The organism is Sporacetigenium mesophilum DSM 16796, from assembly GCF_059569055.1.
Genome location: NZ_JCANUR010000007.1, coordinates 1 through 57,671, shown reverse-complemented (window position 1 = coordinate 57,671; position 57,671 = coordinate 1). Strand labels below are relative to the sequence as shown.

The 57,671-nt window shown below is 29.3% G+C and carries 54 protein-coding genes, 2 rRNA genes, 1 other RNA gene and 1 other annotated feature (1 of these 58 running past the window's edge); of the genes, 7 read left to right on the top strand and 50 right to left on the bottom strand.

From position 1 onward, the window contains the following. From BS62_RS07645 to BS62_RS07560, 18 genes are all read right to left on the bottom strand, one after another. Nucleotides 1–584, bottom strand: the beginning of a protein-coding gene (locus BS62_RS07645; RefSeq protein WP_496490671.1) for an S-layer homology domain-containing protein. 802 nt of this gene lie to the left of the window's left edge; only the first 584 of its 1,386 coding nucleotides appear in the window; its start codon is at nucleotides 582–584; its stop codon lies off the left edge, out of view. A 59-nt stretch (nucleotides 585–643) separates the two neighbouring features. Beyond that, nucleotides 644–1,714, bottom strand: coding sequence for a polysaccharide pyruvyl transferase CsaB (gene csaB / locus BS62_RS07640; RefSeq protein ID WP_496490670.1), 1,071 nt, complete (start codon nucleotides 1,712–1,714; stop codon nucleotides 644–646). Nucleotide 1,715: 1 nt separating this feature from the next. Then, entirely contained in the window at nucleotides 1,716–3,632 is a 1,917-nt protein-coding gene (locus BS62_RS07635) for a DUF5693 family protein (RefSeq protein WP_496490669.1), read from the bottom strand. A 3-nt stretch (nucleotides 3,633–3,635) separates the two neighbouring features. Further along, complete coding sequence (locus BS62_RS07630; protein WP_496490668.1) at nucleotides 3,636–4,379, bottom strand: WecB/TagA/CpsF family glycosyltransferase; 744 nt, start codon at nucleotides 4,377–4,379, stop codon at nucleotides 3,636–3,638. A 129-nt stretch (nucleotides 4,380–4,508) separates the two neighbouring features. Further along, nucleotides 4,509–5,153, bottom strand: coding sequence for a sugar transferase (locus BS62_RS07625; protein ID WP_496490667.1), 645 nt, complete (start codon nucleotides 5,151–5,153; stop codon nucleotides 4,509–4,511). A gap of 243 nt (nucleotides 5,154–5,396) precedes the next feature. Continuing rightward, nucleotides 5,397–7,037 (bottom strand): family 10 glycosylhydrolase, encoded by a 1,641-nt coding sequence (locus tag BS62_RS07620; RefSeq protein WP_496490666.1) that lies wholly within the window; start codon nucleotides 7,035–7,037, stop codon nucleotides 5,397–5,399. 127 nt (nucleotides 7,038–7,164) lie between these two features. Continuing rightward, the gene (locus BS62_RS07615; protein ID WP_496490665.1) at nucleotides 7,165–8,991 is read right to left on the bottom strand and encodes an S-layer homology domain-containing protein; all 1,827 of its coding nucleotides are present in this window, start codon (nucleotides 8,989–8,991) and stop codon (nucleotides 7,165–7,167) included. A 14-nt stretch (nucleotides 8,992–9,005) separates the two neighbouring features. Next, complete coding sequence (locus BS62_RS07610; RefSeq protein WP_496490664.1) at nucleotides 9,006–10,742, bottom strand: S-layer homology domain-containing protein; 1,737 nt, start codon at nucleotides 10,740–10,742, stop codon at nucleotides 9,006–9,008. 180 nt (nucleotides 10,743–10,922) lie between these two features. Continuing rightward, entirely contained in the window at nucleotides 10,923–14,471 is a 3,549-nt protein-coding gene (gene nifJ, locus BS62_RS07605; protein WP_496490663.1) for a pyruvate:ferredoxin (flavodoxin) oxidoreductase, read from the bottom strand. 409 nt (nucleotides 14,472–14,880) lie between these two features. Further along, on the bottom strand, nucleotides 14,881–15,141 hold the full coding sequence (locus BS62_RS07600; protein WP_496490662.1) for a hypothetical protein: 261 nt from the start codon (nucleotides 15,139–15,141) through the stop codon (nucleotides 14,881–14,883). A 134-nt stretch (nucleotides 15,142–15,275) separates the two neighbouring features. Next, on the bottom strand, nucleotides 15,276–15,950 hold the full coding sequence (gene deoC, locus BS62_RS07595; RefSeq protein WP_496490661.1) for a deoxyribose-phosphate aldolase: 675 nt from the start codon (nucleotides 15,948–15,950) through the stop codon (nucleotides 15,276–15,278). Nucleotides 15,951–16,093: 143 nt separating this feature from the next. Then, on the bottom strand, nucleotides 16,094–16,663 hold the full coding sequence (pduL, locus tag BS62_RS07590) for a phosphate propanoyltransferase (protein WP_496490660.1): 570 nt from the start codon (nucleotides 16,661–16,663) through the stop codon (nucleotides 16,094–16,096). Between the two features lie 58 nt (nucleotides 16,664–16,721). Next, a complete protein-coding gene (gene aroA, locus BS62_RS07585; RefSeq protein ID WP_496490659.1) occupies nucleotides 16,722–17,969 on the bottom strand; it encodes a 3-phosphoshikimate 1-carboxyvinyltransferase in 1,248 nt (415 codons plus the stop codon). Then, nucleotides 17,962–18,996, bottom strand: coding sequence for a 3-dehydroquinate synthase (aroB, locus tag BS62_RS07580; protein ID WP_496490658.1), 1,035 nt, complete (start codon nucleotides 18,994–18,996; stop codon nucleotides 17,962–17,964). Before aroB ends, aroA begins: the two co-directional genes overlap by 8 nt. Then, entirely contained in the window at nucleotides 18,984–20,153 is a 1,170-nt protein-coding gene (gene aroC, locus BS62_RS07575; RefSeq protein WP_496490657.1) for a chorismate synthase, read from the bottom strand. The genes aroB and aroC overlap by 13 nt, the downstream gene beginning before the upstream one ends. A 27-nt stretch (nucleotides 20,154–20,180) precedes the next feature. After that, nucleotides 20,181–20,768, bottom strand: coding sequence for a flavodoxin family protein (locus BS62_RS07570; protein ID WP_496490656.1), 588 nt, complete (start codon nucleotides 20,766–20,768; stop codon nucleotides 20,181–20,183). Between the two features lie 9 nt (nucleotides 20,769–20,777). Beyond that, nucleotides 20,778–22,565, bottom strand: coding sequence for a GAF domain-containing SpoIIE family protein phosphatase (locus BS62_RS07565; RefSeq protein ID WP_496490655.1), 1,788 nt, complete (start codon nucleotides 22,563–22,565; stop codon nucleotides 20,778–20,780). Between the two features lie 40 nt (nucleotides 22,566–22,605). Further along, nucleotides 22,606–23,094, bottom strand: coding sequence for a hypothetical protein (locus BS62_RS07560; protein ID WP_496490654.1), 489 nt, complete (start codon nucleotides 23,092–23,094; stop codon nucleotides 22,606–22,608). A gap of 124 nt (nucleotides 23,095–23,218) precedes the next feature. On the opposite strand from BS62_RS07560, the gene BS62_RS07555 reads away from it, so the two are divergent. After that, complete coding sequence (locus tag BS62_RS07555) at nucleotides 23,219–23,701, top strand: hypothetical protein (protein WP_496490653.1); 483 nt, start codon at nucleotides 23,219–23,221, stop codon at nucleotides 23,699–23,701. A 26-nt stretch (nucleotides 23,702–23,727) separates the two neighbouring features. Here the strand turns inward: BS62_RS07555 and BS62_RS07550 are convergent, their stop codons facing one another. From BS62_RS07550 to BS62_RS07525, 6 genes are all read right to left on the bottom strand, one after another. Then, nucleotides 23,728–23,898, bottom strand: a complete 171-nt coding sequence (locus BS62_RS07550; protein ID WP_496490652.1) for a hypothetical protein — start codon at nucleotides 23,896–23,898, stop codon at nucleotides 23,728–23,730. A 137-nt stretch (nucleotides 23,899–24,035) separates the two neighbouring features. Next, complete coding sequence (locus BS62_RS07545; RefSeq protein WP_496490651.1) at nucleotides 24,036–24,260, bottom strand: alpha/beta-type small acid-soluble spore protein; 225 nt, start codon at nucleotides 24,258–24,260, stop codon at nucleotides 24,036–24,038. Between the two features lie 125 nt (nucleotides 24,261–24,385). Further along, the gene (locus BS62_RS07540) at nucleotides 24,386–25,633 is read right to left on the bottom strand and encodes a competence/damage-inducible protein A (protein WP_496490650.1); all 1,248 of its coding nucleotides are present in this window, start codon (nucleotides 25,631–25,633) and stop codon (nucleotides 24,386–24,388) included. A gap of 12 nt (nucleotides 25,634–25,645) precedes the next feature. Next, nucleotides 25,646–26,872 (bottom strand): BaiN/RdsA family NAD(P)/FAD-dependent oxidoreductase, encoded by a 1,227-nt coding sequence (locus BS62_RS07535; protein ID WP_496490649.1) that lies wholly within the window; start codon nucleotides 26,870–26,872, stop codon nucleotides 25,646–25,648. 110 nt (nucleotides 26,873–26,982) lie between these two features. Then, the gene (hpt, locus tag BS62_RS07530) at nucleotides 26,983–27,504 is read right to left on the bottom strand and encodes a hypoxanthine phosphoribosyltransferase (RefSeq protein ID WP_496490648.1); all 522 of its coding nucleotides are present in this window, start codon (nucleotides 27,502–27,504) and stop codon (nucleotides 26,983–26,985) included. A 98-nt stretch (nucleotides 27,505–27,602) separates the two neighbouring features. Further along, nucleotides 27,603–28,139 (bottom strand): cob(I)yrinic acid a,c-diamide adenosyltransferase, encoded by a 537-nt coding sequence (locus tag BS62_RS07525; protein ID WP_496490647.1) that lies wholly within the window; start codon nucleotides 28,137–28,139, stop codon nucleotides 27,603–27,605. Between the two features lie 106 nt (nucleotides 28,140–28,245). Here BS62_RS07525 and BS62_RS07520 point away from each other — a divergent pair, with 106 nt between their 5' ends. After that, complete coding sequence (locus tag BS62_RS07520; protein WP_496490646.1) at nucleotides 28,246–29,325, top strand: pyridoxal phosphate-dependent aminotransferase; 1,080 nt, start codon at nucleotides 28,246–28,248, stop codon at nucleotides 29,323–29,325. Here BS62_RS07520 and BS62_RS07515 read toward each other — a convergent pair whose 3' ends face one another. Then, nucleotides 29,326–29,685, bottom strand: coding sequence for a YkvA family protein (locus BS62_RS07515; RefSeq protein ID WP_496490645.1), 360 nt, complete (start codon nucleotides 29,683–29,685; stop codon nucleotides 29,326–29,328). 62 nt (nucleotides 29,686–29,747) lie between these two features. Between BS62_RS07515 and BS62_RS07510 the strand changes: the two genes are divergently transcribed. Together BS62_RS07510 and thpR are read left to right on the top strand one after the other, a co-directional pair. Beyond that, nucleotides 29,748–30,362, top strand: a complete 615-nt coding sequence (locus tag BS62_RS07510; protein ID WP_496490644.1) for an NUDIX hydrolase — start codon at nucleotides 29,748–29,750, stop codon at nucleotides 30,360–30,362. 11 nt (nucleotides 30,363–30,373) lie between these two features. Then, nucleotides 30,374–30,901 carry an RNA 2',3'-cyclic phosphodiesterase gene (gene thpR / locus BS62_RS07505; protein WP_496490643.1) on the top strand — a complete coding sequence of 176 codons (528 nt, stop codon included), beginning with the start codon at nucleotides 30,374–30,376 and terminating at the stop codon, nucleotides 30,899–30,901. A 26-nt stretch (nucleotides 30,902–30,927) separates the two neighbouring features. On the opposite strand, the gene BS62_RS07500 is transcribed toward thpR, so the two are convergent. The 8 genes from BS62_RS07500 to BS62_RS07465 all read right to left on the bottom strand — a co-directional run bounded on the left by BS62_RS07500 (nucleotide 30,928) and on the right by BS62_RS07465 (nucleotide 40,621). After that, nucleotides 30,928–32,124 carry a CapA family protein gene (locus BS62_RS07500; RefSeq protein WP_496490642.1) on the bottom strand — a complete coding sequence of 399 codons (1,197 nt, stop codon included), beginning with the start codon at nucleotides 32,122–32,124 and terminating at the stop codon, nucleotides 30,928–30,930. 197 nt (nucleotides 32,125–32,321) lie between these two features. After that, nucleotides 32,322–33,326 (bottom strand): aspartate--ammonia ligase, encoded by a 1,005-nt coding sequence (asnA, locus tag BS62_RS07495; protein ID WP_496490641.1) that lies wholly within the window; start codon nucleotides 33,324–33,326, stop codon nucleotides 32,322–32,324. A 78-nt stretch (nucleotides 33,327–33,404) separates the two neighbouring features. Continuing rightward, nucleotides 33,405–33,660: a binding site (T-box leader), on the bottom strand. Nucleotides 33,661–33,798: 138 nt separating this feature from the next. Continuing rightward, nucleotides 33,799–35,508, bottom strand: a complete 1,710-nt coding sequence (gene ptsP, locus BS62_RS07490; RefSeq protein WP_496490640.1) for a phosphoenolpyruvate--protein phosphotransferase — start codon at nucleotides 35,506–35,508, stop codon at nucleotides 33,799–33,801. 68 nt (nucleotides 35,509–35,576) lie between these two features. After that, nucleotides 35,577–35,837: an HPr family phosphocarrier protein gene (locus BS62_RS07485; protein WP_496490639.1), complete on the bottom strand. Its 261-nt coding sequence runs from the start codon at nucleotides 35,835–35,837 to the stop codon at nucleotides 35,577–35,579. 58 nt (nucleotides 35,838–35,895) lie between these two features. Next, complete coding sequence (locus tag BS62_RS07480; RefSeq protein ID WP_496490638.1) at nucleotides 35,896–37,083, bottom strand: patatin-like phospholipase family protein; 1,188 nt, start codon at nucleotides 37,081–37,083, stop codon at nucleotides 35,896–35,898. Between the two features lie 11 nt (nucleotides 37,084–37,094). Next, nucleotides 37,095–38,168, bottom strand: coding sequence for a Y-family DNA polymerase (locus BS62_RS07475; RefSeq protein ID WP_496490637.1), 1,074 nt, complete (start codon nucleotides 38,166–38,168; stop codon nucleotides 37,095–37,097). Between the two features lie 82 nt (nucleotides 38,169–38,250). Continuing rightward, nucleotides 38,251–38,823: an indolepyruvate oxidoreductase subunit beta gene (locus tag BS62_RS07470; protein WP_496490636.1), complete on the bottom strand. Its 573-nt coding sequence runs from the start codon at nucleotides 38,821–38,823 to the stop codon at nucleotides 38,251–38,253. 10 nt (nucleotides 38,824–38,833) lie between these two features. Next, complete coding sequence (locus BS62_RS07465) at nucleotides 38,834–40,621, bottom strand: thiamine pyrophosphate-dependent enzyme (protein ID WP_496490635.1); 1,788 nt, start codon at nucleotides 40,619–40,621, stop codon at nucleotides 38,834–38,836. Between the two features lie 110 nt (nucleotides 40,622–40,731). Here BS62_RS07465 and BS62_RS07460 point away from each other — a divergent pair, with 110 nt between their 5' ends. Beyond that, the gene (locus BS62_RS07460; protein ID WP_496490634.1) at nucleotides 40,732–41,673 is read left to right on the top strand and encodes a DUF362 domain-containing protein; all 942 of its coding nucleotides are present in this window, start codon (nucleotides 40,732–40,734) and stop codon (nucleotides 41,671–41,673) included. Between the two features lie 25 nt (nucleotides 41,674–41,698). Here BS62_RS07460 and BS62_RS07455 read toward each other — a convergent pair whose 3' ends face one another. The 10 genes from BS62_RS07455 to rnpB all read right to left on the bottom strand — a co-directional run bounded on the left by BS62_RS07455 (nucleotide 41,699) and on the right by rnpB (nucleotide 51,519). Continuing rightward, nucleotides 41,699–42,553 (bottom strand): DUF5667 domain-containing protein, encoded by an 855-nt coding sequence (locus tag BS62_RS07455; protein ID WP_496490633.1) that lies wholly within the window; start codon nucleotides 42,551–42,553, stop codon nucleotides 41,699–41,701. Between the two features lie 100 nt (nucleotides 42,554–42,653). Then, nucleotides 42,654–42,998, bottom strand: a complete 345-nt coding sequence (locus BS62_RS07450; RefSeq protein ID WP_496490632.1) for a hypothetical protein — start codon at nucleotides 42,996–42,998, stop codon at nucleotides 42,654–42,656. 40 nt (nucleotides 42,999–43,038) lie between these two features. Continuing rightward, a complete protein-coding gene (locus BS62_RS07445) occupies nucleotides 43,039–44,943 on the bottom strand; it encodes an N-6 DNA methylase family protein (RefSeq protein ID WP_496490631.1) in 1,905 nt (634 codons plus the stop codon). A 78-nt stretch (nucleotides 44,944–45,021) separates the two neighbouring features. After that, nucleotides 45,022–45,984 (bottom strand): patatin-like phospholipase family protein, encoded by a 963-nt coding sequence (locus BS62_RS07440; RefSeq protein WP_496490630.1) that lies wholly within the window; start codon nucleotides 45,982–45,984, stop codon nucleotides 45,022–45,024. Nucleotides 45,985–46,090: 106 nt separating this feature from the next. Then, the gene (locus BS62_RS07435; RefSeq protein WP_496490629.1) at nucleotides 46,091–46,852 is read right to left on the bottom strand and encodes an N-acetylmuramoyl-L-alanine amidase family protein; all 762 of its coding nucleotides are present in this window, start codon (nucleotides 46,850–46,852) and stop codon (nucleotides 46,091–46,093) included. Nucleotides 46,853–46,968: 116 nt separating this feature from the next. Further along, on the bottom strand, nucleotides 46,969–47,676 hold the full coding sequence (locus tag BS62_RS07430; RefSeq protein ID WP_496490628.1) for a hypothetical protein: 708 nt from the start codon (nucleotides 47,674–47,676) through the stop codon (nucleotides 46,969–46,971). A 21-nt stretch (nucleotides 47,677–47,697) separates the two neighbouring features. Next, nucleotides 47,698–48,453, bottom strand: coding sequence for a hypothetical protein (locus BS62_RS07425; protein WP_496490627.1), 756 nt, complete (start codon nucleotides 48,451–48,453; stop codon nucleotides 47,698–47,700). Between the two features lie 221 nt (nucleotides 48,454–48,674). Next, the gene (locus tag BS62_RS07420) at nucleotides 48,675–50,243 is read right to left on the bottom strand and encodes an AbgT family transporter (RefSeq protein WP_496490626.1); all 1,569 of its coding nucleotides are present in this window, start codon (nucleotides 50,241–50,243) and stop codon (nucleotides 48,675–48,677) included. Nucleotides 50,244–50,436: 193 nt separating this feature from the next. Further along, nucleotides 50,437–51,081 (bottom strand): polyprenyl diphosphate synthase, encoded by a 645-nt coding sequence (gene uppS / locus BS62_RS07415; RefSeq protein WP_496490625.1) that lies wholly within the window; start codon nucleotides 51,079–51,081, stop codon nucleotides 50,437–50,439. 92 nt (nucleotides 51,082–51,173) lie between these two features. Beyond that, nucleotides 51,174–51,519: RNase P RNA component class A (gene rnpB / locus BS62_RS07410), an RNA gene on the bottom strand. Between the two features lie 148 nt (nucleotides 51,520–51,667). Between rnpB and BS62_RS07405 the strand changes: the two genes are divergently transcribed. Beyond that, nucleotides 51,668–52,312, top strand: coding sequence for a Crp/Fnr family transcriptional regulator (locus tag BS62_RS07405; RefSeq protein ID WP_496490624.1), 645 nt, complete (start codon nucleotides 51,668–51,670; stop codon nucleotides 52,310–52,312). A gap of 84 nt (nucleotides 52,313–52,396) precedes the next feature. Here the strand turns inward: BS62_RS07405 and asrC are convergent, their stop codons facing one another. Genes asrC through BS62_RS07385 form a run of 4 tightly spaced genes read right to left on the bottom strand, consistent with a single transcriptional unit; the run spans nucleotide 52,397 to nucleotide 55,998 of the window. Beyond that, nucleotides 52,397–53,371, bottom strand: coding sequence for a sulfite reductase subunit C (asrC, locus tag BS62_RS07400; protein ID WP_496490623.1), 975 nt, complete (start codon nucleotides 53,369–53,371; stop codon nucleotides 52,397–52,399). 11 nt (nucleotides 53,372–53,382) lie between these two features. Next, nucleotides 53,383–54,177, bottom strand: coding sequence for an anaerobic sulfite reductase subunit AsrB (gene asrB, locus BS62_RS07395; protein WP_496490622.1), 795 nt, complete (start codon nucleotides 54,175–54,177; stop codon nucleotides 53,383–53,385). After that, nucleotides 54,152–55,189 carry an anaerobic sulfite reductase subunit AsrA gene (gene asrA / locus BS62_RS07390; protein ID WP_496490621.1) on the bottom strand — a complete coding sequence of 346 codons (1,038 nt, stop codon included), beginning with the start codon at nucleotides 55,187–55,189 and terminating at the stop codon, nucleotides 54,152–54,154. The genes asrB and asrA overlap by 26 nt, the downstream gene beginning before the upstream one ends. Nucleotides 55,190–55,215: 26 nt before the next feature. Further along, complete coding sequence (locus BS62_RS07385; RefSeq protein ID WP_496490620.1) at nucleotides 55,216–55,998, bottom strand: formate/nitrite transporter family protein; 783 nt, start codon at nucleotides 55,996–55,998, stop codon at nucleotides 55,216–55,218. A gap of 194 nt (nucleotides 55,999–56,192) precedes the next feature. Between BS62_RS07385 and BS62_RS07380 the strand changes: the two genes are divergently transcribed. Next, nucleotides 56,193–56,519, top strand: coding sequence for a hypothetical protein (locus BS62_RS07380; RefSeq protein ID WP_496490619.1), 327 nt, complete (start codon nucleotides 56,193–56,195; stop codon nucleotides 56,517–56,519). A gap of 16 nt (nucleotides 56,520–56,535) precedes the next feature. Here BS62_RS07380 and BS62_RS07375 read toward each other — a convergent pair whose 3' ends face one another. The 3 genes from BS62_RS07375 to BS62_RS07365 form a co-directional block, all read right to left on the bottom strand. Further along, nucleotides 56,536–57,222, bottom strand: coding sequence for a Crp/Fnr family transcriptional regulator (locus tag BS62_RS07375; RefSeq protein WP_496490618.1), 687 nt, complete (start codon nucleotides 57,220–57,222; stop codon nucleotides 56,536–56,538). An 81-nt stretch (nucleotides 57,223–57,303) separates the two neighbouring features. After that, nucleotides 57,304–57,420, bottom strand: a 5S ribosomal RNA gene (gene rrf / locus BS62_RS07370). Nucleotides 57,421–57,533: 113 nt separating this feature from the next. Continuing rightward, nucleotides 57,534–57,671: ribosomal RNA gene (locus BS62_RS07365) — 23S ribosomal RNA — on the bottom strand; the annotation flags it as partial.

Here is a 57,671-nt window from a genome sequence, read left to right as displayed (position 1 = left end):
ACAGCTTCACCTCTAGTTATGTCTTTTTTTGGCCTTATTGTTTTGTCTTCATATCCTTTTATATATTCTTCTTCTAGAGAAACTTCCATAGCGGATTTTGCCCAGTTAGATACATTATTAACATCATTATATTTATTTAGCTTGTCAAAGTTATTATCTGTATATTTCTTTATGTTAGCTATTATAACAGCTGCTTCTTCTCTTGATATTTTATTATTAGGTCTAAATGTAAAATTTTCATATCCTTTTATATATCCTTCTTGCATTGCTATACATACAGCATCATAATACCAATCTCCAGGTTTTATATCATTGAAATTCTCATTTCCTTTTTTAGTAAATCCAAATACATTATTAACTACAATTAAAAATTCTGCTCTTGTTATTGAGTTATTTGGCCTAAAGGTTTTATCTTCATACCCTCTAATATAGCCCATATCTATAAATTGATTTATATCACGTGAGGCCCAATGTCCATTAATATCAGTTAATATTGTTTTGGCAAATACAGGCATTGATGAACTAAATAACATAGTAATTAACAATATTGCCATAAATATCTTTTTAAAGCCTTTGTGCTTCATTTTTATGCCCCCATATCTAAATATTAAAAAACACTATAGATACATCTTCTCTAGTTTTTCTATGAGAATAATTCTATAGATTTTTTAGCGGTTTTCATAGCTGAATTTTTTAGATTTCTCGAATTATTTCTTAATTCTTCCTGTACATATTTATGATTTTCCAATATATACTTAGCTTTGTTTGATAACTCATTAGAATTCCATTTATCATCTACACTACCTATACAAGGTTGATTAACTAAATTTAAAAAAGAATCTATTTTAGGGTCATATGATATACCTATCATAGGCGTATCTACAGTTGCTGCAAATATTAATGCATGTAATCTCATTCCTATCATAAGTTTTGAAAGTTTAATGCATAGTATTTTTTCTTCTATAGACGAATTATATGGAAATACCTCAGCTTTTTCTTCCATCATATCTACTACATTGTTAGAAGTCTTTTCATCATGTTCACCATGCATAGGAACAAATACTATATCTACTCCTGATTTAGCTATATCATCACACGCTTTAGCCACTTTTCCTAAGAAATCAGTTTTTGCATTACTCCAATCACGAACACTTATAGTAACAAAGTCTCTTTTCTTATATATTTCATATATACTAGATTCCAATTTCTCTATGCAAAATCCCATAACCGGATCTGGAACTATTTCTATATTTTTACTAACACCTATACTTCTTGCCAATTCCAAAGATTCATTATCTCTTAAAGTTATAACATCTGACTTGTTCAAGAAGTATTTAGTTATTTTTTTATTGAAATCTCTATCTATAGGGCCTAGTCCTTGTGCATATATGAATACAGGCTTCTTAGCCGCTTTTGCCATCCCTATTATAGATGTATAATACATTATAGGTCTTGAACTAGTAGCATCTTGTAGCAAGCTACCTCCTCCACTGATCAAACCATCACTTTTAATTAATTCGCTATATATCTTAGGTAAATTCCATCTATTAATTGCATTTACTTTATAAGTTTGTTTTGTATGTTCTATATCATTTGATAAAACCGTTATGTTAATATCAGGATTTTGTTCTCTAAGAGAATTAATAATTGATTTTAAAATAGCTTCATCTCCAATATTATGATATCCGTAATATCCAGAAATTACCACATTCATATTAAGCCCCCTTAGTAAACTTCTTAATTGTATTAAAAATAACTATATAAATAAGCCCTACTATAGCGCCAAATATAACACCATATACAGATCTTAACATTGAGTATAGAAATGGAGTATGAAAATGAGTAAATGTATTTACTGTAGACATTGTTCCTATGGCTCCAAGTATAATAATAAATTGAGAATACTTAAACTTTTTCTTATATAAATAATACCCAGCTAGCAGCATAGGATATCCTAGCATAAACTCTTTAGTTCTTGGTCTAGCGTATAAAACTTTTTCTAGCATCATACGTAGATAAAGTTCCAGCTCAGTAGCACTTCCTGCATTCCCACTTCTTCTTACATATATAACTCCTACTAAAACTACAATAACAATACTTGCATAGTGATACCACTTAATTTTTTTAATGTAAGAGTTTAGATTCTTTATTGATTTTATATTAATAACTTTTTTATCAATTAAAACCCATATAGCCACCAATAGAGGAGGTAAAACATATAACGCCTTAACTCCAGAAAATGCCTGTAGTTTGGTCATGTAGCTAGTACCATACATTATGCAAGCAACCATAATCCCTGCAGATATTGACAATACTGCGCTTGATAAATACTTAATTGCTATAGAATTGATTTTGCTTTTCCAAGGTATAATTATAGCCGATACAGCTCCTGTTATGGCAATAAACAATGCATATAATTTTATAGCTATATTAATTTGTAACACTATAGTAGCTATTGCGCCTATTAGCACTATACCTGATATTATAACTGCCTTGGTTTTATCTTTTAATAAGCTTAAATATAATAAACCTACCATAGATGATGCACTAATAGCTATAGATATTTCAGATATCATATGTCTATCCATCACAGGTATAGGCTTTGCAATTCCTAGTTTAAATGAATTATTCAATTGACTCTTAGCACTTTTTACACTATTTAATACTTCTTTTACACTACTATCAATTTTTTTGTGGCTACTATAGTCAATAAAGTTCTTTAAAATTATTAACCTCATATTTCTTTCTTTTACTGCTCTAGCAATTCTCGATCCTAATTCATCTTCATTTAAATTTAATGAGTTTACACTTATCTCATGTCCTCTTATTACATTACCTACTCCATTTTCTAAATAAGCATTTAATCCTTTTTTTGTTTGAAATTCCGTTGTAATTAAAGAAATTCCATTATCTTTAAACTTCTCTAAGTACTTGCTGGTATTTTTAGCATGTCCTATTACTTCTAATTCTCTTAATTGAACTTTATCTATTTTGTATTCTTTAGATAAATCAATAATTTGGTTTACTATAATATCTTGAGTTTTTTCTTCATCTTCATTAGTAACTGCAATCATAGGTATAAATCCTTTATCTGATGCAGTTTGAATAGCTTTATTATCTATAAAAAACTCAGAAGTTAATATTGGGTTTAATACCTTAGAATCCTTTTTATCTATTCTAATAGGTAAGTCTATATAAAAGAATATTTCATTATTATTCTCTATACTTTTATATCCATTAAGATATTGCTTAATTACATCAATTTCTTTTGTTAGGAAATCATCTTTTCCGACTTTAATAACTATATGATTTTTATTTTTATTCTTTGTTAAAAAATCTTTCACTTCATAATTATCTCTATATTCTTTTACAGTCATATATTCTATATCTCTATATTCTGATAGATAATAAAGGTTCATATTACTGAATACTATAGTTGATATATCCTGTGTTTTTATATCTTTATAAAACTTATCTAAATCATCTTCTTCTAGGCTTATACTTGACTGCATATCTACAGCTATTTCATAAGTAGAATTTGATTTTTCATATTGAATACGATTTAATATAATTGGACTTCCTCCAATTAATCCAATTATAAATAAAATCAAAAATGTTTGTTTTAAATTCATATTTTACCCCTTGTTTCTGACTTTAATTTTTTCCATCATAACTGCTATAATAAATTTTGGAAGTGATATTGACCTTCCTATTCTTTTTGGATCACTTGAAATTCTATATAGCCATTCTAAATTTAAATTTATAAATATCTTAGGCGCTCTTTTTACATTTCCCGAGATAACATCAAAGCTACCTCCCACTCCCATAAATACTCCTTTGTCAACTTGGTCTAAAACTTTTAATATCCATTCATCCTGAAGTGGATATCCTTTAGCTACAAATATATAATCAGGCTTTAAGTTTATAACCTCGTTCATAATTTTGTTATCACTATCATCATGGTATCCATGGTGATATCCTATTACATTTAATTTTGGATATTTTTTCTTTAGAACATCTACCATTTTTTCCACTGTGTCTTGTTTTGCTCCATAAAAATAAACCTTTTTATTATTTTTTTCAGCACTTTCAATTAAATCCACCATTAATTCAACACCAGGTATACGCTCAGGGATACTTTTGTTAATTATATTAGCCCCTTTTACTATTCCTATACCATCTGGAATTATATAAGTCGCTTTTTTTGTTAACTCAGCATAACTAGGGTTTTCCTTGGCATAAATAGCTATTTCAGCATTTGCAGTTATTATAAATGTTTTTTGTTCATTATTAACTCTTTTTTCAATTAATTTTTGAAGTTCATCCTTTTTTACTCCTAAAAATCTCATATCTAGTATATCTACATACTTTTCTGCCATATTATCCACATCTCCTAATAGATCTGTATCTTTTTTGATATTATACTAACTGTTAAATGTTTAATAAACAGAAATGCTAATCTATTGTTCTATAAACAGATTAGCATAACGAGTTTATTTTTTAAAATTTTATTCTTTTATATCAGACGCTTTTATTACTTTTAATAAAGTCATAGTCATTATATATATATCTAATTTTAAACTTCTTTTTACTATATATTCTCGGTCATATCTTACTTTAGTCTTTATGTCTATATTATCTCTTCCATTAATTTGCGCCCATCCAGTTATTCCCGGTAATACTTTATCTACACCATTGACTTCTCTCAAGTATAAAAGTTCACGTTCTTTTTCTATAACTGGCCTAGGTCCTACGATACTCATATCGCCTTTAATTATATTAAATAATTGTGGTAACTCATCAATACTTGTCTTTCTTATTATTTTTCCAGTCTTTGTAATGAACATATCTGAATTACACAAATCATTTGTAGCTACATTAGGTGTATCTATCCTCATACTTCTAAACTTATATATAAGAAATGGTTTGCCATCCCTTCCTATACGAGTTTGTTTGAATATTACTGGTCCATTAGATTCAATTTTAATAAAAAACGCAGTTAAAATAAGTATTGGACAAAGCAATATAATTCCGCATAATGAGCATATAATATCTATAATTCTTTTAGTCATATTATACATTATATATTTCTCCATATCATTAGTCATGATGCTTTCATTTATTAGATTGTTAATAATAGCCTTATTATCCACAAGCATCCTCCTAAAATATCAAAATGTTTATTTTGATTCACTATCTGATTTATATAGTAATAATTTTTGTATATTTAAGTAAACTTATACTTAATTTCTCCATAATTTTTTTATTCTTCTGCCTTAAAATTTTACCACTTTTTTATCCTATTGTACATAAATTTGACTAAAATTCTACAATTTTTTTGCATATTAATAAACTAAAGACACCTATAAAATAAATTATAGGCGTCTCTTATATTATTATTTAATTCTACTTAGCGTTACTACCGCTTCTGCTCTTGTTATATTATTTTTTGGTCTAAATGTGTTATCTTCATACCCATTCATGTATCCTGACTCTACTACACCTTCTACATTTGATTTCGCCCAATTAGATATTTTGCCATAATCTTTATATTTAATTATTTTATCTAAGTTACCATCTGCTTTATTATTTATATTACTCATTATAGTCGCTACTTCTTCTCTAGTTATAGGACTATTTGGATCAAATATTTTCGCTGATTTTCCTTGTATATATCCAGCTTTCATAGCTATTCTTATTTCATCATAAAACCAATTACTCTCAGATACATCAGCAAAGTTTTCTGTGCCTATATCAGTAAATCCAAATAACTTATTTGTTAACTTAACAAATTCAGCCCTTGTCATTGAGTTATTAGGTTTAAATGTTCCATCTTGATATCCATTTACATAACCTTTATATACAAATTGTTGTATTTGGTCTTTAGCCCAGTGACTATTTACATCGCTAAAACTTTTTAACACAGCCTTTATTTTGTCTTTACTTCCTTGTCTATTTGATAATAAATCAGATGTAGAGTAAAACACACTTCCTTTTATTTGAGTGTACTGTCTATTTAATTCTAGTTGTTTATCTATCTCCATTGCAACTTCATCTTTATATATCCCATGTCCTATAATTAAATCTACATTCGTCCCAATAACTTCGTTAGCCCACCATTGAACAAGTTTTGAGTAATCGGCTATAGTATATCCTATATTCCAATATATCTGTGGCGCAACATAATCTATCCAGTTATTTTTTATCCACGTTCTCGTATCTCCATAATCTGAATAATAACTTTCATTACCTCTAGTATCTGATCCTGATGAATCACTTGATTTGTTCTTCCATATACCACTTGGACTTATTCCAAATTCTACATTAGATTTTATTCCTTTAATCTTATTATTAACTAAGGCTACAGTTTCATTTATATGATTTCTTCTTGCGTTTGCAACATTTCCATCTCTACCTTCACCTTGTGGCAGCGGATAACTTCTAGGATAAAAATAATCATCAAAAACTATTCCATCTACATCATAGTTAGATACAATTTCTCCTACTGTATCTGATATATGTTGCTTTACTTCAGGTAGTTCTGGATTGTAATATAAAGCACCATTATGTGCTATAACCCACGAAGGGTTATTTTTAGCTGGATGACTATTACTTAAAGCATTTACGTCTGTCCCAGAAGTTGTTATACGATATGGATTTAACCATGCATGTACATTAATACCTCTTTTATGTGCTTCTTGTATTACAAATGCTAAAGGGTCATATCCTGGATCTTTTCCTTGAGTTCCTGTTAATACATCAGACCAAGGATTTATATTAGATTTATATAATGAATCTCCCTTAGGTCTAGCTTGAAACATTACAGTATTTATTCCAACTGATTTAAATTCATCTAACATTATAATAATTTCTTTCTTTTGTTCTTCTACATTGTCCTTTTTCTTAGGCCAATCTATATTATAAACAGTAGTTATCCATACAGCATTCATATCTTTTGATGAAGCTTCTACTTGATAATTCCCAACCCCCATGAATAATAAACAAAAACATATTACTAGTGCTAATAATTTTTTCATTTCTCTACCTCCCCTAAAATCTCTTTCTATAACAATATTACTATATATTTTTACTTTTTTCTATATAGTTCTACATATTTATACGACAAAAAACACCTATAAATTTAATTATAGGTGTTTTTAAATATTAATTACTTAATATTCCATTTATTATAGCATCAGCCGCAATATCGTATGCTTGATTTCCTTTTGATACAAACTTATCCATATCTCCTTGGCTAGTTATAAAAAGTACTTCAACTAATACGGCCGGCATATTTGTATTTTTTAAAACAGCTAGGTGATCTCCAGTCTTAGCTCCTCTATTTGCGATTTCAAATGTATTAGATATATTAGCTGCTATTGATTTACCCATATCGAATGACCCTGACTCAGCTGAATAATAAACTTCAGTTCCGCCTACAGATGCATCCGTATAACTATTAAAGTGTACAGACACAAATTTATCAACTTCATTTGAATTTGCAGTTATAGCTCTTTGAGTTAACTCACTACTTTGAGTATGTGTTCCTTTAGGTAGAGTATTTACTACATTATATCCCATACTTCTAAGTTTATAGATTACCTTCTCTCCTATAATCTTATTTAAATAACTTTCCTGGTATATACCGTTAATTGCACCTGCAAGAGATACATTATGGCCTATATCAATAGCTATAGTAGGCTTAACCATACTATCTGCATTATTAGATACTACAATTCTTACTTCTATATCTTCTATAATACTTCCATTTTCTAATTCTCCAGATATGTCGTTGTCTTTAACCCAGGCTTGCCATCCTTGGTTTTTGATTTTAGTTCTATAGAATACATGATAATCAGATGGTGCTCCACTTAAATTTATTCTAACACCTTCGATCCCTGATCCAACATTATATCCATTAGTCCAAACTCCATTTGAATATGTTTGATAGTTTACTCCAAATTCTCCATTTGTAGTGATTTGTAAGTTAGTTAAATATCCACTACCATTTTCTTTTAATACATTTATTTTATCTTGATAAATATCTTGTGCAGGATCTATAACTCCTGAGTTCTGTGGAGCGTCAACATATGAAGGTGTAGCACTTGGAATTGGCAACGGTGTTTGTGATGACTTATTTTCTGTTAAATAACCTTTACTAACATAAGCATAAGAACCGTTATAGTTTATCTTTGCCCATCCGTTTTCTTCACCTAGCATTTCTACTGCTGTTCCTTTGCTTAAATATCCAACTGAACTATAACTTGTTCCTGGTCCTGTTCTTACATTTAAATTATCTGCTGTAACATACATTGTTTTTACTGGACTTGGATTTGGAGTAGGGTCAGGAGTAGGACTTGGATTTGGATTAGTTACTCCACTGTTTTGAACCCTTGCTAAAGTAGTAATAGATTCAGCTCTAGTTATGCCTTTAGTAGGTCTAATTGTATTATCACTATATCCATTTAAATATCCTGATTCTATAGCACCTTCTACAGATGGTTTAGCCCAATTTGCTATTGAGTTAACATCTCTATAATTACTTATTTTATTTAAATCATTGTCTTTTTTATTTTTTATACTAGTAATTATAGAAGCTACCTCTTGTCTTGTTATAGGATTGTTTGGTCTAAAAGAGCCATCTTCATATCCATTTATATAACCTGCTTGTGCAGCTATAGATATATCATTATAATACCAAGCTCCTGATTTCACATCTTTAAAATTAATGCTCTTCCCTTGTTTAAACCCAAGTGCATTATTTACTACTATAACAAACTCTGCTCTTGTTATTGAATTATTAGGCTTAAATGTACCATCTTGGTATCCTTTTATATATCCGTTGTTTAGAAATTGTTTTATGTTACTTTCAGCCCAATGTCCATTTATATCACTAAAGTTAGCGAATGTACTATTTCCTGATAAAAACACCATACCTACTACAACTGCATTACTAACTGCTTTTTTTAGTTTCGAATTTTTTCTACGCATTATTTATCCCCTCTCTAAAAGTTATCAATGTTAACTCTACTTAATGTTGTCACCGCTTCTGCTCTTGTTATTTTTCCTTTTGCCTTAAACGTACCATCACTATATCCATTCATATATCCTTTTTCAATCATACCTTCCACTGAATTTTTAGCCCAGCTTGACACTTGATTATTATCAACATATTTATATAGCTTGTCATGATTTGCATCTGCTAATTTTTTGTAATTAGATATCATTGAAGCTGCTTCTTCTCTCGTTATTAAATCATTTGGTTTAAATTCTGTTGCTGATTTTCCACTACATACTCCACTTGTAACAGCTATATCTATTTCATTTTTTGCCCAATGAGTTTTCGTATCATCAAATGTTTTTCCACTTGAAGTAGTTAACCCAAATGATTTGTTAAGCATTTTTACAAACTCTGCTCTTGTTATTGAGTTATTTGGTTTGAATGTTCCATCTTCATATCCATTTACATATCCTTTATATGCAAATTGATTTATAGCATCTTTAGCCCAATGAGACTCTATATCTTTTAAATTTATAATTATCATATTTGGCTTTTCACTTGTTAAGTAGTCACAATGTATATATCTAACCTCACCATTTATCTTAGTAATTGCCCATTTGTCTGAATTATTTGAAGCATAACCATAGATTTCAACTGCAGTGTCTTTTGGCAGTTTTTGCACAAGTCTAAACTTAGTAGTTGGTCCCGTTCTTACATTTACTTCATTAGTATTATAAACATACTTTATTTCTAATGGATTGCCACTTATTACAGGTATACTATAAGTTGGAGTTGCATATACTGGTACTTCAAATTCTAATGTGTTTGATAGATATAAGTTAGATAAACTATTCATATATCTTGATATTTTAGTTGCCCAACCAATATCAGTTGCATATTGATGACCCCTATCTACATAATCAAATTTCATTTTGTACAAAGTATCTTGGTTATGACGTCCACTTTTATAAATTGATCTATATATATAATTTTCATTTATCCATTTAGCAGATCCATCAATTGCAGCTGGAATTGAATTCCATTCATTATTGTATGCAGTTGTTGTACCACCTGGAATCACTGCATTATCTACTGCTCCTATTCCAAAGAGGTTATAAACTTTAACTGTTTTTGTTTCAGATGGTGTACTAGAATTTTTAAGTCTTACATAAATTACTTCTTTGTCTTCTCCATTACTATCTTTTACTACAACAGTATCTGTCAAAGCCTTTCCATCATCACTTAATACAACTTCATATCCTTGTGCTAAATCAGACATACCAAGACCTGTTTCATGTAGAGTATGAGCTACTAGATATATAGGGTCGATGTTATATTTTTTAGCAGCCTCTACAAAGGCTTGACCTTGATTGTAGTAGATGTTAGTCTTACCTGAATTAACACTAAGATTATTTAAATAGTTATTTAATCCTTCAACGTCAATTTCTCTAAACTTATTTACTTTTAAAAATTGCATAAATGTTTCTTTATTTTCAATTGTAAAAGTATTTGGGTCTATATATGGTTTTAATACTTCAAAAGATTTATTGGTTTGTCCTATTTGTGAATCAATATACTCATCTAAAGTTATGCTTATTTGCACAGAATCTACTATGTTACTGCTTTGTTGTACTGCTATTGTATTTGGTTCCCCTATAGTGTTTGCAAATATATCTACTGGACATATAGACAATACAATAATTCCAGCTAATACAGCTGAAGTAACCTTTTTAATATGCATGTTTTATCCCCCTTAAAATAAATAAAATATCGTTAAATTTTACATACAAATACATTATAACAAAAAAATACAAAAATTGAAGCAAATTTCTGTATTTTTTCGACAATTTAACTACTTATTTACATTTTATTTCCTTGCAATAAAAAAAAGGATGCACATTGTGCATCCTTCCTTTATATATTAGAATTGAGCTTCAGCAAGTCTCTTGTAAGTCATATATCTATGCTTAGCATCATCTTCTGCCTTATTGAATAACTCTTCAGCAGTTTCTGGATATTGCTTAGCTATAGCAGAGTATCTTACTTGACCCATTAAGAAGTCTCTAAAGCTTGCTTTTCCTTCTTTAGAATCTAAAGTAAATGGATTTTTACCTTGTTCAGCTAACATTGGGTTGTATCTGTATAAATGCCAGTAACCACTTGCAACAGCTTGTTGTATATTAGCTTGGCTACGACCCATACCTTCTTTAAGACCATGGTTTATACATGGAGAATAAGCTATTATTAAAGATGGTCCATTATAGCTTTCAGCTTCAGTTACAGCTTTCATGAATTGGTTTTTATCAGCACCCATACCAACTTGAGCTACATATACGTTTCCGTAAGACATAGCCATCATACCTAAGTCTTTCTTTCTAGACTTCTTACCAGAAGCAGCGAACTTAGCCATAGCAGCAGCTGGAGTAGCTTTAGAAGATTGACCACCTGTGTTTGAATAAACTTCTGTATCAAATACTAATACGTTTACATTTTCACCAGAAGCTAATACGTGATCAAGTCCACCATAACCTATATCATAAGCCCAACCGTCTCCACCTAGAAGCCATATAGATCTCTTAACTAGGTAATCTTGCTTATCAGATAGTTCAGCAAATAATTCTTTAGCTCTGCCATCTTCAACATCAAGGTTAGCAAGAATATTTTTAACTTGCTCACTTGCATCTTTAGATGCTTCGCCATTTTCCATATTAGTTAACCAGTTATTTAATATTTCTTTGTAGTTTTCTTTTATATCTAAGCTTACTAATTCATGCATTATATCAGCTACTTTGCTTCTCATTTGATTAGTAGCTAAAGCCATACCGTATCCAAACTCAGCATTGTCTTCAAATAATGAGTTAGCCCAAGTTGGTCCTTTACCTTCATGGTTTACAGTATATGCAGTTGATGGAGCTGATGCACCCCATATAGAAGAACATCCAGTAGCATTAGCTATCATCATTCTATCTCCGTATAATTGAGTTACAACTTTGATATATGGAGTTTCTCCACAACCAGCACAAGCTCCTGAGAATTCATAAAGAGGTTGTTTGAATTGGCTATTTTTAACATTTACAGGAGATGCTGCTTCTTCCTTAGATGATACCTTAGTCATAGCAAACTCCCAGTTTGGTATTTGTTCAATAGTTTGAGTATCTATTGGCTTCATAACTAAAGCTTTTTCTTTAGCAGGACATACGTCAGCACAGTTTCCACAACCAGTACAGTCCATAGGGCTTATTTGAATTTTATATTGATATTCATCTAATCCTTTTCCTACAGCTTTTTTAGTTACAAATGTTTCTGGAGCATCTTTTAACTCTTCACCTGTAGCAAGTATTGGTCTTATTACAGCGTGAGGACATATAAATGAACATTGGTTACATTGAATACAGTTTTCTGGTATCCATTCTGGAACATTAACTGCTATACCACGTTTTTCATATGCAGCTGTACCACTTGGGAATGAACCATCTTCTATTCCATTAAATGCACTTACAGGTAATATATCACCTTCTTGTGAAGCCATAGGTCTTAATATTTCAGTTATGAATTCTGGCTCTTCTACAGTTGTAGCAGCCTCTTCTGTTTGTGTCTCATTATTATTTGACCAAGAAGCTGGAACATCTATTTTAACTAATGCATCTGCTCCTTTTTCAACTGCTTCATAGTTCATGTTAACTATTTTTTCACCTTTTTTGCCATAAGCCTTAACTATAGATTCTTTTAAGTACTTAACAGCATCTTCTACAGGTATAACTTCAGCTAACTTGAAGAATGCAGATTGCATTATCATGTTTATTCTATTTCCAAGTCCTATTTCATTAGCTATTTTAGTAGCATCTATAGTATAGAACTCTATATTTTTATCAGCTATATATTTTTTCATGCTGCCTGGTAAGTATTCTTCTAATTCATCAGCGCTCCATGAACAGTTAAGAACGAATACTCCACCTTTTTTAAGTCTATTTACTGGGTTGTATTGGTTTACATAAGATGGATTGTGACATGCTACATAATCAGCTTCATCTATTAAATAAGTTGATTTTATAGGAGTTTTACCAAATCTTAAGTGAGACATAGTTACCCCACCAGATTTTTTAGAATCGTATGCAAAGTATCCTTGAGCATACATATCTGTGTTATCTCCTATTATTTTTATAGCTTGTTTGTTAGCTCCAACAGTACCGTCAGAACCTAATCCCCAGAATAAACATCTTATAGTTCCAGCTGGAGCTGTGTTTATTTCTTCTTTTACTTCTAATGATGTATTAGTTACATCATCAACTATACCTACAGTAAATCTATCTTTTGGAGCATCTGCTTTTAAGTTATCAAATACAGCCTTTATTTGAGCTGGAGTAGTATCTTTTGAACCTAATCCATAACGTCCACCTACTATAAGAGGAGCATTTTCTTTGTTATAGAATATAGATTTTATCTCTAAGTATAATGGTTCACCTATTGAACCTGGCTCTTTAGTTCTATCTAATATAGATATTTTCTTAACTGTTTTAGGCATTGCATCTAAGAAATGCTTAGTTGAGAATGGTCTAAATAAACGGATTTTTATAAGTCCATATTTTTCTCCTCTAGCATTTAAGTAATCTATTGTTTCTTCTATAGTATCTGTTACTGAACCCATAGCAACTAATATATTCTCAGCATCTGGTGCACCATAGTAGTTAAATAACTTATAATCTCTTCCAGTTATTTTGTTTATTTCATTCATATAGTCTTCAACTATAGGAACCATATTTTCATAGAATTTATTTGAAGCTTCTCTACCTTGGAAGTATATATCTGGGTTTTGAGCAGTTCCTCTAAACATAGGATGATCTGGATGTAGCGATCTATCTCTAAATGCTTGTAGAGCTTCTTTATCTATTAATCTTTCAAAATCAGCATAGTCTATAGCTTCTATTTTTTGTATTTCATGAGAAGTTCTAAATCCATCGAAGAAATGTATAAATGGTAATCTACCTTTTATAGCAGATAAGTGAGCTACCCCTGCTAAGTCCATAACTTCTTGTACAGAACCTGAAGCAAGCATTGCAACACCTGTTTGTCTTGCTGCCATAACGTCTTGATGGTCTCCAAATATAGATAAGGCATGTGCTGCTACAGCACGAGCACTTACGTGGAATACACCTGGTAATAATTCCCCAGCCATTTTGAACATATTAGGTAACATTAACAATAAACCTTGAGATGCAGTAAATGTAGAAGTTAAAGCACCAGTTTGTAATGAACCATGCATTGCACCAGCAGCACCAGCTTCTGATTGTAGTTCTACAACACTAACTTTTTGACCAAATACGTTTTTCTTTCCCTGGGCAGACCACTCATCAAACGATTCTGCCATATTTGTAGATGGAGTTATTGGGTATATAGGAGCTACGTCTGTAAATGCATAAGCAACGTATGCAGCAGCAGTATTTCCATCAACAGTCTTCATGATTTTAGCCATTTATTTCTCCTCCTTAGTTTTAACAATAAGAATTACATATGTAATATTCTTACTAATAATTTAAAATTAGTTTGCTATGACAAATTAATTTTTTGCATAAAAATATCTTTATAGATAAGAATTCCATATTTTGTATGAAATTCCTTCAATTTTTAAATACATTTTTTGCAATTTTATGATTTGTCGAAATTTTGGTTTTTTAACCAACTATGTCCAACTTTTAATATTCCCATTTAATAAAATTTTTAAACAAAATTAAAAAATTAATTCTCATTTTGATATCTGAATCTTTTAAATTAATTCTCACTTTGATATTGGAATATTCAAGTTGTAATTAAATTATATATCTTAATCCATTTTATGTAAATACAAAAATATACAAAAAAAGAGCCTGTAGGCTCTGCATAAGTTATATTCTATTTTTTATAGCTTTAATTAAATAATTAACGATTCCTTTTTTGTCGAATTTTATTTTTTCAAACTCATTTTCCCTTATAAAATATATTAGATCTTTTCTATTTATTTTATATATATTTACACCGTTTACACAGTACATTGATTTATTATCTCTACAAATAGAAACTATACAAGTATCTTTATCATAATTATATTCTTCACATATACCTATGAAATTTGAAAAACTAGGCATAGTAAATATACAAGTTTTCAATATTATCCCCCCAAAATAAATTATATCTATAATTTTACACTAATATCTAGTATTTTTCTACAATTTACATAAATTCACGAAAAAAACACACTCTATTGAGTCAATAGAGTGTGTTTTCTTGAGTAATATATATTTTAATATCCGCCGCTACTTCCACTTCTTCCCTGAACTATTGCAATAGATGCACTAGCACCTATTCTACTAGCTCCAGCATTTATAACAGCTATAGCATCTTCTATATTTCTTACTCCACCAGATGCCTTAACTCCAATTTTTGGGCCTACAACATCTCTCATTAACTTAATGTCTTCTGGAGTAGATCCTCCAGTTCCAAATCCAGTAGAAGTCTTAACATAATCTGCTCCAGCTTCTTTAGCAAGTTCACAAGCTATTTTCTTTTCTTCATCAGTTAAATAGCAAGTTTCTATTATAACTTTAACAAGTGCTTTTTTATTCGCTGCATCTACAACTGCTTTTATATCATTTTGTACATAATCGTATTTTTTGTCTTTAAGAGCACTTATATTTATAACCATATCTACTTCATGAGCACCTTTTGCTATAGCATCTTTAGTTTCAAATGCCTTAGTATCTGTTGTATTAGCACCTAAAGGAAAACCTATAACAGTACAAATTTTTACATCGCTATTTTCTAACTCTTTTTTTGCTAGTTCTATGTAACCTGGGTTTATACATACAGAAAAGAATCCATATTCTTTTGCTTCTCTGCATATAACCTTTACATCTTCTTCAGTCGCAAAAGCTTTAAGTATAGTGTGATCTATCATTTTTGCTATATTTATATCCATAAATTCATCTCCTTATTTTATCTACAAAATTCGCACAAAAATTTGCTGTGCTCATGTCGCCAACGACCCAAAACCCGGGGACCTTGCTCAAATAAAAAAGTACGTGTATATTATACACATACTTTTTGCACTTTATCAATATATTATTCAGCTATTAATTCAACCATTTCTCCGTTTTTAACACCTGCACCGTTTCCTTCTTCTATATCAACGTGCATTTCTAAAGCAAAACTTTCGTGAGCTCTTACTAATACATTTTCAAATACAAGTGCTCTTTCTCCAAAAGTTCTAACCTTAACTCTTTGCTTATCTTTAACACCAAATTTTTCTGCATCAGAAGTATGCATATGGATATGTCTAGCAGCTACTATTATACCGTCTTTCATTTCTACTTCACCAGATGGTCCAACTAATTTAGCACCTGGAGTTCCTTCTATATCACCTGAATCTCTAATTGGTGCTTTTACACCTAAAACAAATCCATCAGCTAAAGATATTTCAACTTGGCTGCTTGGTCTAGCTGGTCCTAAAACTCTAACACCTTTTAAAGTTCCTTTTGGTCCTACCACATCAATTTTTTCTTCGCAAGCATATTGACCTGGTTGTGCAAGATCTTTTAATTTCTTTAATTCATACCCTTGTCCAAATAATACATTTATATCTTCTTGACTAAGATGAACGTGTTTGTTAGATAAAGCTATTGGTAATTTCATATGTATTTCCTCCTATGTTTAATTTTCATAACCATTATACATAATATCAATATCAAAATCAAATAATTAAACTCTTTAGCAACTCATAAAACCCTGGGAAAGATATATTTACACATTCAGTGTCATCTATATTACTATTTCCATTTGCTATTAAAGATGCAATACTCATTGCCATAGCTATTCTATGGTCTTTGAAGCTTTCAATATATGCTCCTTTTAACTTAGTTTTTCCCTTAATTATCATTCCATCTTCTAATTCTTCTATATCTGCTCCCATTTTTTTAAGATTATCAACTGTGGCCTTTATTCTGTTACTTTCTTTTACTTTTAATTCCTTTGCATCTTTTATAATAGTTGTTCCTTCACATTGAGTGGCAAGGACAGCTATAACTGGAATTTCATCTATAAGCCTAGGAATTAAATTTCCTTCTATAGTAGTTCCACAAAGATTATTAGAATGTTTGACTAATATATTTCCTATTAACTCTCCACATACTTCTTTAGTATCTACTATTTCAAAATTACCATTCATAGATTTTAGTACATCTAGTATTCCTGTTCTAGTGGGATTTAAACCTACATTTTCTATAAGGATTTCAGAATTTGGAACAATACTCCCACCAACTAAGAAAAATGCTGCAGAAGATATATCACCAGGAACGTATATTTCATTAGGATAAATATTTTGCACTGGATTTATATTTATAGTTAAATCATCTACATTTATATCTGCTCCAAATGATTTAAGCATTATTTCAGTATGATCTCTACTTTTAGCTTTCTCAATTATAGTACTAGTATTTTCTCCATATAATGAAGCCAATATTAAAGCTGACTTAACTTGTGCTGATGCAATAGGCATTTTGTAATTTATATTCTTAATACTTCCACCCTTTATAGTTATAGGAGTATAATCATTAGTTATATTACATCCCATACTTTTAAGTGGATCTGTAACTCTTTTCATAGGTCTTTTGGCTATAGATTCATCACCAACTAAAGTAGTTTCAAAGTTTTGGCCAGCTAGTATCCCCATAATAAGCCTTATGGTAGTACCTGAATTTCCAACATCCAAAATTTCACTTGGCTTTTTGAGACCTCTAAGTCCAACTCCATTTACTATAACTTCTTTGTTATTTAACTCTATACCCACACCCAGTTTTCTAAAACAATTAACTGTGCTTATACAGTCTTGTCCATTTAAAAAGTTACTTATTTTGTTTTTTCCATTTGCAATTGATGAAAACATTATAGATCTATGAGATATTGACTTATCACCTATTAACTCAAAACTTCCCTTAAGCATTTTTTATCTCCTCTATAACCTCGTATATTTCATCTTCAGTAGCATCATCTATAACTCTAACTTTTCCATAATCTACTGGTATAACTAAGTTAAAATTTCCAAAACTATTTTTTTTGTCTTTTTTCATAAGATTTATTATATCCTTAGAATCAATATCATAAAAAGAAATTGGCAAATTAAATATATTATATACTTCCATTAACTTGTCGTAATAATCACTGTTTATATATCCTCTTTTTAGTGAAAACTTAAATGCCATAATAGTTCCTATACTTACAGCAAATCCATGGCTTAATTTTCCTAGCTTTTCTATTCCATGGCCAAATGTATGTCCAAGGTTTAATATTCTTCTTAAATCATTTTCTTTTTCATCTTTTTTTACAATATCTAGCTTTGCATTTACACATTTACTTATAATATATAGTAATTTAGTTTCATTTAAATTTAATATATCTTCACTGTTTTCTATTAAATAATCTAAAAACTCATAGTCATATACCAGTGAATACTTTATAACCTCAGCTAATCCACCTATAAATTCATCTTCATGTAGTGTTTTAAGTGAATTTACATTTATATATACAAGTTCTGGTTGATAAAAAGTCCCAACTATATTTTTATAAAAACCTATGTTTATACCAGTTTTTCCACCTATAGAACTATCTACCTGTGAAAGTAAAGTTGTTGGAACTTGTATTAGATCTATCCCTCTCATATATGTAGATGCTACATATCCAGCTAAATCACCTACAACTCCACCGCCAAATGCTATAACGGCGGATTTTCTAGATATATTGTTTTGTATACAATATCTTATTATCTCATCGTAAGTTCCTAAATTCTTAGAGTCCTCACCACTAGTTACTATATATTCATATATAATTTTATGTTTAAAAACATTTATAAAACTGTCTAATTGTTTTTTATATACATTGTCGTCAGTTATAATTAAAATTGAATCGTATTCTTTTTGTAAATAAAATTTATCATAACTATTTTCTATTATTACTTTATTTATTTTTTCCATCCTCGTCTCTCCAACCTTTCCATATAAGAATGATAGCTAGACTTTATATCACCTATATTGTCACTCCCAAACTTATCTAAGAAAAACTTAGCTATTACAAATGCCGCCACATTTTCTCCAACTATACTAGCTGCAGGAACTGCACATACATCGGAACGCTCAATACTAGCCTTATATCCTTCTAAAGTTTCTATATCTATCGAATCTAGTGGTGTGTATAAAGTAGGTATAGGTTTCATGGCACATCTTATTATTACTTCATCACCATTAGTCATACCGCCTTCAATGCCGCCTAAATTGTTAGAGCTTCTATATATTCCTTTTTCTTCATTATAGTATATTTGATCTTGTACTTTTGATCCTCTGTGATTTGCAACATCAAAACCTAAACCTATTTCAACACCTTTTATAGCTTGTATACTCATAAGGTGTCTTGCAAGTTCAGCATCTATTTTTTTTTCAAAATGAACATATGAACCAAGCCCTGGTGGTAAATTTTTTATTCTTATTTCAAATATTCCTCCTAAAGTGTCTTTATCTTCCTTGGCATCTTTTATTTCCTTTATCATATTGCTTTCTATATCTTTCACTATACATCTAACTTCGCTGTTATCTACATGTTCTTTTATAAAGTCAAATTCATATACATTTTCTAATTTAGAATTTCCTATATGTATAACATGGGATGTAAAATCTATATTAAATTCTTTTAAAAGCTCTTTGCAAATAGCGCCAACAGATACTCTTATTGCAGTTTCTCTAGCACTAGATCTTTCAAGTACATTTCTAATATCATCAAAGTCGTATTTTAGGCTTCCAGTTAAATCGGCATGACCAGGCCTTGCCTTTGTAACTTTTTTGGTTTCTTTGTCAATTTCATTTACAGGGTTCATATATTCTGTCCAATTTTCATAGTCTTTGTTATTTATCATCATAGCAATAGGACTTCCAATTGTGATACTACCTCTCATACCACTTAATATTTCTACATTGTCCTTTTCTATTGCCATTCTTCCCCCTCTACCATATCCTGTTTGACGCTTTTTTAGTTCATTATTTATATTATCTATATCTATATGTAAATTAGCCGGCATACCTTCTAATATTGCAACTAGACACTTTCCATGTGATTCGCCACTAGTTAAATATTTAAGCATAATAACCTCCTACCAAAAAAGAGCTAGCTAATAGCCAAGCTCTTTTATTTCATTTATATAAGAATTTATTAATTTATCTATGTTTTGTACATGTTCATCATTATCTTTATATGACATTTCATCAGAGCTATTTATATAATAATTGTATTTTAGTTTTGAATTAACACTTTTGAAGAAAAAGTCCATAATTATTTGGCCACCTTTAAATTGGCTTTCATAAGGAGTACTTCCACCTACAGCTATATACATACCAACTCTTTTTTTGTTTCTATCTATAGATGGTTTTTTTAGTATATATTTACTTGCAAAAAATGCTTGAGTTCTATCTACTACAGTTTTTAGTTTTGCCGGTATTGAATCAAAATAAACAGGAGATACAACAATTGTTCCATTAGACTTGTCAAACTGATTATACATAGGAGTCATGTCATCCTTTATACGACAATGCCCTGTTTTTTCGCAAAATCCACATGCATTACAATAATCTATATTCATATCGTATATATTATGAACTACATAATCAATATTGTTTTCTTGTAATTTAACTTCGATATCATTTATTATATCAATACAATTTTTCTTTTTTCTAGGACTACCATTTATAATAACTATCATAAAATCCCCCTATATATTTTTTAAGAAAACTAAAAGTATATCGTCTTCGTAATTTGTTTCACCTGAGAAATCAATAAGTTCTTGTTCTAGTTTTTCAAATATTTCCGATGTATTTAACATATAATTACATTCTAAAAATTTCTTTAATCTCTCTATGCCGTATTCTTCTTTATCTTTGTTTTTAACTTCCAAAACACCATCTGTAAACATGCATATTAAGTTATAATCTTCTAAACAATAACAACCTTCACTATAAGCCATTTTTTCAATAACTCCAAGAGGTAATCCTTTGTCTATTTCTATTTCCTGTGATACAACTTCACCATTTTCCAATACTTTTATACCTATAGGTAAATGGTGACCTGCATTAGAGCTACATATAACGTTTTGAGATACATCTATTGTATCAACTCTAGCAGTTGCAAAAACTCCCATTTTATCAAATTCTTCATACAATATTTCATTCATAGAAGATACTATTTCTGAGGCGCTTTTGTTAGAAAGTGCTAAAGTTTTAAAAGTTCCTTTAAGCATAGCTACAAAGTAATTTGAAACTATACCATGTCCCATTACATCTACTAAAAGAAGAACTTTTTTATCTTCATTTACCTTTATTACATGACAGAAATCTCCTCCTATTAACTTAGAAGGTTTGTGATAAAATGATATTTCTTTGTTATTTACAAACTTAATATTACTTTCATTCATCATAAGTCTTTGCTGATCAGATAGTACTTTTAATTCATTTTCAACAAGCTCATGCTCCATTTTTTCTATATTGTATTTATATAACTGCATACCAACAGAAACTTGCTTGGCAAATATACTAAGTACCTTTAGGTCGTCTATAGTGTATTTTTCACTATTTGCAGCTGCAATATATCCTACATGGTTTTCACTTAAAGGAAGCTTATGATATATAAGGGTATTTACATTTTGCTCTTCTATTTCTTTGCTTAAGTCTCCTCTATCGTAATACTTAGAAATTTTATCATCTTCTGTTATTAAACCAAGTGCTCCATATATATTAGTATCTTGATCTTCATTTTCAGGTATGTAATGACTAAACAATTGTGTTTTACTTTCTTCGTCATCTATAACTACTAATGCAGCCTTACTTTTTGTTATATGGCAGGCTTGTCTACTTAAATGATTTAAGAAGCTTTGTATACTTTCATCTGTATAAAGTTTTTTTGTAGCTTCATTTATAGAGTTTAGAGCTCCTCTTAACTTATTTACCAAGACATCTACATCGCTATTTTTCTTAGTTATTTCTATAGATAAACTTATTAACGACGCAACGGAAGACATAAAATCTATATCATCATCACTTAAGTCTTCATATTCCTTCAAGAAGCAAGTTAAAAAACCAACAACTCTGTCGTTAGCTATAAGAGGAAAAACTATTCTACCAGTATATCCTTCTTCACTGGCCATAGACCTTTCTTCTATAGCTCTTTCATCTTCAAATATATTTTTTACCCAAACTATTTTTTGCTCACTTACTGATTCTTGAATATATTTTGGATAAGTATTAAAATCTATTTTTACGCCCTTTGGAGTGTCATTTGAAAATAATGTGGGTATGTAATTTAGTGTAGCAGAACAAACTAAATATGCATACTTAAAGCTATTTTTATAAAATAAATTCACACATGCCTTAGTTGGATGTACCACTTGGAGCATTTTGTCTACTATCTTATCTTTTATTTCAAAGAAATCTGTAGACTCTGTTACAAGCTTTGATATTTGTACTAAATTGTACATAGCTTTTTCTTGTTTAGTGTTGTTTTTCATAAAACTCCCCCATTATATAATTGCTGCGCTCATTTTATGTCTATTGTATATTTTTAATATTACTATATAAATCTTTTATAGTAAATACAAAAACAGTTAGGAAAGATAGTATGCATATTATGTTAAAATCAGTAAACAACCCTATTATAAGTATTATCGTCAAAGCATTTAACTTTGGTTTTATATTGTCTGTAACTATTTTTTGGCTAGTTCCTTCTATATTGTTTCTTATATTCCCCATATTTTCTTTTATATTCTCTTTGAAATTATCTTCTAAAAACACTTTATAGTATGTGTATAACATAAGAATTGCCATAGCTCCTAATCCAAAAAATATATTTAAATTAAATGCTATAAGTATACCTACTACAGTTGCAAAATACTTTAGGGCCTTTCCTAATATATTATCTACCTTCGCAGACACTTCTCCTATTGGCTGTTGCTTTATTTCATATTGCTTATTTGTTAAGTCCTTTATTCTTGACTTTACTATTTCTGAATAAAAAAGTTTTAATAAACCACTTATCATAATTTTCCCTCCGTTTTGGAATATTTTACTTATTTATATTTTTACAATTATAATATTTTTTATACTTGTCAATAATATAAATGGATGATTATGTTTTCTTAATAACTAGAAAGGGAGATATTATATGGATATAGAGAGTTTGGATATACAAATTAGAACCCAGCTTTATGGTTATACAAAAAAAGTTCTTAGAAAATATCAAAAGGGAATTGCAAGTGGTAAATTAACAGCAAATATATTTGCACAAAATATACTTGAAATGGAAAATATGAAAGATTGGTTAGATGAAAATATAAAAAACAAAGAAGAATTTAAAGAGTCATACATAAACTACATAGATAAACTTATACATAGTCAAAATGAGTTCAGTCTCTCTCCTAAAAGTAAGTCAAAGTCTAAGGCTGCAATATCAAAATCACCTAAACCTACAGTTACTCAACAACTTCAACTAAAAAATCTATTAAAGGAAAGTGGATATGAACTTACAATGCCTACTCAATATTTAACAGCAATTGAAGTTGATAATATTATAAAGTATATACAAACTGGTAAAATAGATTTAGGAAATGAGAGAGTTTATAATTATATAAAAAATCAAAAACATTAAAAGCGAGGATTTCTCCTCGCTTTTAGCTATCCCATAGCCTTTTCTAATTTTGCTAAGTGTTGTATTGGATAGAATTTTAATAGCTCTCTAAACTGTTCAACAGTTAATCCTTCAGTTGAAGTGTATATTTTTATTTTTTCATCTAAATCAGCGTTTACAAACTGTCTTTTTACTTCTTCAAAGTTTACAGTAGACATATTCATACCTCCTATTAATTATTATGTACAATTTTATTATCTCCAGGCAGTTAAAAATAATTCATTATATATATTTGTGAAAAATTAAAGACAGAGGAAACTTCCTCTGCCTTTTATAGTCTTACTTATATTAATAATTATTGTTGTCCACCTTTTCCAGCCATTTGTTGTTCAGCCATTTGAACTAATTTCTTAGTCATATATCCGCCTACATAACCATTTTGTCTAGCTGTTAAGTTTCCTTTGTCCATTTGTCCATAGTTGCTCATGCCTAATTCACTTGCTATTTCCATTTTCATTTGGTTTAGTGCAGCTTTAGCCTCTGGAACTACTTTTGTGTTGTTGTTATTATTGTTTGACATGTCTAATCCTCACCTTTCTAAAATGATTTTTTTGGCTTGCTTCCTATTTTGCTGTGACTTTTGCTGTGTATGTTTCTTTGTAATACTATTATGTGAGGATTACATTTTTTAATTCAAGGTAATTTTTACCATGTTGTATTCATAAGCTCATATCTTAAAAAATTAAGAGCATATAAAGTTGTTATATTTCTTATAGAATTTCTACTTCCACTTAAGTTTAGCTTTTTAACATTTGTTTTTCCATTTATACAAATTCCAACGTATACAAGTCCAACTGGTTTTTCTTCACTTCCACCACCAGGGCCTGCAATTCCAGTTACAGATATTCCTATATTTGCATTTGCAGTATTTGCTATTCCCATAGCCATTTCAAATGCTACTTCTTCACTTACTGCACCGTAGTTTTCCAGTGTTTCACTTTTTACCCCAAGTCTTTTAATTTTGGCTTCATTGCTGTATGTTATTATACCTTCCATGAAGACTTCTGATATCCCTGGATAATTTACAAGTCTCGAAGCTACCATACCACCAGTGCAAGATTCAGCAGTAGCTATTGTATAACCTTTATTTTTTATAAGCTTTGCTATTTCCTCTTCTAATGTAGTATCGCCTTCTCCATATATATACTTAGATAATCTATTGTATATTTCTTCTTTAACAGGTTTTATAATATTTATAGCTTCTTTTTCGTTATCTGCCTTTGCAGTTATTCTAAGTATTGTCTCACCCATTTTTGCATAAGGAGCTATTGTAGGGTTAGTTTGACTTCTTATTAAATCTCTTATTTCTTCTTCAACCATACTTTCTCCTATTCCAGTAAGCCTTAATACATTTGAATAAAGTATTCCATCTTGGTATTTTTCTAAATACTTAGAAGCACTATCATCAAACATAGGAGTCATTTCGTTAGGTGGTCCTGGAAGCATTATAAGTATTTTTCCTTCTTTTTCTATAACACAACCTGGAGCTGAACCCCATCTATTTTCAAGTACTATGGACCCTTCTGGAACATAAGATTGTTTTTTATTACCTTCTGTTATATCAGTATGTCCATGCCTTATTTTATAATAATTTTTAATATTTTCTAACGATGGCTCATCTATAACTAACTTTAAATTAAAATATTCACATATAGTTTCCTTAGTTAAATCATCATCAGTAGGTCCAAGGCCTCCTGTAGTTATAACTAAATCCGAACGTGAAAATCCTATTTCCAAAGCTTTTTTAAGTCTATCTTGGTTGTCTCCAACGGAAGTTTGGTAATATACATTTATCCCCATTTCAGCAAGTTTTTGTCCTAAATATTGGGCATTAGTGTTTACTATATCTCCTAACAATATTTCAGTTCCTACACACAGTATTTCGGCATTCATAAAATCACTCCTTTAACAATTCATTCCAGCTAAATATCCTGTTGAAAATGCTATTTGTAAATTAAATCCTCCAGTATATCCATCTACATCTACAACTTCTCCAGCAAAATAAAGGCCTTCTATTAATTTTGACTCCATAGTACTAGAACTTATTTCACTAGTTTTAACTCCACCAGATGTAACTATAGCTTCTTCTATAGGTCTATATTTTTTTATAGTAACACTTAAATTTTTAAGTGTATTTATTAAGTTCTTTCTTTGCTCTTTTGATATTTGATGAACAACAGTATTTGGGTCTATTTCACTTAATTTTATTATTACAGGTATTAATTTTTGAGGTAATAAATCATTGAGTGAATTTTCAAAAGTCTTATTAGAGTATTTGCTAAAGTCATTTTGAACTCTCTTATCTAACTTTTCAATATTTAATGCTGGCTTTAAATCTATGACTATTTTATATTGTTCTTTTTGTATATCTTTCATTCTAGAACTAGATGATAATATAACAGGGCCGCTTACTCCGTACTTTGTAAATTCCATTTCTCCAAAATCTTCGTATATCTTTTTATTATTTTTGTTTAATACTTTTATAGATATATTTTTAAGAGTAAGCTTTTCTAAATCTTTAACCCAATTTTCATTAGTTTCAAGACCTATTAATGAAGGTTTTAGAGGAACTATAGTATGTCCATTTTCCTTTGCAAACTTGTATCCATCACCTGTAGATCCAGTAAGTGGGTAACTTGATCCACCTGTAGCTATTATTACACTGTCACAATTTATTTCTTTTTTATTTTTTAATATAACTTTTTGAACTTTATTATCTTTAGATACTACCTTTTCTACAGGGGAATCAGTTATTACATTTACATTATTTTTCCTTATATATTTTTCTAATGCTTTTACAACATCTAATGCTTTATCACTTTCTGGAAATACTCTCTTTCCTCTTTCTACTTTTGTTTTTAGTCCTAATTCATTGAATAAACTTATAACATCATCATTTGTAAAAGTATAAAAAGCACTATATAAAAATTTTCCATTTACAGGAACATTCTCTATCATTTCCTCTATATCACATGCATTAGTTATATTGCATCTTCCCTTACCTGTTATAAGAAGTTTTCTTCCAAGTCTATTGTTTTTTTCTATTAGAGTTACGTCTAATCCTCTTTTAGATGCAGTAGCTGCTGCTATTATCCCTGCTGCTCCTCCACCTATAACTACTATTTTTTTCATGTTATCAACCTTTCTTAATATAATAATATTATATTATACCACAAAATTCGCTTCGCTCATGTCGCCAACGGCCTAAATACAGGCCCATTGCTCAAAAAAAAAGCAGGGGTTTATTCCCCTACTATTCCTATATATGGTAAGTTTCTATATTTTTCTGCGTAATCTATTCCATATCCTACTATAAATTTATCTGGTATAACAAATCCAACGTAGTCAACGGCTATGTCTACTGTTCTTCTTTCTGGTTTATCAAGTAGTGTACATAATTTTAAGCTCTTAGGATTTCTAGTTTTTAATGTTTCGAATAAGTTTTTTAGAGTAAGTCCAGTATCTATTATATCTTCAACTATTAATACATTTTTGCCTTCTATATCAACATCTAAGTCCTTTAATATTCTAACTGTACCAGAAGACTGGGTAGCTTTGCCATAACTTGATACAGACATAAAATCCATATTAACATCTAAGTTTATATTTCTTATTAAATCTGAAACAAATACACAAGCACCTTTTAGTATACCTACTACTAATAAGTCTTCACCTTGAAAGTCACTTTCTATTTTTTTTCCTAATTCTTTTACTTTTAATCTTATTTCTTCTTCAGTTAATAAAGTTTCAGTTACTTTATGCATAATAACCTCCATTTTTTATATCGTACAATTTGTATTTTTATTATATCATATACATATATTAATGTGAATATTATTTTAATTATCATAAATATAGTTCGTTAATCTTCTTCATTAAAATCCATGTGTATTATTTTTTCTTCACTGTATCTAGCCATTGCATAAAGTGTATCTGATAACCTATTAACATATTTTATTAAAAGTGGATTTATATTTTCTTCTTTACTTAAAGTTATTATTCTTCTTTCTGCCCTTCTACAAATAGTTCTAGCAACATGAAGGTTTGCAGATGCTAAACATGTTCCAGGTACTATAAATGCATTTACTGTATCTATCTTTTTTAGATACTCATCAATTATATCTTCTAGTTTTTTTATATCATCTTCATTTGCACATCTTGCAAATTTACCATCTTCCTTTGTAGCAAGTTCTCCAGCAATAAAAAATAATTTTTTTTGAATTTTAAAAAGTATATCGTCAACTTCTTTGTCTTTAACATAATTTCTAGATAATCCTATATAAGAATTTAGCTCGTCTATAGTTCCATATGAATCAACTCTCAAGCTATCCTTATCTATTCTAGTTCCATCGTATAAAGACGTTTGTCCTTTATCTCCAGTTTTAGTGTAAATTTTCATGATTATTTTTTCCCCCTTATGTTTTTTAAATTATATTTGTTAATATGGTCATTTTTTACTTATAATATAATTAGTACAATAACTTAAATTTTGTGAGGTGTAAAAAATGAGTATTAATCATGGTGCAAATTTATTTGATATATCGAAAAAATTAGGATTTGAAAAGCAAGAACTTATGGATTTTAGTTCTAATATAAACCCCTTTGGAGCATCTTCTAAAGCTAAAGATGCCCTTATAAAAAATATTGACATGGTATCTATATACCCAGATCCAAATTATAAGAACCTAAAAAACTCTATTTCTAATTATTGTTTTTGTAATGAAGATAATATACTTTTGGGAAGTGGAGCTACTGAATTAATATCTTCATTTATAAATATTATTAATCCAAACAATGCTTTATTACTTTCTCCTGCTTATTCGGAATACGAAAGAGAGCTAAAGAAAATAAACTGCAATATTAGCAAATACTTTCACAAAAAAGAAAATGACTTTAAAGTGGATATTGATGACCTTATAGATAATATAAAAAACAATGATTATAATCTTATAATTATATGTAATCCTAACAACCCTACTGGATTTGCATTTTCTAAGGAAGAAATGAAAAAAATACTAAAAAGTACTAATGCATTTATAATGGTAGATGAAACTTACATAGAATTTACAGATATGAATATGTATTCTTCTACTCCATTGGTTGATGAGTATAATAACTTATTTGTAATAAGAGGTACTTCTAAGTTCTTTTCAACTCCTGGAATAAGACTTGGATATGGACTTATATCTAATAATAATGTTTATGAAAAAATAGAACAAAAACTTGATTTATGGAATATAAACATATTTGCCACTATAATGGGAGAAATAATGTTTAAAGATAATGACTACATAGAAGAAAATATAAATAAAATAAAATATGAAAGAGACTACCTTACAAAAGAACTTAAGTCTATTGAAGATTTAAAGGTATTTGAAAGTAAGGGGAACTTCATACTTTGCGAAATAAAATCTAAAAAATTAAATTCAAAAGAGCTATATGAAAAATTAATAGAAAGTAAAATAGTTATAAGAAATGCAACATCTTTTGAAGGTCTTGATGAATACTTCTTTAGGGTATGCACATTAAAGCCTGAAGAAAATAAATTACTTATAAAAAAATTAAGAGACATATTTGCCTCTTAATTATTCATCCTTTATTTTATAATTTACATTTTCTATTATATTGCCATCACTATAACTAGGTTTATATACTTGGTTATTAGTGTGGCCCTTTGGAAGATGTTTGTATCTTTCTATTTCATCATTTATAATTTTTAGGAAGTATCCAAGTATAAGGGCATCGTCTACACCACCTATAAAACCTGTAAAAAGTTCAGGTACTATGTCTATAGGTGAAATTAAATATACTATGCCTAATGCTAGGGCTCCTAATGTTTTTACTTTACTTAAAACATTTACTCTGTCGTCTTGTAGGAATTTTCTAAAACTAAATATATTTTTTAAAAAAGACCAAGAATACTTAAGTCTATTAAATTTACTCAATGTAACCACCTCTTTTTAAGATATTAATAACTATTATAATATAAGTTAAAGGTGAAATAAATATGTTAAAAAAATTGGAAAATATTTTTAAAGATTATAGCCCGTACATAAATGGACATGAAGATATGAAAATATCTTCTGTTTTAATACCTTTAGTACAGAAAAGTGGGGAATACTATATATTGTTTCAAGTTAGATCCAAAAAACTAAATACACAACCAAATGAAATATCATTTCCAGGTGGAGGACATGATAAAACTGAAACTCACGAACATACTGCAATTAGAGAAACGTGTGAAGAGTTAGGTATATCTGAAGATGATATACAAATCATATCACCACTTGATTTATATGTAACTCCCTTTAATATGATAATTCATCCTTATGTTGGTTTTGTAAATATAGACAATATGAATATAAATGAAGATGAAGTTGATCATGTATTTTTAGTTCCTGTTGACTATTTACTGAAAAGTGAACCTAAATCATATGGCAATGAAATTCATATTATACCAAGTGATGATTTTCCTTATGACATTATACCTAATAAACACAAGTACAAGTTTAAAATAGGTCAATATCCTACACTTTTTTATAAATATGAAGAATATATTATATGGGGAATAACAGCTAAAATACTAGAAAACTTTATAAATTACGTAAAAAATAAATTATAAGGAGAAAAACTATGAGACTATTTATAGGTTATTACCCACCAGACACTGTTGTAGATTATATACACAGTATAGAAGAAAATTTAAGAGATAAAAGTATAAAGGCAAATTACTCCGCTAAACAAAACCTTCATATTACATTTAGGTTTTTGGGCGAAGTTGAAGCACATAAAGTTTCAGATATAAAAAGTGTGCTAGATAATTATAAAAACTTAGATATAAATTTAGAGTTAAAAAAAGCAGGATTTTTCAATAAAAGCCAAAATTCAGCAATATGGGTTGGCTTAAATGGAGAGTTGAAAAAATTAGAAGATACTGTTTATAAATTAAATGATGACCTTGAAAATATAGGGTTTGAAAAGGAAAATAGAAAATTTAAACCACATATAACTATTGCTAGAAAGTTCAATGTTTTGGACAATTATAATTTAGAAGCTTTAAATAATATAAGTATCGAAAACATGAGTTTTAATATAGGTGAAATAAACTTAATTAAAAGTACCTTAACTCCTAATGGACCTATTTATGAAGTAATATATTAAAGGCTGCATTTGCAGCCTTTAATATATTACTTCTTTGCCTTTAAAGTTATTTTAGCACTGCTAGATTTTAAAATTCCAATAGAGTCATTAAATGACTGTTTTATGATATTGTTTTCTGGATGGCTCAAATAATCACCTTCACTAAACATAGGAAGTATCTCAAAAACACGTCTTCCTGTATTTGAAATGCAATATGAATCAACCATAGTTGGAATGTATTCAACATTTTCTATTATTGTACCATTTTTATCTTTTCTTATATTAAGATTTACTATTATACCGCTATTTTTATATCTACTAGGCATGTTTGCCACTATATTACCTTGAGAATATATAACAAATCTTTCTTTTTCAATACCATATACATCTTTCACTGTTTTTATTTCCATTGGTTGAAGAACATGAGGATGGCTGCCAAGAACAGCATCAACTCCGTTTTCAAAAAGAAAATTTACTAAGTCTTCTTGCACTTTATTTTGTGTTGTCACATACTCAACTCCAAAGTGGGTACTTGCAATAATCATATCTACATTTAAAGCCTTGGCCTTTTTTATATCTTCAATTATTTTATTTTCATCTATTAAATTAACAGCAAATTTTTCTTCCACTTCAATACCATTTGTTCCATATGTATAAGCTAAAAACGCTACTTTAATTCCATTTATATCTTTAACTAAAATTTGTTCACTGTCTTCCTTTGTTTTATATGTACCTGTATGCAGAAGTCCTACCTTATCTAAATTTTCGATGGTTTTTACTACGCCTTCAAATCTTCTGTCTAAACTATGATTGTTTGCTGTTGTTAGCATATCAAATCCTGAATCTTTTATATTTTTAGCCAATACTTCAGGTGAATTAAACATAGGATAACCCGTATAATTTTTTTCTTTACCTGATAAAGTTGTTTCAAGGTTTGCCATAGCAAAATCAGCTTTTTCTATATATGGTTTTATACTTCTAAACATAACACTATAATCATAGGTATCATTACCTAAACTTCCTGATTTAATTTGTGCATTATGCATCATTATATCTCCTACAGAAGTAATAGTTATATTCTTAGTTTCTTCCTTTTCTTCTATTGCCTCCGAATTTTGACTTTCTATTGAATCTTCGATACTAGACTTACTTGTAGATAGTACTTGTGTTTGTATACTTTGTGTACAGCCTGTCCCCAACAAAACTATACTAAGAAGTATCATTATTATTATATTTTTCCTCATACTTATCCCCCAGATTTTATAACCTTAATATATTAAAACCCCCTTTCATTAAATTCTCCGACGATATACTATATCCTTTATATTTTGATTTATTAACTTACAAAATTATAAAATATTTCAAATATTTACAAATAAAATAAACCCCTTAGATAATTTTTATCTAAGAGGCTTATTTTTAGCATGAGCATATCAAATTTTTATAAAAGTGTTATTCCGTACTCTTCACATCTTTGAATCATTTCGTTAGGCCATATGCCTACTTGTACTTCTCCTATATGTGCTTTTTGTAAAAAGAACATACATATTCTAGATTGACCTATACCTCCACCTACAGTGTATGGAAGTTCTCCTTTTAATAACTTTTGATGATATTCAAATTCTTTTCTATCTTCACAATTAGATAATTTAAGTTGTCTTTCTAGAGAATCTTCATCTACTCTAATTCCCATAGACGATAGTTCAAATGCAGTATCAAGTACTGGGTTATGAAAAATTATATCTCCGTTTAACTCCCAATCATCGTAATCTGGAGATCTTCCATCGTGTTTTTCACCTGATTTTAACTCATTTCCTATTTTCATTATAAATACTGCACCATGTTTTCTTGCTATAGCATTTTCTCTTTCCTTTGGTGTAAACTTTGGATACATATCCTCTAATTCCTGAGTAGTTACAAAGGTTATTTCATCAGGTAAAGTCTTAGGTATACAAGAATATTTGCCACATACATGGTCTTCTGTTTTTTTAAATACATTGTATATCTTATTAACAATTTCTTTTAATTTTTCTTCATTTCTTTCTTCTTTTGATATTACTAGTTCCCAATCCCATTGATCTACATATATAGAGTGAAGGTTGTCTAGCTCTTCGTCTCTACGAATAGCATTCATATCAGTGTACAATCCATGTCCAGATTCAAACCCATATTTTTTAAGGGCCATTCTCTTCCACTTTGCCAATGAATGAACTATTTCTGCTTTTTTAGATACGGCAGGCACGTCAAAAGAAACAGGTCTTTCAATTCCATTTAAATTGTCGTTTGTTCCTGATTCAGGCAAAACAAATAATGGAGCCGACACTCTAGTTAAATTTAATTCTTTATATAATGTTGTTTCAAAATGATCCTTTAATGTTTTTATTGCTACTTGTGTTTCTAAAACACCTAATTCAGTTTTATATCCTTCTGGTATTATTAGTTTCATATTATACACTCCCTTATATGATTTAGGAGCATAGCGCTATACTCTTTTAATTTTGAATACAAAAAAACCTCTCATCCCAAAAGGGACGAAAGGTTATTACTTCCGCGGTACCACCCTGCTTAGCTTTACAGCTCGCCTTACATGTACAGAAGAAATATTTTCTTCGATACTGTCCAATATGATAACGGATTGGATCCGGCTAAGTCTACTCTCAATAAAGATTTCGGTTAGCAACTCTGGGATGTTCTTCGATATAGGTTTCATGTTGGGCTCCCACTACCGCCAACTCGCTGTGACTACGTCCTATACTTACTCTTCCCTTCACTGTCTTTCTTTTTATTCTTATAATTTATAATTCTAATATATTGTACACTATATGTCAATATATTTCGAATATATTTAATAATATTAATTATCTAAGATATATTATGCTTAGTAGTATATATTTGTATACGTCTTTTTTAATAAAATTTTAGTAATTAAAATTTTTATTTATATAATCTTCTATTTCCTCAGCAGTTCCTAATTTTAAAACTTCAGTTACAAAATTTTTCGTTTCTTCATAACTTAGAGAACTTATAAGCTTTCTAGCAGGAAGTATAGATATAGGACTCATACTAAATTCATCTAGTCCCATTCCTAGGAGTATTGGTATCATTCTTTTGTCACCAGCAGATTCACCACACATACCAACCCATTTACCTTCTTTGTGTGCATTATCTATAACCATTTTTATAAGTCTTAACACTGCAGGGTTAAATTGATTGTAAAGATAACTTATTTTCTGATTCATTCTATCTACTGCACAAGTATATTGTATTAAATCATTAGTACCTATACTAAAAAAGTCAACGTATTTTGCAAGTATATCAGATATAATAGCTGCTGATGGAACTTCTATCATCATACCTAATTGAACATCCTTAGAGTACTTTATATTTTCTTTATCTAGGTCAGATTTTACTATATCTACTATTTTTTTAGATTCTAAAAGTTCTTCTAGTGATGATATCATAGGAAACATTATTCTAAGATTACCGTATACACTAGCTTTAAATATAGCTCTTAATTGGGTTTTGAATATGTCTGTTCTATCAAGACACAATCTTATAGCTCTATATCCTAAAAATGGATTCATTTCCTTTTCCATTTTTAAATAAGTTAGTTCCTTATCTCCACCTATGTCTAATGTTCTTATAACTATAGGCTTTGGATTCATAGCTTCAAGTACTGATTTATAGGCTTCAAATTGCTCTTCTTCACTTGGGAAGTTATCTCTATCCATGTATAAAAACTCTGTTCTATACAGCCCTACACCTTCAGCATCGTTTTTCAATAATCCTTCAACGTCCTTTGGAGTACCTATATTGCCGGCAAGTTCTACATGTCTTTCGTCACTTGTCTTACTTTCTTGCCCTATTAAAGATTGGAGAGATTTTCTTTCTTCATCAAATTTTAACTTTAGTTCTTTATATTTAATAATTTCTTCCTTTGATGGATTTAATATAACTTCTCCAGTATCTCCATTAAATACTATAAAATCTCCATCCTTAACTTCATTTGTTATGTTATTTAAACCAACTGTAGCTGGAATTTCCAAACTTCTAGCCATTATAGCACTATGAGACGTTCTACCTCCTATGTCTGTTAAAAAACCTAAGACTATTTTTTTGTTCATAATAGCTGTATCAGATGGTGTTAGGTCGTGAGCTATTAAAATAACTTCTTCATTTAAAGATGATAAATCCACTATATTTATTCCTAGTAAATGTCTCAACACTCTATATGAAACGTCTTTTATATCAGCTAATCTTTCTCTCATATATTCATTTTTCATATTTTCAAATATAGATACAAACATTTTTACTACATCATTAAATGCAGATTCTGCATTTATTTTTTCATTTTTTATATTATTTATGGTTTTATTAATTAATTCTGGATCTCCTAAAAGTAGTAAATGAGATTCAAATATCTTTGCTTTATCATCACCTAATTCTTTTTTTGCTTTTTCTTTAACTTCAACCAATTCCTTCTTTGATTTTGATATTGCATCTTCAAATCTTTTTACTTCGCAATCTATATCAGTTATTGTGTTTTTTTCTATATTTAATTCACTTTGTTTTATAACTAATGCACGTCCTAAGGCTATACCTGGTGATGCTCCAATCCCTTTGAACACTGTTATATCTCCTTTCAAAGTTATAGGTACAATTAAACCTCGGCTATATGCCGAGGTTTAGTTTAATATTATTCTCCAAATCCACTTTCTACTAACTCAACTAGTGAATTTATAGCCTTTTCAGCATCATCTCCATTTGCCACTATTGTTACCGTATCACCTTGACCTAATCCTAAACTCATTATTCCCATTATAGATTTAGCATTTACAACTTTATTCTTAGCTTTTATCTCTACTGTAGATTTAAATTCTGAAGCTTTTTTTACAAACATACCAGCTGGTCTAGCATGTAATCCACTTGCATTTTTAATTGTAACTGTTTTTTCCATTTTAGAACCTCCAAAAATTATATAATTATACTTCATAGTTTTTCCGAAGAGTATAATATTATTTATTATTCATATCATTTATAATATCCCAAGTAATACTCTTGGTCAATTTATCTTTATTTATACTTTTCATATCTATTATAATGTTTTGTGAATTTTTCACATAATTATTTACAGCAACAACTGTTTTTTCAAAGTCGTATAAGGTTATTCTTTGAGCTCCTTGGTTTTCTAGTTCTTTTTCATAAATAGAATATATTAAATTTTTATAATCAAAATCATCATGTAGATTTAATAGTTTTCCCAACTCTGGAACTATATTTTCAAATAAAGTTCTCAATGACGGTTCCTTTTTTATATTTAACTTATTACAAAGTTTGGATATAGTATCCTTACTTACATTTTTAATTAAGTCAAAACAATAATCTTCATGGTATTTATTATTCTCGATAAAATAATATCTTACACCGTCATATTGACCATATACCTTTTTGGCATCAAAATATCCAAGTTTTATATTTTTAACAACATTTTCTTTATCAAAGTTTAAAAATCCACCTAAACTTTCTGAAGGAATTATACTTTTTATATGAGAACCTTGATTTAGCTTATACTTTTCTTTTTCATTGTTTTTTAACCTTATTACAACAAATTCATCGTATCTTTTTTTTCTAAGTAATCCAACTGGTAGATTATCGTAAAAACCTCCATCTAAATACAGTTTGCCGTCTATTTTTTCTAATTTGAATATAGGTAAACTTGCGCTAGCTATTAAATAATCTATTAACTTTTTGTCTGGTATATCTTCAATATAAATAGGATGCGGATTTATCTTTTTGTCCCACCACACAGTAACCATTCCAAAGTCTTTTTTAGAATTTCTTATTTTTTCTTCGTCTATAGTATCTTCAAGATTTTTCCTTAGTGGTGATATATCTATTCCATCATTTTTCAAAGCCTTAGTTAAAAAAGATGCAATAGTATTAAAATTCTTAGGGTTAAAATCTATATTTTTTATTTTTTCATATGTTGATTCATCTATATCCATAAAAAATCTATAGTTAGCTTCTAACCATATATTTTCTATAGTTTCTATATCATCTTGAACTATATATGCACCATTTAATGCACCAACAGATGTTCCTGCAACACCATCAAATTCAATCCCCATTTCTTTTAGAGCTTTATATGCACCTATTTGGTATGCACCTTTTGCTCCCCCACCTTCTAATATCAAACCTCTCATAGTATCACCCACTAAAATAATGTTAATTGAACAACGTCATTAGAAGTTAACTTAGTAACTCTAACTCCTAAAAGTCTTATTGGTTCATGTTTGTACATTTCTTTGAATATTTGTTTTACTGTATTGAATATTAAATCATTATCGTCTGTTGGATTTATCAACGTCTTTTGGTGAGAATATGTTACAAAGTCAGAATTTCTTATAGATACACTAACTTGACTTGCCAAAAGTTCTGATTTTTTGAGTCTATATATTACAGTATTTGTTAAATCAAAAAGTACACTGAAAGCATCTTCTTCATCATCAATATCATAAGGCATTGTTGTAGAGTTACCGATACCCTTATGTTTTGCATTTCTTTCCTCAAGTACATCTGAGTTGTCAATTCCATTTGCAAATTGATAAAGCTTCATTCCAAAACTTTTAAATATTGTTTTTAAAGTATTTACATCGTAGTTTGCCAATTCCCCAATGGTTTTAATATTTAAATTTCTAAGTTTTCTTTCACTTGCTTTTCCAACCATAAATAGTTCTCCTACAGGAAGATTCCACATTTTTTCTTTTATTTCCTCTTTATAAATTGTATGAATCTTATCTGGCTTTTCAAACTCAGATGCCATCTTTGCCAATAGCTTATTATTTCCTATACCTATGTTTACAGTAAATCCAAGTTCATTTTTTATTCTTTCTTTTATCTCAATAGCCTTTTTCATTTCAAATCCCTTAAAGTGAGAACAATCTAAAAAACACTCATCAATTGAAAATCTTTCTATTAATGGGGAATATTCTTTAAGTATTTCTACCATTGCATTGCTACAATTCCGATAAATTCTAAAATCTGGTGGATATACCTTTAGATTTCTACATTTTCTAAATGCATTATAAAGCGATTCTCCCGTTTTAACTCCAAATTTCTTAGCTCCTATTGAACCTGCAAGAACTACCCCCCGTCTACTATTAGGGTCCCCTCCTATTACAGAAGGTATTTTTCTTATATCTATATTATTATTGTTTTTTAACATATCTACAGCGGTCCAAGAAAGAAATGCAGAATTAACATCTATATGAAATATTATTTTATCCAATGATTTCACCTCATATAAGATTATACAAAACATATGTTTGTGGGTCAAATTTAAAGAAGCTGAGGAATACTCCTCAACTTCTTTAACTCCAGTTATATCCTATTTCAAATGCTTTAATATTTGCTTCTATTGCTTTTGTTGGTACATATTCTTTTATAACATCTATCCATATGTTTTTATCTATAATATCTTCTATTTGTTTTGCCATTATACCTAATAAAAATGTATTTGCAACCTTATTATTTCCAAGTTTATTTCCTTCTTCCATTGCATCTATTTTTATAACATTATATTTACTTTCTAAATACTTCTCTATATTATCTGGATATTCGTGAACTTCCATAAGAACTGTATTAGGTGCTGTTTGATATTTATTTAAAATTACTAAAGCACCTTCTTTTAATACATAACTCCATCTATAAGCTTCCAGTGGATCAAGTCCTAATAATATATCTCCTTGGCCTACAGGTATATTTGGAGAATTTACTTTATCTCCTATTCTTATACTTCCCCAAACCTTACCGCCTCTTTGTGATAATCCTACAACATCATTACTTTTTATATCAAACCCAGCTCTAAATCCTACTTGGCTTATTATTTCTGTTGCTAGGACAAGCCCTTGTCCTCCAACTCCAGTTAATAATATATTTTTCATAATATCCCTCCTATTTATTTTCACCAGATCTTTTTATTGCTCCAACAGGACATACTTGAGCACAAACAGAACATCCAACGCACATATTAGGATCTATAGATGACTTTAATTTTTCTATACCTTCGTATTTCTTCATTTTTATAGGAGGGCAATTTGTTTTAACGCAACTTCTACATCCTATACATATACTAGGATCTACATAGAAATAAGGCTCTTTTATTTTAAAGCCAAGTGCACATGGTCTAGATGTTATTATAAATGATAATCCATTTCTTTTTATTGCATCGTTTATTGTTTTCTTTGAATTAGAATATTCAAATTGATCTATTCTTGTTATATCTTCAAATCCCATGGTTTTAAGTAATTCTTCTATATTAATATTCATATCTCCATGTTTTGTATTTGATCCTGAACTTCCATTAGGTTGGCCACCTGTCATAGCTGTAGTTCCATTGTCTAATACTATTACAGTCATGTTTTCATCATTGTCTAGTTGATGTAATAAGTTTACTGCACCTGGAAGACCTGAGTGGAAAAACGTTCCGTCGCCTATAACTGCAACCAAGGGTCTATTGTCGTTTAACTTACTATATGTTTTTCTCATACCCTTTATTATTCCAAGTGATGAACCCATACTTATATTAACTTGAGATACTTCAAATGGATATAATAATGCCATACTATAACAGCCTATGTCCCCTATAACAAAGGCCTTTGATTTTTTCAATATATCAAATACTGGTCTATGTGGACATCCAGAACAAAACATAGGAGATCTAGGTACTGTGTCTATAGGAGTTATATCTTCACTTATTTTATCTTCTATATTTATTAATCCAGCTTTTATAAGTCCATTTTCTATATCTTCTATTTGTAATTCACCTGTAAATGAAAAATATTCCTTACCTTTGCAATCTATTTTATTTGTTTTTAATTCATTTTCTATAAATGGAGTCATTTCTTCTAAAACTATTATATTTTTGTATTTTTGACTTAATTCATTTATTCTTTGTATTGATATTGGATATACAAGACCTAATTTGTATATTGATACATTTGGATTTATTTCTCTTAGATGTTCATATACAAGTCCAGAGGTTATTATTAATGTATCACTATTTTCTACTTCATATAATATATTTAAGTCACTATTATAAGCATATTCTTCTAGGTTTTGTAATCTTTCCTTCATAAAATATTGAGCTTTGTTTGCATGAGGAGGAAGCATACAATACTTAGATATATCATTTTTAAACTCTTTTATATTTACTTCACTTCTATCTTCTAATTCTACTATACCCCTACTATGACATAGCCTACTAGTAATTCTAAGCATTGTAGGAATCTGGTATTTCTCACTTATTTCTAAACCATATTTAGTATATTCTTTTGCTTCATTACTATTACTTGGATCAAGTATTGCCATATTTGCAAACTTGCCAAATATTCTATTGTCTTGTTCATTTTGTGAACTTGCAAGTCCTGGATCATCTCCACTTACTAATAAAAAGCCTCCATTTATAACAGTTTGGGTAAATGTCATAAGTGGGTCAGCAGCTATATTTACACCAACGTGTTTCATAGAACACATAGTTCTTGCCCCTGCAAAAGAAGCTCCCATAGATACTTCTAATGCTACCTTTTCATTTGTAGAAAACTCTGAGTATATTTCATTATATTGTTTTAAACTTTCTAATATTTCTACTGTTGGAGAGCCAGGATAACTTGCTGCAAGTATACCTCCTGCCTCATAAAATCCCCTAGCTATAGCTTGATTTCCTGTTAATACCTTTTGCATAGTTACCCCCCTATAATTTAGTTAAATAATTTCCACTAAAAACTTATGTATATAAATCTGTCAATATGCCGAAAATTAAAATGTTATAAAATTGTGAAAGGAGAAATAATATGAGAACTAATAGAAGAGTCATAGAACCAATAGTTGCTATATCTAAGGGTACATCTGAAAGTACATCTATAAAAGAAGCTTTGGACATGCTTCCTATAGATAATATTATAAAACCTAATGATGTTGTAGTTATAACTCCTAATTGGGTTAAAAACAAAAAACCTAATACTGGTACTGTAGTTGGTCCACACACATTGCAAACACTTATAAGATATGTTAAAGATAAAAATCCATCTAAAATATACATAGCTGTTGGATCTGGTGGTGGCGAAACTCCAGATGTTATGAAACAAGTAGGATATAAGGAAATTATAGACAACGAAAACATTGAATTTGTTGATTTAAACTACGGCCCATATGTTGATTTTGAACTGGGTCATAAAATAATAAAAACTACTCCTATAAATAAATTACTAGATGAATGTGACGTTCTAATATCATTTACTCAACTTAAACATCACGAAGAAGCAACTATGAGTGCATCAATAAAAAATATAGCACTAGGATGGCCCCCATCGGAAATACATGGAACCCCTAAAAAAATTACTGGAATACATGAAGACTTACATGGGTTTATATATTCTATGGCTTCAAAAATCCCTATAGATTTAGCTATAATAAGCTGCGATAAAGCTATGATAGGTACAGGGCCAAGTGATGGAAAATCTGTAAATACAGAAGGTTTGATAATAGCTGGAACAGATCCTGTAGCATGTGATACTATAGGTGCAAGATTTTTAGGATTTTTGCCTCAAGCTGTAGCTTATTTATATAAGCTATACCAAGATGGAGTTGGAGAAGCTAAACCTGAAAATATGACTTTGAAGGGATTAGAATTATCTAAAGCAGAAAGGTTATTTAGTCAAGCTGCTTATAATGCAAATATATCATTAGATAAAGATGGAATAAAGGATATTCATGGAACTAAGCCTGAAAATTAGAAAAGCTGCACATTTGTGCAGCTTTTTAATCTTTATCTTTATCTTTGTTCTTATTTTTATTTTTGTTCTTATTATTTTTTTCTTTCTTATCTTTTTTCTCTTTATTTTTTGAGTTATTTTGTTTTTGTGCTTTTTTATATTTCTTTTCATCATCTTTTACTTTTTTGTAGTCTTCTTTAAGATTTTCCATACCATCTTTTATTCCTATGCCTAACTTATTTGCTGTTACACCTATTCCCTTTTCACTTTGTATAAATATATTATAAACTTCTTCTACTGATTTCCCACTTTGATCTGCAAGGGATTTTATAGTAGTCATTTCCATTAGATTTAAACCTGATATTTTATTTAATAATTCTTCACTTATTTCTTGTCCAAATACTAGTTTTGCTGCTTCTACGTTTCCAATAATTATATTTTCTGCAGTAACTACTTCTTCTGTAGCTACTTCTTCTTTAGCTACTTCTTCTGTAGGAGTTTGTTCTATTGCAGATTGTTCTAAGTCTTGAACTAATATATCTTCTGTTTTATTTAATACCTCATAGATTTGAGCTTCATTTGTATCTTCTACCATATTTAATATTTCTGTTATAGTTGTTTCATATCCGTCTTGAGCTATATTTATAAGTTCAAGTTTATTAGTAGATTTTGCAGATTCTACTTCAGCCAATCTTTCAAGTACTAAAGAAGATAAGTACTCCAGTCTTTTTTGTTCATCTTTAATAAATTTTAATTTTATGTTCTCTAATCCTCTATCAATAAAGTAAAATATATTTCCAGGATTTATTCTCGATTTTATTTCATTTGACTCAGCATATACATTATTTGTAGTAAATATAAGAGTTCCTACTAAAGTCAATATAATATGTATTTTCCTCATAATTACCTCCGCTTAGAATTCTATATATATTTTATCATATAAATACAAGTAATTATTTGGAAAAAAATACCTTAGCCAGAGACTAAAGTATTTTTTGTACTTATATAATTTCATTTATATTTCTAATTATTTTAACAGAATTAAAAAATATTTTTCTTTCCATTGATCCTAATTTTATATTTTTATTAAATTCTCCATATGGATCTACTAAATAAATTTTCTTAAATCCAGTTTTTATAAATGTTACAAAAGTTTGTTTTATATCATTTTCATTTTCACATTCAAAAAATCTAGGCTCTATTATTAATTTGTATTGAGCTGGTCTTATAGTTTTTATAGTTCTTTTATAATTATTAATAAATTCTTTTACATCTCTAGTGTATATATAATCAGATACACTTACATATATTCTTCTTTCAGATTCTTCTATGTAAAATTTAATCAAATCACAACCCCCTAACATACAATTATTTGTACATTATATGCTATGGCTGTATTTTAAATTCATCTATATGTAGTGCCTTTATTATTAAATTGTTTATATCTTCTTCTATGTTTTGTATATTCTTAATATCTTCATCACATAAAATATTTTTTGAACTTAATTTTATAATTTCCTTTGATAGTAAATCTATAGTGTTGTAATCTTCATTTTTAAATATTTTAAGCTCCATAACAGTATTTGGATAATAGTCGTATATGTATTTGCTCATTTTTTTTGCAAACAATTTAAAATAATAATCATATACTTTTGAGTTTAAAATTCCAATTATATATTCATGGCTAAATTGTTCTTTATATTCATCTTTTATATAAAATGAATACACATCTGCACTACAATACCTATTTTCTTTATCTATTGCAAACTTATTGAAACTCGATTTATATGGAAACATTATTTTTTCTTTTTCAAATTCTTCCTTACTTCTACCCCATTGGAGTTGGTACCAATTTCTAGTTCCACTTTTACATTCTCTTCTATTTAATAATTTTGATTTATAGTTGTTTATGTAATTTATACTACTTGAATATTTGTTTTCATTATCTATATCGTCGCTATATATTAAATTATATTTACTTTCATTTATAAAATATTTTTCTATATTTTTATTTTTTATCCATTTCTTTAGTAAATTTTCTTCTATATTGTATTTGTATACTTCATCATAGCTTAAAACAAATGCCTTATCACAACCAGTTATTATTCCTTGAAAACTTTCACAAATATCACTTAATTTATAATTTGTATTTTTTATTATATTTTTATATATATTTAACTTATATTTTGGAATAAGTAGCCATCTATCATCTAAAAGTCTTTGATTTAAAGTAAAATGTTCAAAAACGTTTTCTTTTAACAGATTGTTTAAATTATTATTTGTCAAATCTACAATTTCACCTTTTAGTTTGTATATACTTATATTATTGTCATTTGGAGTACTTTTCTCAAATGTTATTATTGAACTTGCTATTCCTATGTTTTTAAATATATCACATCCATAAAAATCTACTATTTCTTTTATTGTGCTATTTTCTTTTAAGTAATTTCTAAGATGCTTTCCACTTGGACTTTCTATAAAATATCTTGGAGTTATAATACTTGATATTCCCTTTTCTTTTAAAACATCCAATATCCTTTTATAAAAACAGTAGTATATATCAGATTTATCTTTGTATACTTCTGTATATTCTTCTGACAGCCATTTTTTATAACTTATATCCAACTTTTTGTGTCCTATGTAAGGGGGGTTTCCTACTATATAATCAAACTTATTGCTCCAGAATTCTTTGTATTTTGATTCTTTGTCTTCGTGTTTAATTAAACTATCACAACATACTATATTTATATCTTCAGTATAAACATAGGGATTTTTGAGTATAAAACTAGCTATTAATATATTCACTGCATTTTTATCTGTATCTGCTCCATATATACAGTGCTTTAATATATGATAGTGGATATTTTCTTTTATCCAATAGTTGTATCCTATTAAATTTATTTCATTTCCCATTAATTTTATTTTATATGTTTTATCTTTGTAATTTTCTCTTAAAATTTCTATATTATCTTCAAATTTCTTATATAAAATATCATAAACTTCTAATAAGAAATTTCCACATCCACATGATATATCCAAAATTTTAATACAAGGATTTTTTAATATATCTTCGTTTTTTATGGTTTTTTCAAGTATATAATCTACTATAAATTTAGGAGTATAATAAACTCCACAGCTTTTTTTGTTATAAATTTGCATTTGTTTTTCATGTATACTTCCCAATATATTATCATTATTTGATAATCTTATTTCCAATTTATTTATTTTATTATATATATCATTTATACTTATATAACTATCATCAGTTATATAGGAATATAATTCATCCATTTTATTTCCCCCAAAAAATTAATGTGATACATATATTATATCACAATATACATGTATCACATTAACATCTAGATATTACTATTTATAGTTATTTTGTATCCAGTTCATAGCTCTATCTAAGTTATAGTTTTCTCCTAGTTTTCTTAGATAATTTATTTGACTATAACTATCTAATGCCACTCCTCTAGATAAATTAGGATTTAATTTAAAATAATTTTGATCTAGTAACTTAGAGCAAAGAGAGCAACTAAGTGCTGTATTTGCATTAAACATTAAAGACAATAAAGGTGTAGATGGATTTTTGTGAGTAACCCATTCTATAGCACCCCATCCAGTTGTGCTACCTTCTATACATTCAGACTTATATCCAGTTCCTATAGATAATAATCTTATGTTCTCTAGACTTTCATTTAAACCTTCTCTGTCTATAGCATGTATTAATGCTACTAGACTTGGATCATTTGCAACTACTCCTCCATCTATAAATCCTTCATGAGATGGAAAATAAATAGGTGCTGCACTGCTAGATAATGCAGCGTCAATAACGTATATTTCAGATGTAGTTGACCAAGGTAGATTATTCAAAAACACAGGTTGCCAGCTTTCATCCTCCCCTTGGCATCCTAAGCTAAATGTTGGTATTATAACGTATTTTTTTAAATCTTTTAACTTTAAATCCTCTGGAAATACTCTTAGTAATAGCTGTTTTAAATTATGATTGTTGTATTTAGGTCTTACGAGTTCTGAGTAAGATGGAGTAAATACAGTCTTTACGTTTTCTTCATTAAATATATCCCTTATATCTCTTGGGTTTAGTCCATAAGCCAAGGCTAAGGCAATTATAGATCCTATAGATGTACCAGAAAATAAACTTGTTTTCTCTATTATATCTGGGTTTAACTCATATAGTCTATTGACTAATGTGGCTGAAAGACAACCTTTCACTCCTCCACCATCAAAAGACATTATGTTAAATGTACTTTTATTCCAATTTCTTATTTTATTTTTATGTCCTTTTTTAATTTTAATCTTGGTAGCCATGTAAACACCCCCTGTTTTTAATATCAAAAAATATATCATTATATAATATGCTATAAGTAATATATGGTGAATATATATTAAAAAAAGCCCGCTATATAGCGAGCTTTTAAATTCCTAAATATTCTAATATACCTTCAACTATTCCTTCACTCAAAAGATCTTGATATTTAGGATTTGTTAAGTTTTTTTCATCTTGAGGGTTTGATAAAAATCCAGTTTCTATTAATATTCCGGCCATATTTGTTTCTCTTATAACTTCAAAATTTTGAGGTAGTACACCTCTATCCCTTGTATCTACATACATAAATATGTTTTCATGTACTATTTGTGCAAGTTTTTTAGAATCTTCAGTTCCACGGGCATAATAATATGTCTCTAATCCACTAGCTGTATTTTGACCTTGTTCTGAATTTTGATGTATAGATATAAAAGCATTAACGCCTAGAGCATTTGCAGTATCTGTTCTTTGATCTAGTGTTAAAAATGTATCATCAGTTCTTGACATTATAACTTCTATTTGCGGATATTCAGATAATTTTGAACCTATTTTTTTTGCTATTTGTAAATTAACATCTTTCTCTAAATCCCCTTTAGGTCCCTTAGACCCCTGGTCCTTACCACCATGGCCTGGATCTATAAATATTTTATATTTCTTTATTGATGTATCTTTTGATGCTGATTTAAGTTGAGTCTCTTGTTTTATTGTTTGTTCTTTAGCTTCTTTTTTATGTGTTTCATATTTACTCACTAAAGTAGTTACAAATAAACTCATGCCACATACTATTGTGCTAAGTGCTAGTATTAGAATAGCAACCCTTGTTTTTTTAATTCTTCTTCTCTTCTTTGTTCTCCTGACTTTACTACTCATATACCCACCCTTTTATATTTCTTATGTCATAATTTTCTCTAAATGTAATTTTATCATGATAAGATGTTTTTTTCAAACTAAAAAGCATTTCAATTGCTGAAATGCCGTATAAATGTTTATTGAGTCGTATTAGGTATTATAGTACCTTGATTATTTGTTTGTTCAGGTGGTTGCTGTGGAGTTTGTGTATTATCTTCATTATTACTTTGACCTGGATTTGGATTATTACCTGTATTATTATTTGGATCTAGATTAGTATTATCTCCGTTATTATTTGGATCTGGATTTGGATTATTACCTGTATTATTATTTGGATCTTCTGTATTTACAGGTGGCTTAGGATTATAAACTGGAGTTGGTTTTGGCTTACTATCTTTAGGTTTTTTTACTATTACAGGAGCTTTAACTATAATTTTTTCTTTTTCAACTACTAAATCATTTCCATTTATACTGTAATCAGCTACTTGGAACGATTGTAAAAACATTGCTGGTATATATACTTCATTTTCCCTGTATATAGACTCTGTATCTGTAGGTACATTCCATCCATCTACATTAGTTACATTAAGTGGTTCATAATGATCATCTATTTTTGCAAATGATGCATATTCCTTGACTGCTATATCTTTTCCATTTACATTAAAAATATATCCATCTTCCATTTCTTTATATTCTCCGCCTAATTTTTTTACAAATAGTTTTACAGGCATATATTTTTCATTATCCTTAGTAATTAATTCTATACTTTGTGAATATGAACTATTTCCAAGTATTATTGATGACACTAAAGTAGTTATACCTAGGGTAATAATTTTTCTTTTCATAATTTTTCACCTCCCTATAAATTAATATATAATAGAAGTTTCCGAAAAAACTATTACGTCTTTGTGCTCACTATTGTATTCCCAAGCTGTATCTTCACCTTCCATAGGTTTTGCAATTGCTACTACCTTATCTAAATTTTTATCAGTATTTAATTGATTTATCTTTTTTATTAAAAATTCTATTTGATATAGTGCTTCTGCATCTTCTAATGTATCGGGCATTTTCATATCTATCTTTGTAAAATTACTTTCTTGTTTTATACCTTTTATTTCAAATTCCTTTGGTATAGAATTTTCTAACCTTTTAGTTATTAAGCTATATCTTTTTAAAGTTATATAACTTTTATCAATACTTTTAGTAAATATTATTCCTTTACTTATTTTAGAGATATCTCCAGAATAATTTCTTGCATCATTTTGATTTTTAAATATATATATCTGCGATTGTTTTACACTTTTATCTTTTTCAACTGATTTCTTATATAATTCTTCTGATAAATAGTTTGCTTGGTCAGGTCTTATTTCATCTTTCATAACTATATTGTAAACTGATTTTTTTTGTCCATTTTCTTCAATTATATTTTCGGATACAATCTTATAATCTTGCTCTGATATTACTTCAAACTGCTGTGACTTTACAACTTGTCCACCATTTTTCTTAAATAAATTATCTACCCTAGTTTCCCCTTGACTTAATGTAAATCCTAAAGTTACAAATATTGTCCCTAATATAGCCGCAACAGTTATTTTAAACTCAGTTCCCCTTAACTTACTCAATTTAAGCACATCCTTTTTAAATGTATGTATATACCTATTATACCAAAATATACTAATTGTCAGGACAAGTATTTGTATACTAATTTAGACATATGTCTACATTTAAATATATAAAAATCGCTTCGCTCATGTCGCCAACAACCAGATGGGACCTCGCTTAAGTTTATTAGTTGGAAATAAAACTAAGCACTTATCAAAAGATAAGTGCTTAGCTTCATTTATTATAAAAACATTGATACTCCTGGTCCTAATGGTAGCCCTGCTATCATCCATATTATTAATAATATAGACCAGAATATTAAAAATCCAATTGAGTACGGTAGCATCAGTGATATTAATGTTCCTATACCAGACTCTTCATCATATTTTTGCATAAATGCAACTATAACTGCGAAGTAAGCCATAAGAGGTGATATTATATTTGTTGATGAATCACCTATTCTATATGCAACCTGAGTTAACTCCGGTGAGTATCCTAATCTCATAAACATAGGTACAAATACCGGTGCCATTATAGCCCATTTAGCTGAAGCTGAACCTATGAATAAGTTTATAAATCCTGTTACTAATATAAACAGTATAAATAATATCGGTCCTGATATTCCTGTAGCTGCTAACAAGTCTGCACCTTTAACAGCTAATATAGTACCTAAGTTAGTATAGCTGAAATATGCTATAAATTGAGAAGCTACAAATGCTAATGCAATATAACCACCCATTGAAGACATTGATTTAGATAATTTAGATGCAACGTCTTTTTCTGTCTTTATTGTTTTTGCAAATTTACCGTAAACTACACCTGGTAAGAAGAATCCAATAGCTATTATTGGAACTAAACCATTCATTAGTGGAGAGTGGTCCATTAAACTTCCATTTTCAGGATTTCTTAAGAATGAATTTTCAGGTATTGCTGCTACTACTATTAAGGCAACAAATGCTAGTAAAGATAAGTTAGCATATAGTAAACCTTTCTTTTCATCTTCAGTAATAGTACTTATATCTGTATCTAAGTTTTCAACTTTTTTATTGTATTTTCCTAGCCTTGGTTCTATTATTCTATTTGTTACTATTGTACCTATCACAGTTATTATAAATGTAGATATAAACATAAAGAAATAGTTAGCTGTTGGTGCTACTACATAAGCTGGATCTAATATTTTCGCAGCTTCTGTACTTATCCCACCTAGCATTGGGTCTATAGTTCCTAGTAATAAGTTTGCACTAAATCCACCAGAAACACCTGCAAATGCAGCTGCTATACCTGCAAGTGGATGTCTCTTAAATGTTAAAAATATAAGTCCTCCTAATGGTACTAATACAACGTATCCTGCATCCGATGCTATATTTGACATAATTCCTAAAAATACTACCATTGGAGTAACTAATTTTGCTGGGGTTACTGAAACCGTTTTCTTTAATATTGCTGATATATATCCTGTTCCTTCTGCTACTCCAACCCCTAGCATAGCAACTAAAACAACTCCCAGTGGAGCAAAGCCTGTAAAGTTAGTTACCATGTTTTCTAACATATACTTTATACCATCTGCACTTAATAGGTTTACAGCGCTTACTGTTTGCTCAGTAAGTTCCATAGTACTTCTGTCTATTAACTCAGCTGTTACTGACAATCCAGATACTGATGCTATTGCAGATATTATCATTAGTGCTAAACAAAATATAGCAAATAAAGTTATTGGATGGGGTAATTTATTACCAATATATTCTACCCCATCTAACATCTTCATCACGAATCCCTTTTTTTCATTTATAACTTTTGTTTTGCTTTTCATATGCGCCTCCCTGTTTTTATTTTTAGATTATATTACAAAAATATTATGTAAAGTAATCATTTCCATTATACCTTCTTTCGACAAAATTGTCAAACTTGTTGCAATAATTTATATAAATCAGTTTTTTTTCACATTTTGTACAATAAAAAATCCAAGGCTAAATACCTTGGATTACAGACGCAATTATATACTTTTAACCACCTAGAGTTACATCTTGGTTATCATACCAACTCAAAGCTTCACTTATATGGTCAGATTTAAAATCAGGCCAATAATCATCTACTACATAAAAATCGGCATATATAGATTGAACTGGTAAAAATCCGCTTAATCTTCTTCTACCACCCCATCTTATTATTAAATCCATTCTAGATACATCAGAAGATTGAATATGGTTATGTAAGTTATTTTTATTTACTCCCTTTGCTTCAGCTAATGTATTTAAGTCCCAGTGCCAACCATAATTAACTAATAGATTTACTTTCATTTGATTTTCTTTAGTTTCTCCCCTAGTTGTATACGGCATAAGTTCTTTAGGAAACATTGGAGATTTTGTATTACCTACAACAAGTAATGATTCGCCTTCATTTAAGACAATGTTAGCAGCATCTATACATGCCTTGGTAAATGCTTCCTTTTGATAAGCTGGCCTTTTTGTATTATCTGTTGTAAATCCATAAAACGTCATTTCTTCTACCCCTAGGCTCTTACATATTCTAAGAGCTTCGAGTGCTGGATCTAATCCATTTTCATATCCTTTTTCCTTTGTCATTCCCTTATCTTCAGCCCATCTTCTATTTCCATCAGGTATTACACCAATATGTTTAGGAATTCTCATGATAATCACCTCTTACTTGGTGATTATTTACATGTATGCAATTTTTATTCCTAAAATAAAAAAAATCTAAGGTTAATTCCTTAGATTTATGTTAAATGAGTAAGTCTGTAAGCGGAGTTCTGTGTTAGACAGTCATCTATCTAGGCTTACTGTCGCCAGTAAGCTCAAGCGACCTACCTACGGAACGGGAACGAGCAGCCCCCTTTTTAGTTCCTACTTGGTCTTGCTCCAGGTGGGGTTTACATAGCCAACTAGTCACCTAGTTGCTGGTGAGCTCTTACCTCACCTTTCCATCCTTACCATGCTTACATGGCGGTCTATTTCTGTTGCACTATCCTTAAGATCACTCCCACTAGGTGTTACCTAGCACCCTGCTCTACGGAGCTCCGACTTTCCTCGTGTATTCAATAGAATACCCGCGACTATCCGGCTTACTCATTATTTAGTTTTGTTGTCAGTAATATATATATTATCATGTATACGTTCATATGTCAAAAGTAAAATTATGTAATAAAATATAAAATATTGTTTTTTCAAATGGATTATTTTTGTTCCTTTGTGTTAAAATACTATGGGGTGATTAAATTTGTTTAAAAATATGACTAAAAAAGATATATTAGATTATTTTAAAGATACAGTACATACTATAGCTTCTTATGACAAAGATTCTATGATAGCTTTAGAAGGCGAAAACTGTAACCACGTAGGCGTAATACTTTCTGGAACTGTAGATATAAAAAAAATATCTACTTCTGATAAAGTTGTAATTATGGCGCATTTAAGTATTGGAGATTTATTTGGAGAGATAGTAGCCTTTGCAGATGTAAAACAATATCCTGCGACAGTTATTGCATCTTCTAAATGTGAAGTGATGTTTGTGAATCCAAATGAGTTTGTTAAATTTTATAGTCATAATCCAGAATTTTTATCTTCTTTCTTAGGAGATCTATGTAATAAAATTTTGACACTTAATAATACTATAAGAAATCTTTCATTTGTAAGTATACGTCATAAAATAGTAAACTACATATTAGATCAATATAAGATGCAAAATAATGTTTTTGTAGATTTGAGCATTTCTAAACAAAGACTATCTGAGTATTTAGGAATTCCTAGACCATCTTTATCTAGAGAACTTATGAATATGAAAACCGATGGATTAATAGACTACGATAGAAATATTGTAAAGATAATAGACCTAGAAGGTTTAGAGAATATACTTACCCAATAGTACAAAAAAGGATGACATAAGTCATCCTTTTTTGAGCAACAGACCTGTTTTTCAAGGTTGTTGGCGATATGAGCGTAGCGAATTTTAATACTTTATTCCGCTCCAGTATATGTTTTCTTTCATTTTAGCTATTTCTGGTAATTCAACACCTTCAAGAGCCCATTTTTTATATTCCATAAATCCAGTTCTATCAATTATATATCCTATATGCTCTTTTCCATTTGGAGCTTCTGGGTCTATATATTCATGAACATATTTATAAGTGTTTAATATTATTTTTGTTATACTTTCTTCATCACACCATACTATGAAATCTTCAGCAAGTCTAGGATTTTTCTTTCCTGATCTGCCCATTAATGCAAGTCTATAGTATTTATTTTCACTTCTAGTCCATGCACTTGTAGGACAGTTTATAACACACTCTCCACAACCTATACATTTATCATGATCTCTTACTACTTTATGGTTTTCAAACTTAAGAGCCCCTGTTGACATTTTCTGGCACTTCTTAACGCACGCTCCACATTCTACACATCTATCTTTTTCGTATTCCGGTAAAGCCATACCTATTATTCCGAAATCATGCATTCTAGCTTTTATACAGTCATTTGGACATCCAGTCAATGCTATTTTAAAGTGATAATCATTAGGGAATACTGCCTTTTCTATTCTAGATGCAAATTCTGTAGTGTTGTATTGTGCTTTAGGGCACATTTTGTTACCAATACAAGAAGCTATATTTCTAGTTCCAGCTGCTGAGTATCCAGTGTTAGGATTTTCTTGATTTATACCTAATTTTTCTATTACTGGTTGTATAGCTTTATTTACCTCGCCCATTTTTTCCATTGGTATTCCAAGAATTTCAAATCCTTGTCTTGTAGTTATATGAACTTTTCCATCTCCATATTCACGAGCAACTTTTGCAACTAATTCAAGACATTCTGGATCTATCAATCCACCTGGTACTCTAATTCTAACTGCAGTTTCATATTTATGTTTAGTTATTCTAAATGCATTTTTCATTACTTTTCTTATATTAACATCTCTGACTAATTCCATGAGAATACCTCCTAATCCATAAGATTTTTAGCAAATGTGTAGTTAAATACAGGTCCTTCTAAACATATATACGTCTCATCCATTTTACAGTGACCACATTTACCTAATCCACAACACATTTTTCTTTCATAAGAAACCCATATGTTTTCTTCTTTTATTCCTTTTTTAAGAAATTCTTGTATTGCAAATTTCATCATTATAGGTGGTCCTACTACTATTGCTACTAAATTGTTTATGTCTTTCACAGGTAATTCAGGAATATATTTAGTTACTAATCCAACATTTCCTTTGTAATCTTCTTCAGCTCTATCAACTGTTAATATTACGTTTAATTTGTCATCCCATCTTTGGAAATCTTTTTTAAATAAAACGTCATCTGGAGATCTAAATCCAGCTATTAAGTTAAACTTCTCGCATTTATCTATATTGTCATAGTAGTGGTTCATAATTCCTCTAACTGGAGCTACAGCACTACCCCCAGCCACTACTAATATTTCTTTATTTTCAAATAAACTTACATCAAATCCATTTCCGTAAGGACCTCTCATAAAGAATCCATCGCCTACGTTTAATTTGAATAACTCATGAGTTACTTTCCCTACTCCTCTTATAGTAAGGTCAACATAGTTTTCACCTATTCCAGATACTGATATTGGACATTCTCCAACTTTAGGTATAGATACTTCGTAAAACTGTCCTGGAAAAACATTTGTAGTATCTGTCTCCATTTTAAATGTCCACTCTGCATCTGTATGTTTTGTTATATCTAGTATTTTAGATTTATATGGCAGGTACGGATTCTTCATTTTTATCAGCCTCCTTATTTACAAAATCATATACTTTATTTATACAAGTTGAGAAAGATATATATTGAGGACATGCATCATCACATCTACCACATCCTACACACATATGGTATCCGAATTTCTTATTAAAATCATATACCTTATGAAGAGTTTTAAATCTCATTCTATCTCCCTTATTTTTTCTAAATGAGTGTCCACCAGCCATGTCCGTATATCCATCTACTTGACATGAGGCCCATACTCTTCTTCTTTCTCCGTTATTTTCATTGTCTTTATAGAATATATCTTGCATACTAAAACACGTACATGTTGGACATGAGAAGTTACATCTTCCACATGCTATACAACGACTATTGTATTCTTCCCAAAGTTCAGTTGCTTGAGATATTACTAATGGATCTAAGTCCTTAGGTACATTTACATCTACATTATTTTTCTTTACATAAGCAACTTCAAATTCAGTATTTTCACCACTGAAGTATTGTGCTAGATCTTCATCTTTTATATCTAAGAAAACTTCATCATTTTCTAATTTTAATCCCATTGAGTATTCTTCAGTTTTATTAGATCCCATGCTTACGCAGAAACAGTTTCTAAAGCTTTGTTCACATCCTATTAAAACGTATTTAACCTTATCTCTAAGTCTTTTATAATAATAGTCAGGATCTTGACCGTTGTTTAAATATATTTCATCTACTCTTTTTAATCCGTGTATATCACATGATCTTAAAAATATTAATATCTTTTTATCATCAATTGAAGGTTCTATATAAGCATCTTCTGTAAAATAAAATAATGTTTGAGTTATCGGTAGTACTATTTCCTTTGGAGAAAAACTTGCCTTCTTATTAAACTCAACTTCTTCTATTGATTTTATTGTATTGTATCTTACAACATCAGTATCTGAATATGTTCCTTTAAAAGGCATAGATACCGGTGCATAAACTTTGTATTCTTTTTGTAGATTATTAAGTACATCATTAAAATTTTGCGTAGACAATTTTATCTTCATATTCATCACCCTCTCTAATTTATTATTTAAATAGTTTTTTCTGTATTTTTACCTAGCATATAGTACCCAGCACCTACAAATATGGCTCCACCTATTATGTTGCCTATAGTCGCTGCAGTTAAATTGTGTATATATCCAGCCATTGATACTGTTTCTGGATGTGGTATAAACATTGATATTGATAATAAAGTCATATTTGCAATACTATGTTCAAAACCACTAGTTATAAATGCAAATAAACACCAAAATATCATTATTAGTTTTCCTGATTCACTAGTCATTCTTATAGAGCAAAGTAAAGCAAGGCAAACTAATATATTACATAAAATACCTCTAAAAACAATTTCCATAAATGGAGCACTCATCTTAGCTGCTGCCACAGTATTTATAAAATCTGTAACTGGACCTTTATTAACAAGACCTGTTAATACAAATAATCCTGCTACTATTACTGACCCTATAAAGTTTCCTATATAACTATATGTCCATATTCTCAATGTATCTTTACCACTTACTTTTTTATTAAGCCATGCAGATGTCATTACCATGTTATTTCCTGTAAATAACTCTGAAGCTGTCATAATTACTAGGCTTAAGGCTATACCAAAGGATAATCCCATTGCCATTTTAGTAAATGGAGACTGAGCTGCACCTAATTGCCCACCAACTGAAAATATAAGTATTATTCCAAGACCTACGTATAATCCAGCATATAGTGATGCTATTAAGTATTTAATTTTACTTTCATTTAATAAATTCACTTTGTTTATCGCTAAATTAGATACTTTTTCTAATGTTTCTTTAAACATTAAAGTGTCCTCCTTAAGTTAGTTAATATTTAACTTTGATTAAATTTTAACATCAATGGCAATTGTTTTCCGTGATATTTATCACACTTTTGATAATTTATTTAAATTTTTTTGTATACACTAATATTCTTGCCTGTTAACAGATTAAAGCTTATACTAAATATAGAAAAAATTTTAAATTTAAGGGTGTTAAAATGAATAATAAACAAAGAAAAAAATCACAAGAAACACGTAAGCTTCAACAAAAACTAAGTAGGCTTTTTCAAGTTAGGAAAACTTCTACTACTATCGAGTTAATCGGTATTTTGGTTTTTGTATTTAGTAAAGTATATTTGGATGGAATTTTAAGCAACTTAATACAGGTAGCAGGATTATTAGTTATTTTATCTGGTTTTATGTATAGAAAATATTGCGCTAAATGTCCTTACTGTAATAAATCTATATATAAGTTATTGGGGGATATAAATAAGTGTCCTCATTGCAGACAAAGCTTTAAAGAAATAGATAAAGGGATAGATTAATTATTAATCTATCCCTTTATAGTCCCTTAAAATAATTTGCTAATGCATGTTTTTTTACATATATAGTTTTGTTTTCCATTTTAATTAATTCTTCTTTTTCAAGTATTTTCATAGCTCTTGATATTGTTTCTCTTGGACATCCTAGCATATCTGATAAATAGGTTATTGATAAACTTAAGTTTATTACAGTCCAATCCCCACTTTTAACTCCAAAATCTTTAGCTATCTTCCATAACTTCGCTGCTAATCTTTTTTCTATTTTTATAGATGATGTGTTTTTTAGTTGTCTATACAGTCTTCTTATTCTTTTCTCCATATATGAAATAATATTTTTAGTAAGTGTAAAATCATCTTTCATGATTTCTAGTATATCTTTTATAAAGCACTCTAATATTATTGCATCTTCAAAAACCTCACATCCTACAACAGATGTATTTCTCTCTATTAGTATTTCATTTAAAACTTCTCCACTATTTAATATATATATTATCTTTTTTTCTCCATTTTCTCCAGTTTTAAATATGGTAGCTTTTCCTTTTAACAATATATATACCTTGTTTATATCTTCTTTTTCTCTAAATATAACTTGTTTTTTAGATATATTCTTCAATATACATTTATCATAAAAATTTTTTTTAGTTTCTTCTTTTGTTCCTTTTAATATAAATATTTTATCTAAATCTTCTATCTTAAGTTTTTTCATAAACATTTCCTTTCTATCTTTTTATAAAGGATACATCTATTATTATATATAAAAAAAGAAGCGCATATACGCTTCTTTTTTAAATGGCTACGTCCTACTCTCCCAGGCAGCTTCCCACCAAGTACCATCGGCGCTAAAGAGCTTAACTTCTGTGTTCGGAATGGGAACAGGTGTATCCTCTTTGCTATAGTAACCACATAGTTTTATTGTTAAGGATTACAGTAGCTAAAGCTACTGCATGCTGACTTACAACGAAATCAAGATTTCTGTAAATCATGCAGTTAACACACTAAAAACTAAACAGCATATTAATGGTCAAGTCCTCGACCTATTAGTATTCATAAGCTAAATCCATTACTGAACTTACACCTTGAACCTATCAACCAGGTAGTCTTCCTGGGGTCTTACCCTTACGGTGGGAAATCTTATCTCAAAGTCGGCTTCGCGCT

Bases quoted from the DNA above. Each gene is read 5' to 3' on its own strand.
- BS62_RS07440 (WP_496490630.1), bottom strand. From the start codon at position 45,984: ATGGCTACCAAGATTAAAATTAAAAAAGGACATAAAAATAAAATAAGA.
- BS62_RS07510 (WP_496490644.1), top strand. From the start codon at position 29,748: ATGTTAAAAAAATTGGAAAATATTTTTAAAGATTATAGCCCGTACATA.
- BS62_RS07380 (WP_496490619.1), top strand. From the start codon at position 56,193: ATGAATAATAAACAAAGAAAAAAATCACAAGAAACACGTAAGCTTCAA.
- deoC (WP_496490661.1), bottom strand. From the start codon at position 15,950: ATGGATATAAATATAGCAAAAATGATAGATCACACTATACTTAAAGCT.
- pduL (WP_496490660.1), bottom strand. From the start codon at position 16,663: ATGAAATTACCAATAGCTTTATCTAACAAACACGTTCATCTTAGTCAA.
- BS62_RS07555 (WP_496490653.1), top strand. From the start codon at position 23,219: ATGGATATAGAGAGTTTGGATATACAAATTAGAACCCAGCTTTATGGT.
- BS62_RS07520 (WP_496490646.1), top strand. From the start codon at position 28,246: ATGAGTATTAATCATGGTGCAAATTTATTTGATATATCGAAAAAATTA.
- BS62_RS07570 (WP_496490656.1), bottom strand. From the start codon at position 20,768: ATGATAGTTATTATAAATGGTAGTCCTAGAAAAAAGAAAAATTGTATT.
- BS62_RS07445 (WP_496490631.1), bottom strand. From the start codon at position 44,943: ATGGATGAATTATATTCCTATATAACTGATGATAGTTATATAAGTATA.
- BS62_RS07565 (WP_496490655.1), bottom strand. From the start codon at position 22,565: ATGAAAAACAACACTAAACAAGAAAAAGCTATGTACAATTTAGTACAA.
- asrC (WP_496490623.1), bottom strand. From the start codon at position 53,371: ATGGAATTAGTCAGAGATGTTAATATAAGAAAAGTAATGAAAAATGCA.
- BS62_RS07535 (WP_496490649.1), bottom strand. From the start codon at position 26,872: ATGAAAAAAATAGTAGTTATAGGTGGAGGAGCAGCAGGGATAATAGCA.
- BS62_RS07560 (WP_496490654.1), bottom strand. From the start codon at position 23,094: ATGATAAGTGGTTTATTAAAACTTTTTTATTCAGAAATAGTAAAGTCA.
- BS62_RS07615 (WP_496490665.1), bottom strand. From the start codon at position 8,991: ATGCGTAGAAAAAATTCGAAACTAAAAAAAGCAGTTAGTAATGCAGTT.
- BS62_RS07430 (WP_496490628.1), bottom strand. From the start codon at position 47,676: ATGAAAAGAAAAATTATTACCCTAGGTATAACTACTTTAGTGTCATCA.
- BS62_RS07460 (WP_496490634.1), top strand. From the start codon at position 40,732: ATGAGAACTAATAGAAGAGTCATAGAACCAATAGTTGCTATATCTAAG.
- BS62_RS07455 (WP_496490633.1), bottom strand. From the start codon at position 42,553: ATGAGGAAAATACATATTATATTGACTTTAGTAGGAACTCTTATATTT.
- asrB (WP_496490622.1), bottom strand. From the start codon at position 54,177: ATGAAGAATCCGTACCTGCCATATAAATCTAAAATACTAGATATAACA.
- BS62_RS07480 (WP_496490638.1), bottom strand. From the start codon at position 37,083: ATGAGAGGTTTGATATTAGAAGGTGGGGGAGCAAAAGGTGCATACCAA.
- BS62_RS07525 (WP_496490647.1), bottom strand. From the start codon at position 28,139: ATGAAAATTTACACTAAAACTGGAGATAAAGGACAAACGTCTTTATAC.
- BS62_RS07465 (WP_496490635.1), bottom strand. From the start codon at position 40,621: ATGCAAAAGGTATTAACAGGAAATCAAGCTATAGCTAGGGGATTTTAT.
- asnA (WP_496490641.1), bottom strand. From the start codon at position 33,326: ATGAAACTAATAATACCAGAAGGATATAAAACTGAATTAGGTGTTTTA.
- csaB (WP_496490670.1), bottom strand. From the start codon at position 1,714: ATGAATGTGGTAATTTCTGGATATTACGGATATCATAATATTGGAGAT.
- aroC (WP_496490657.1), bottom strand. From the start codon at position 20,153: ATGCTTAAATATTTAACTAGTGGCGAATCACATGGAAAGTGTCTAGTT.
- BS62_RS07540 (WP_496490650.1), bottom strand. From the start codon at position 25,633: ATGAATGCCGAAATACTGTGTGTAGGAACTGAAATATTGTTAGGAGAT.
- nifJ (WP_496490663.1), bottom strand. From the start codon at position 14,471: ATGGCTAAAATCATGAAGACTGTTGATGGAAATACTGCTGCTGCATAC.
- BS62_RS07375 (WP_496490618.1), bottom strand. From the start codon at position 57,222: ATGAAAAAACTTAAGATAGAAGATTTAGATAAAATATTTATATTAAAA.
- aroB (WP_496490658.1), bottom strand. From the start codon at position 18,996: ATGGAAAAAATAAATAAAGTAATAATAGAAAATAGTTATGATAAATTT.
- BS62_RS07635 (WP_496490669.1), bottom strand. From the start codon at position 3,632: ATGAATTTAAAACAAACATTTTTGATTTTATTTATAATTGGATTAATT.
- asrA (WP_496490621.1), bottom strand. From the start codon at position 55,189: ATGAAGATAAAATTGTCTACGCAAAATTTTAATGATGTACTTAATAAT.
- aroA (WP_496490659.1), bottom strand. From the start codon at position 17,969: ATGCTTAAGGGAAGTTTTGAGTTAATAGGTGATAAGTCAATATCTCAT.
- BS62_RS07620 (WP_496490666.1), bottom strand. From the start codon at position 7,037: ATGAAAAAATTATTAGCACTAGTAATATGTTTTTGTTTATTATTCATG.
- thpR (WP_496490643.1), top strand. From the start codon at position 30,374: ATGAGACTATTTATAGGTTATTACCCACCAGACACTGTTGTAGATTAT.
- BS62_RS07435 (WP_496490629.1), bottom strand. From the start codon at position 46,852: ATGAGTAGTAAAGTCAGGAGAACAAAGAAGAGAAGAAGAATTAAAAAA.
- BS62_RS07485 (WP_496490639.1), bottom strand. From the start codon at position 35,837: ATGGAAAAAACAGTTACAATTAAAAATGCAAGTGGATTACATGCTAGA.
- BS62_RS07470 (WP_496490636.1), bottom strand. From the start codon at position 38,823: ATGAAAAATATATTATTAACTGGAGTTGGAGGACAAGGGCTTGTCCTA.
- hpt (WP_496490648.1), bottom strand. From the start codon at position 27,504: ATGCATAAAGTAACTGAAACTTTATTAACTGAAGAAGAAATAAGATTA.
- BS62_RS07550 (WP_496490652.1), bottom strand. From the start codon at position 23,898: ATGTCTACTGTAAACTTTGAAGAAGTAAAAAGACAGTTTGTAAACGCT.
- BS62_RS07610 (WP_496490664.1), bottom strand. From the start codon at position 10,742: ATGCATATTAAAAAGGTTACTTCAGCTGTATTAGCTGGAATTATTGTA.
- BS62_RS07630 (WP_496490668.1), bottom strand. From the start codon at position 4,379: ATGGCAGAAAAGTATGTAGATATACTAGATATGAGATTTTTAGGAGTA.
- BS62_RS07385 (WP_496490620.1), bottom strand. From the start codon at position 55,998: ATGTTTAAAGAAACATTAGAAAAAGTATCTAATTTAGCGATAAACAAA.
- uppS (WP_496490625.1), bottom strand. From the start codon at position 51,081: ATGAGAATTCCTAAACATATTGGTGTAATACCTGATGGAAATAGAAGA.
- BS62_RS07500 (WP_496490642.1), bottom strand. From the start codon at position 32,124: ATGAGGAAAAATATAATAATAATGATACTTCTTAGTATAGTTTTGTTG.
- BS62_RS07420 (WP_496490626.1), bottom strand. From the start codon at position 50,243: ATGAAAAGCAAAACAAAAGTTATAAATGAAAAAAAGGGATTCGTGATG.
- BS62_RS07545 (WP_496490651.1), bottom strand. From the start codon at position 24,260: ATGTCAAACAATAATAACAACAACACAAAAGTAGTTCCAGAGGCTAAA.